Genomic DNA, 57,671 nt, shown 5'->3' with positions numbered 1-57,671 from the left:
TAGCCCGGCCGGTCCGCGTACGGCGACGCGGCCAGCTTCACTGGCCCTTCAAAGATCGCCGCCTCCTTTCCGCCCGGTCCCACGTATCGATGTCTTTCGAGGAGACTGTCCACCAGGCGCGGCGCACGCTGGCCGATGCAGCTGACTGCACGGCGCACCGATTGGCCGTCACCCGTGACTTCGACCTCCTTCCGGAGATCATCGCTGCCCGCGGGCAGCGCCGGGTCCGCAACTCCCGTGACCTCGAGCACCTGGTCCGGGACCTGCCCGCAATCGAGCGCTGGCACGCCCCCCGGCGCCGCACGGCCCAGCGCGTCATACAGGAGGAGATCTACGCCCTTCGCGAGATGGAGAAAGGCCGTGGGTTCGAGTTTTCTGCAGGGGGCTCGTAGCCGAACCTGCGGGTGGTGCGTACAGAACGGTACCGGAGCGGGCTCGGGTTCGTTCCAGACCACAGCCTTCAGCACCCTCTTAGTCATACCGACTGGAGGATCTGTGATGACAGCTCAACCGACCGGGCCCGGCCTCGTACAGCAAGCCCTCACCCTCTCACGCATCGTCGCTGCTGGTCACGCCACCCGCGACGAGGCCGAGCAGCTTGTCCACCACGCCGCGACCATCGCCGCCCGAGCCTCCACGATGCGAGGCGTCGGCCAGAGGTACCACCCGGACGCCGACGACTCTGCGGCGATCAGGCTCATGCACGCGGCGGGCGGTGGCGGCACCGTCGCGACGGCGGGCGAGATCCGCGCCGCGCTCGCGGACCGGCCTGCCCCCGCAGGACTACCTCCGGAGCATGAGTCTGGCCACGCTCCCGGCCTGGCCGCTGCCCGATGACGACGCCACGGTGGTCGTCGTCTACCGCAGGAGCGCCCGCGGCTTCGGCAGCCTCTGGGAGGCAGTCGGCAGCGGCGACGAGCAGCAGATCGACCGCGCCGTCGGCAAGGCCCGCGAGCTGGTCGCCAGCAGCCCGTTCACCATCACGCCCAGGGGGCTGGGCGACTGAGTGCCTGATGTCCCGTCTCCGCGAGCGTCACCGAGGCCTCAGCTCACTGCGAACGACCATGCGTCATGGATAGCGGCAGGCCGTCAGGAATCTCGACGGAACGTCGGACTCTCCATGCGATCGAGTGACCCCCCACTCACCAGTACCGCAGGTCAGAAGATGATGGCCTGTGCAGAAGGAACTCACGGGAGTCCCGACACACTACAACCGCGAAATCCGGCTGCTTCCCGAGGGCACGGCCCAGGTCGCTGACTGGGACCTCGAGGCGTTCCGCGTACAGGCGTTGGGTCTGATCGAGGACCGTCGGCACGAGCTGATGGCTGCCCGCGATCGTGAGCGTCACGAACGCGAGGAGGCCGCCCGCTGGAAGGGCGTCCTGATGACCTCGTTGATGACCTGCAGGTGAAGGTCGTCGACTGCGGTCTGCCTGCTGACGATCAGGTAGGGGTTGGTGCAGTCGGGCCATCAAGCGCCTGTAGCTCCGCAGGGCCTACCGCCATCCGCCGCCCATCGTCTTCTCTTCTGGCGTCTGGTGAAGGCATCGCTTCCCTGCCCGAATGGTGTCGAGGTTCGGGCGCCGCTTCTGGCCGCAGGTCTTGCATACGCTTGGCCACGGCTTCCGCGTGTTTCCCGGGAACGGCGCTTCCGGTTCGTACCCGGCCGCCCGCAACTCCTCCTCGGCGGACTGGCGCATGGTCCGGTGGCACTGGCATCGTCGCCCCCGCTGAATTTGCGCCAGGGTGATCGAGTACTCCTTGCCGCAGTCCGGCGCAGAGCACTTCACCTTCCACCTTCCACCGAGGTTACCTGGATACGACGACAGCGGCTCAAATCCCGCCGCATGGGCTTGCTTCAGCGCCGTCTCTTGCGTGACTTTCGAATGAACACACCGCCGCCCCTTGCGCAGTTGGTTGAGCGTCACCCGCCAGGGGTGCCCGCACGTCGCACAGCGCACGTTCCACACGTCCTGGACGCGGCCGGGGTACACCTCCGAGGGCTCATATCCGGCATTCCGTGCTTCAGTCTTCGCTTCTTCGGGCGAGGTCTGTGGCTTCATTACGCTGGAGGTTTGTCTTTCTGTGCAAGGTGAAGCTAGGGTGGGGCAGCCTAGCATGTGCTCGGCGCCACGACAGCCGGAGCGACATCGCGCGCCTGCTCGGCACCGCCGACCGACGACAGCAGCCGCGACAACAAGTAGCCGCGACATAGCGTGGGCCCGGCGCGGCGACTCCACCGCCGGACGGGCGCGACTACCAGACAGGTCACCGACGCGCCCGCGCCCGGACCGGTCGGTACTGTCGGCGATCGCCACTACCGTGCGCGTCGTCGCTCTCGACGTCAGGAGATCGATTCGTTCCTGCGGGATCGTCATCGCTGCACCTCCAGAGCAGCAGCGGGCTTTTCGGTGGTCCCTTGCAGCCTCGTGCCCAGGAGCTACTGTGATCCACGGGTGGCCCGGACCAGGCGGAGCGGAGATGACGGCCTTGCCGGTGGATTCACGGTGCTGGAGGGCTTCAACGACCCCGGATAGGAGCTGGGTGATTTCCATGCTCAGTTCTCTACCTTCTCCTTCGCATGGTCCTCGACCTGGGCGCCCCTGTCGGCGCGCTCGGCCTCTTCGGCCTGGTTGTCCTTGACGGGGTAGACGCGCCCATCAGCGGAGCGGTAGAGCGTCCCGGCTTCGATCAGCGGCAGCACCCGCGCAGGGCTGACCATGTGTCCGGCGTGCGCGAACTTGTCGCCGTCGCGCTGCCACAGCAGACCAACGGCGGCAATCTCGATGATCTCGGCGTCGGTGCCCGGGGTGGCGGTGGGTAAGAACTCGCGGGAGACATGGAGGGGTTCGCCCCCGTCGGCCTGGTCGTCGTCCTCGTCGGGGGTGACGTCGTCGCCCACGAACATCACAGCGTCCAGTACCCACGCGCGGGCCTCGGACATCTCCTTGAGTTCGGTTCGGTCCCCCTTGCCGTCGAGCGTGCCGCCCGTGGAGAACTCCCAGCCGTCCGGCGTCCACTCCCACACCATCCGCACGACCCGGCCGCGCTCCTCGTCCACGTCGTGGACTTGCACCACGGCCGCACTCGCAGGGTGGACCAGGGTGCGCGAGGTCCACCGGCCGGACTTCTCGGCCTGGGAGATCAGCGTGACCGCTTCCGCCGGGAGCCGCTTGGACTCCCCATCGAGGCGGGCCGCCTTCTCCTCGGCCGCCGCCTTCTCGGCCTTCTCGGCCTCCTCGTCCACCGGGGTTTCCCCCGGCCAGTACTGACGAGCAGACAGCAGCCGGTACTGCTGCCCCTTCACGTCGTCGTAGGTGGTGTCGGTCTCCGGCTCAGTGACGGCCTCGGCCTTCATCACCCGGGACCACAGGCGGTAAGCCCGTTCCCCATCCTCCGTGAGGCCGAAGGCGCGCACGCCCGGCGCCACGGCGAACATCTTCACGTACCCGGCCGACCACAACGCCGGGACACGGTCCCGCTTGATACGGGCCGACACGTCGGCACGGTCCGGGCTGACGTCGTACGCCTTGAATCCCCCGCGCGTCTCCCTGACCTTGCCCTCACGGATCCAGCCCAGCACCCGCCACTGGTCGCGGGAGAAGCTTAGGGCAGCGGCCTGCTCGATCTCGGCCGGTGTGACCACACCCTCATCACGGCGCGCGTGGTCGTCGGCGTGTAGTTGGGCGGCAAGCTCGGCGTCGGCCCGGTTGTCGAACTGCATCGCCGCGCTCTCGTACTCGGTTCCGTCGCCGAACTTGTCCACCCACACAGACACGGGGGCGTGCCGGGTGCATACGACACCCCAACGGGTCTCCGCCAGGTCGAACGCGGCGGCTCGAGCGAACGCCTCACCGGTGTACGCCTCACCAACGGCCATCGGCTCGGCGCCGTTACCGTCGTCGGTCGCGGCCGGTTCGGAGGTGGAGGCAGCGACCGGGGCGGCCACCGGCTCACCATCGGCGTGCCTGCGGACGATGTCCCGGACGTCTTCAACGAACAACTCGCCGTCGATCACGGACGGGCTACCGATCCGGTCGCCGTTCGGGGCGACGATCACCCACGGCCACACCTCGCGATCCTCATGAACCACCGTATACACCTCGCCACGCGTGATCGCGTGCCACAGGTCGTCAGTGATCCGCTTCACCGTGATCCGCCGCATACCCGCCATGCCCCCCAGTCCTCCCGTGTCGCTGCTGTCCTGCTGTGTGCTGCCTGCCGGGAGAGCGGGGAAGTCCTCGATCCCCTGCGCTGCCAGTTCCCGGCACTCCCCGCACCGCCACTCCATCGGCCACACCCCCCGGCAGCACCGGCGCGGCGCCCTGGCCTCAGCCTCCCGTGCTGCCTCACGCCGGGCCTCCCGGCGGTCCCGGATCCGAGCCCGCCGCATCAGGGCATCGATGCGCTTGCGCGTCCTCTCCGCCTCGACAGCAGCCCGCTCCGCGCCCTTGCGGGCGACGGCCAGGCGGCGGCGTTCCTCACCGCCCCCGGGGAGCACCGGCAAGGCGTGCGCGTCCTGCCCGGCGTGGCTGTCCCACTGCCGGGCGCGGCGGGCCTTGCGAACCGACGCCATGACGTCGGCCTCATCGCGCAGCACGCCCGGCCCGGCAGCCTCGGCAAGCCTGAGAGCCTCGTGTCCGTCCTCCGTCGCCACGACCAGACCCGAGGCATGACGCGCGAGGTATCCGCAGCGGGCGAGTAGCCGCACCCGCTCACCCTTGACCCGCCGCCTTGTACGGCCGTCTGCGTCGACCGCGCGAAACCCGGAACCGTCGGCCCTCAGGCCACCGGTCACAGCCAGGCGGACCGTGTCCACGAACGTGGCGCACCAGCCGAGAGCGGCCATGCTCCGCGCGGCATCGCTGTCCGGGCCCTGCGAGCCGACCGTGACCCGGGAGCCAGCGGACAGCGCCAGCCGGGGGCAGCAGGCCGCCCCGAAGGGGGTGGCCGTCGTCTTGCGGTGTGCCAGGGCGGCGGCCTCGGCCTGCTCTCCGCGCTGGGCGTAGTCGTCACTGCTGACGGTCTGGTGCCGAATGAACTTCCGGCCGTCGGCCGTGCCGTGGGCGTGCCCGATGATCGGCGCGGAGACCGCCGGTTCGCGCCAGGCCACCGCGTCGTCGCTCTCGACGTCAGAGAGATCGGTTCGTTCCTGCGGGATCGTCATCGCTGCACCTCCAGAGCAGCAGCGGGCTTTTCGGTGGTCTCCTGAGGCGGGGCGATGATCAACCGCCGTGATCCATTGACCGCCCGGGCCAGCTTGAGCTTCCGACCCCAACCGCCCAGGACATGAGCGGGAGTGGGCCACGCGTCGAACGTCTCCAGCGTGAGGATGTCGCGACGGCCCACCGCCGCGGGGATGTGCAGCAGCGTCAGATGGACGTAGATCATGTGCATGGCCTGCGGTGCTATGTCCTCTGCCGTCACATGCAACTGCGTCTGTGGGTTCAGGCCGTGCTCGAGCATCGCCTGCGACAGAGCAACCATGAACGCGCCCGCGCCGCAGCTGGGTTCATACACATTGGCGAAGCCGTCCCTCTGCACCTGCTCGACTACCGAGTCGATCTGTATCTCGGCCATCAGCCGAGCGACGTCGTAGGGCGTGTAGAACTGGCCGAGCCGCTCGTTGCCGAGCTCCAACTCCATGTAGAGGCGGCCGAGTACGTCGCAGGGCTCGCGCTCCATCTCCGCGGTCACCAGCGCCAGGGCGTGCGCGAAGCGGTCCAGCTCTGTTCTGCTGTAGCGGCCGGCGATCTGGAGATACTGCGCCTCGCGCGCTTCCCAGGCCTCGCTCCCGCGGACGTCCACGGCGTTGCGCAGAGCCAGCGCCGCCATCTCGGCAAAGTTGTCGAAGACTTCGCTCGTCCGCTTCGCACCGGTGTTGGTCGCCAGCAGCTTCACGATCTCGCGGTAGCCGTTCATGCGCCCGGTACCACCATGATTGGAGTCTCGGAGGCCTGGATCGCCTGCTCGGCGAGGTTCTGCTTCACCAGCCCATGCCGCGGAGCTGGAAAAGCGGGCCCAGCGAGCCGGAGCCGCGTGCGATGCGGGCCGATAGTTCGCGCGTACTTGTGGCAGCCACCGTGGTCCAGCGCCGCTGCCCCGACCTCCTCGAGCGCCCGAGCGAGCCAGCGCGTGCCATCTTCCTCGGCTCGGCGAGCGGTGGCTCCGAGTGCGATGAGGCGTCGCTCGACTGCCGCGTGACCGGTCTCGTCTCGGCGGACCTTGGCCGCTGCGCGGTCGTGGAGGACTGAACCGTCGGGCAGTACGACCAGACGCCGGGCGCGGGTTCGGCCGAGATAGGCGAAGCCCTGGCCGTGGCCGTAGACGTGGCCGATGTGTCCCGGCATCACGTGCGACGGACCGTCCGCCGTGGTCCTGACTCGAGGGACGGGATCAGCGTGCGCGACGATCCCTCGGATTCCCCTGGTGGAGGCGTCCCGGAATGCCCTTGCGCAGGCCCAGGATTCGCCGTTCGAAGCCACCGAGTCCAAAAGGCACATACGCGAGAGCTCAAGCGATTCCTGCAGCGGAACCAGGTCCGGGAACACATTGAGAACGGCGGTGTTCATCGGGACCCCGAGGGCCAGCACCCCGACCAGACGGCCGCCTTCGGGCTCACCGGGCCCAGGGGGCTGGTCGACGCGCTGGATACCGTAGGCGAGCCGCACGACCGGCCAGCTCGCGCTGTAGTGATGGGCGACAGTGAAGCGCTTCGCCGGCGCCTCCGGGATCCGGACGACTCGGTGGGCCTCCGGGTCGAAGCCGCCGTCTCGGAGCCGTCTCCACGTCGGCAGCCGGTGGTTCCAACGCTGGCACCAGACATCAGCCCCTGGCTGCTGCAGTTCGAGTTGCTCGGCGAGGATGAAGTCGCCCCACTCCCCGTACGGGCCTCCAGGCCGCGTCCTCCTAGGAGTCTCCAGCGCCTCACACATCAGGCCACCTCGTTACTGCGTTTGCCCGCGGGCTTCGCAGCGAGGGCCTGCTGCTCGACATGGCGTGCCGCGATGTACAGGCCCTCGCGGTTCAAGTGCCGCGAGTAGCTCGAGTCGAGGTAGAGCACGGGCACGTCGCCTGCGGCCTTCAGCAGCGCCGGGTGCAGCAGGTGTTTGATCGGCCCCGAGCCGCCGCCGTAGACGTAGACGACCTCGGTCGTCGCGCCGGCCTGGGAGAGGACGTCACCGAAGGAGGAGACGATCTCGTCGACCAGGTAGCTCGCCTCGTCCTCGACGAAGCCGGCGGAACGCTGGTGGCGGTTCTTCACCAGCACCGACGGCTCCGCGTGGAGGAAATCCGCCAGCTGCTTGCGCGAGGAGAACTGCAGCGTGGCGTCCGACTCGCTCATGCGTTCCATGGCGTTCATCAGCGCGGTGCCGTAGCCCTCGTCGAGCGTGGCCGCCGCCTCCGAGTTGAACCGGCCGTCGGTGAAGACCGGAAAGTTCACGGTGCCTTCGCCGACGTCGACGCCGATGGTGTTCTGCACCGCCACCAGATCGGAGGCCGAGACGCCCTCCACGAGGGAGGCGTCGCGCGTGCGCAGATCATCGAGAAGAGCCTGGGCCAGCGGCTCGCCCTTGTCGGTGATGGCGAACTGCGCAGAGGCACCCTCGGCCATCACCTGGACGTCGACGAACTGCAGGCGCACCGAGACCGGGGTGCTGAAGTTCTTGATCGTCACCAGGTGCACCGCGGGGTCGGAGTTGCCCCGCAGGCCGATGAACTCGGCGGCGTAGGCGTGGCGGCGCGCGACGAACTCGGAGATCGGCAGCGCCAGGCCGGCGCGCACCTGCACGCGCAGCTCGTGATCGGGCAGCGCGCCGTTCTCGCGGACGTAGTCGCGCAGGGTCTTCGCGGCGAAGACACCAAGGACCAGGACCTTGCTCAGCTCCTGATCGGCCTTGGAGTGCTTGCCCAGCACCTCGAACTCGGTGAACTTTGAGCCGCGCACAGACAGCGCTGCGCGGCCGAAGATCCGGCGGTCCGACGCCGCCACCAGGGAAGTGGTGAGCGAGCAGTCGATCTGATTGTAGAAATCGCCGGCCAGCACGGAGGCCGCATCCGCGTCGGGGAGCGGCACTTTCGGCGATGTACGGGAAGTCGAGACGACCGCGCTGGGCAGATCGATCTCGTCGAAAGTCCCCTGCTTCGTGTTCTGGATGACGCCTTTGACGTAGCCGTTGCCGACGTCGATGCCGCCGGTGAGAGTGATGACGTCGTTGCTGCTGGCGCTCATGAATTCGATCCCTCGGTGTCTGTGTTGTCTGCCTGGAAAATGAAATTCACCGCGTTACTCAGCGCCGAGTGCTCGCCATGATTTCGTCGATGGATGCCTGCTTCGGCGGTTCCGGCGCTGGGCTGGGGGCGTTTGCCACGGGCTCCTCGGCCGTCTCAACCGGTGCGGAAACCGGCTCGGGCTGGGCTACCGGCGCTGGTGCTGTCTTCTCGACGACGGCGTCCGTGTCGACCTCGGCCTCGTCGGCGACTCCGGACTGCGGCTGAGCCGGCCTGTCGACCGGACGGCGTTCGGTGACCGCCTCGTCGTCCTCACGCTGCTCGCTACTCTCCAGTGGCGGCCGGCCACGACGCGGCAGCTGCTCGACGGGCTTGTAGAAGACATCGATGTATCCGTCACGCTGAATGGACTCCCGAATGAGCAGTCGCACCGACTGCGAGATGTCCGCCTGCTCATTGAGCCACTCGATCACCGAGGTGTCGGCAGGGGGCACGGTCCAGCGGACCTTGCGAGGCTCACCCGACTGATTCGCCATCGCGCTCACCTCGCCCTGCCACTCGCTCCTGCGCTTTATCCGATCGTTCGCCGGATGTCTCTCGCTCTGCCATATGGACTCACCGCTCTTGACGTTTCCTCTCGGATGTGAATCGACGTGGGTCCACTCTAGTGTCCCTATCGAGTCCCGTGCAAGTCGCATTCGATACGCAAGGGGGGCGCCATTAAAGTACCTATCGAATACTGGCAAGGACACCTGTGAGACACTCCCGTGCCTCTACCTGGAGTGGCCGCGCGCAGGCCGCAGGCACCGTGCGCCTCTGCGCCTCACCTGCTACGCGGCAAGTGCTCACACGCGACACCTACGAGACGCCCGCGGGAACAGCACTGATCCCGAGGAATCGCATTGGGGTACGGATGAGATCCCAGTGGCGTCCCTGTGGTGTCTCCTGGGAGACGCCACCCGGCATTCCTGCACAGGCGAGCCCTCCGGGGGTTCTGTGTGCGACGCCGGGGCGCCACTGTCGTGGCGCGCGAGAGACGCCGTGAGGACATGCGCAGAAATCCAAGAAGGTATACCGACATCAGTCGGCGTCCTGTGTGTGTCCCAGCCGCGTCTCGTGCGTGCCTCGATGGGTCACCTCTGAGACACGAGAGGGGCGGTGTTTCACCGCTGCTTCACGGGGCTGAGAAGCCTGTCTGTGCCCCGTGCCGAAGCCCGTCGGCAGGCACGGCAGCGCAGCCACGGAACACCGGCGGAGCGAGATCAGCACAGCCGCCCGCCAGTGAGCTGTCGGCGCGGTGTGCCGGCACAGCGCTGGTGCGGCGGCCGGAGCCGACTGCTCCGACCGCCGCCACGTCAGCCCTCCTCGTCGTCAGCGGTCACGGCCTGCCGGTGGTCGTCGCGCCAACACCGTCCGCTCCACCGGCCCTCGTGCAGTGGGTCGCCACGCCGAATGTGCCCCGGCGTCTTGCCGCATTGCACCCAGCCGCCGTGGCCATCCTCGAGGTCGGCGTCGAAGAACATCGCCGCACACTGATCGTCCACCCGTTCAGGGGTAGGGCCGTAGAGCCCCAGCCGGAACAGCAGACTGTCCGCCAGCCCTCCCGCCGCCTGATCGTCGAGCCCTGAAACAGCAGTGATCAGCTCCACGAGCTGCCCGTACGTCCCCTCCGGCGTAATCGTCGGCAGAAGCGTCTTCGACGGGATCATCAAGCCCTCCAGAAGTAGGTTGAGCGGCGCCTTCACTCTTCAGGCTCGGCACGGACCCACACCGGCAATGAATCTTGAAATGGCGACGCACGTCACACTGTCCGCCGGGCTGCGGAACCGCGCCCGCGAGGGCATTTCTCAGGCTCCGCCAACGGGTTGCGCCGGGGCGGTGAGGGGGATGCGTCGATAGCCCCAAAGGCCCGTGGGGTAGAGGAAGAGCAGAGGTGCAGAGGCATTTGCTGCGGAAGCAGCCCCTGAAGGAAGACGACAACGGCCCGATGACGCTGGAGCTGCTCGCTGTGCGCGATGGGCAGCTGGTCGCAGCAGTCGGGCCTCTCTTCTTCTGATGCGTCCACGAAGGAACACCCCGGGCTCGCCCGCGCGAGCGCGAAGAGGGGCATAGCCCGGGGCCGGAACGTGCGTCGTCGACACAGTGCAGAGCGCCCGCCTCGGACGCGGTGCATGAAGTGCTGGCACGCTGCCACGGCAGCACCGGAGCGAGGTGAATCCACGTCGGTGCAGCCAGCACAACGCGACGGGGCGAGGCCGGCTGCGCCGCCGCGGCGAGCGGTGGAGCAGAGTGTTATCCACGGCCGAAGCGACGGTGTCGCGAGGGGATGGATCCGTGCGCCGCGAAGGTTGTGCCACCGACAGCAGCAGAGGGATGAACCGGGGCTGCGCCCCGTCAGGAGCAGACCCGTACCCCCGCCTCGCTCGTGCCTCACGAGGACGGATCAACGTGGGGGTACGGCCGTATCACGGACGTCGAAACAGCAGTACGCCCAAGAGGCGCGATGACCAGGCGAAACGGCCAGACCCGTACCCCCGCTACGCGGCAAGAAGGGGAGGGGTACGGGTCAAGAGGGTATGGACCGTTTCCCCTGATGTTCCAGGCTTCCGCTAACGCTCCAGCCGTGGAACAGCGAGGACGACGACAAGGAAGCAAAAGGGCATAAGAGAACCTGATAACACGTGTCCTGCGGACCCTCGCTTCGCTCGGCCTCTCCGCTGCGCTCCGAGGACGTGTTAGTCGGCATAGCCGACGGGTTCCACCGCTCGCTTCGCTCGCCGGTCCGTCGGTCGCTTGCGCTCCCTCCGGCTATGCCCAGCGCTGCGCTTGAGAGAGGAAGCCCCACCACTGCCCCGCTGCAGTTGTCCACGAACGTGGACAGCGGCAAAGGTGCAGCAGTGGTGGATCGCCTGGCGCTGTGCGCCTAGCTCCGGCGGGAAGTGACGCCCCGTGCGACGGCTCGCTGCGCGATCCGTCCGGGAGCAGATCACGCCAGCAAGATCTTCCGAGTCGTCAGCCAGCAGAGCTGGCACGGGAGCTAGGTCGAACGGCGAGATCACTCGGCCCCCACCGGGGTCTGCACTCGATGGTCGGCACCCGCACCCGAGTCCACGAAGAGGCGCTACCACGACGCAGTCCCAGCCCGAAATCTCGCCCTACGGCACCGGAGCCCGCTGCTTGCCGAAATTGGGGCAACCAGACAGCACGGCTGTCGCCGCGATGATGAAGTCCGGCGATCCCAAGGACATCGGCAACGTCGACTTCACCAACGACGAGGACAGCGCACGGTCGTCACCGTGCACGTCTCCCTCAGCGATGACGGGTTGTACACCGTCCACCTCATGCCGATGTGTGATGACGATCGGATCCGCTTTGAGCTTTACCGGGAGAAGGACCGGGCCGTCATCGAGCCCCAGTACTAGCCGGACTGTATGAGCCGGCAACATGCAGGCCGCCGCGCCTGTCCAGACATCGCGGCCACAGCTCTCGACTCCAGATGTGGAGACCGCCGAGTCACAAGGAGAGGAGGCTCAAATGATTGCTGAAATGACTCCTGAATCGTTCTCGCATGTCGTCCTCGTCACCGGTTCCCGCAGATGGAACGACGAGAAGGGCATGCGTGAAGCGTTCAACGACGCCTGGCGCAGATGGGGAGCCAAGAGCGTCACCCGGCCGGTACTCTTCTCCGGGCACTGCCCCGAGGGCGCCGATCCCATGGCCGAGCTGCTGTGGCGGGACGCAGGTTTCGCGGTCCGCACCTTCCCCGCCGCCTGGTCGGCTCACGGGAATCAGGCTGGCTTCCAGCGCAACCAGGAGATGGTCGACACCACCCAGGCCTTCCGCGAGGCCGGGGCTCAGGTGCTGTGCACGGCCTTCCTCGACCTCTGCCGGAAGCCCGGATGCCGGCAGCGAGGCCAGGAGCAGCTCATGCCGCATACGCCGGGGCACTTCTCGCACGGCACGATCCACTGCAGGTCCCGCGCGCGTGCCGCGGGGATCACGACGACCGACGTGATCTATCCGTCGCTGCCGCCGTTCTGAGACGCACGAAGGGCCCTGCAGCACCACGGCAGGGCCCTTCAAGGACGGATGGGAGGAGCCGGCCGGGAGGTGAGCACCAGGCTCAGCGCTTCTTGCTCCGATCGATGTTGTGTGCCTCGTCATAGGCCTTCATGACCTTCTTCGGGATGCGTCCCCGTTCCGCGAACTCATAGCCCTCCTTCCTGGCCCACTCGCGGATCCTGTCGCGCTCCTCGGCAGTCGTGTCGGGCACAACTTGCTTCTTGGATGCCGTCTTCTCGGCTTTTCGGCCGACCTTCAGGTACGGCTTCAGCGCGTCCTCAAGCTTCTTCTGCTCCTCAGCGGTGAGGTCGACCTCGTACCAGGTGTCACCCAAGCCGAACGTAGCTGTAGTTGCATCCGGCTTCCCGCTGAGATCTGACTCGATAATGCTTCGAATGGCCATACCGGCGAGAGTAGCCGATATGCAAGGACCTTGGAAAGTCTGTCGCGGTCATTCGAGATAAGCGTGTCATTGAGAGCCCGAATGAGACCTAGTAGTGCTGCTAAATGAGCAGCAATAGTGAATGATGCTGCTGAAATCACAGTAATATGGATGGTGTCGCACACCCCGTTCTCCACCGATCAACAATCCCGATCGAGAGGTCCCGTCATGTCCACGCTCCATACCGTCGACGGCCATTCGCTCACCGACGAGGACACCGACCTCTTCGAGCTGCTGTGCCAGCGCCGGGGATGGTCGGATCAGTACCTGAAGGAGATCGAGTCCACCGAACACGACGAGCTCCTGGACCTGGCCGAGATGGTCGAAGCTCTTCACGACGCCCGGACCACGGGCAAGAAGATCACCATCGCCCCTGACTTCGACATGGACGGCATCTCCTCCGGTGTCCTCGGCTACGCCGGGCTGTCCGAACTCGGCTTCGACGTCGAGCTGCACCTGCCCGACTACCGCCGCGGCCACGAGCTCGCCCCCGAGGACGTAGCCGAGATCCACGCGAAGTGGCCCGCCACCCGGGTCCTGCTCACCTGCGATGGGGGAGTGAACTCCCACCGCGGTATCGCCGCTGCGCGTGCCCTGGGCTGGGTGACGCTGGTGACCGATCACCACGAGGAGCTCGCGCCGGGCTCGACCGCGGACGTCACCGTCGACCCGTGCCGGATCGACGAGACCTACGCCCACACCGGGATCTGCGGTGCCCACGTGCTCTACCAGGTAATCAAGGCCTACACCCGTGTGCACCGGCCCGAGAAGCTCTGGGAGATCCGCCTGCTGCGCCTGTTCGCCGGCATTGGCACCGTCTCCGACGTCATGCCCGTGCTGTACGAGAACCGTCAGCTGGTGCGCGATGCGATCTCGATTGCACGCCTGCTGCGCGTCGCCGCGCCGAAGGCGATCCCCAACCCCTGGGGTGGGTTTGACGCTGACCCCGATGCCATCGACGTCGAGCAGTCGATCCTGATGCAGCTGCTGCGCACCGAGCCGCACCACCCGGTCTTCCTCCGGGCCTTCGAGGGCTTCGCGATCGTGCTCAAGGCCTTCGCACAGATCGGTAAGATCCGCGACGTCGACGACCTTGACGAAGGCTTCTTCGGCTTCTACCTCGCCCCGGCGATGAACAGCCCGCGCCGTACGGGGGCCTCGCTTGAGCCGTGCTTCGCGGTGTTCACGGCCGCCGGTGCTGACGAGAAGCTAAAGGCCGCCCATCAGGTGATCGAGAGCAACGAGCTGCGCAAGCAGCTGGTCATCGATCACATGGAAGAACTCGCCACCGGGGACCAGCCCTTGGCTCCGTGGGTGTACTTCTCGGATGCCTACCCGGGCATGTACGGGCTGCTGGCCAACCGGTTGATGGAGCTCAACGGCCACCCGGTCGTCGTCGTCAACCGGCCCGTCGGCCCCGACGATTCCGTCGGCGGCTCCGGTCGCGCGCCGGGCTGGTTCGGCATCATCACCAGCCTGGAACCGCACGACGGACTCAGCGCCATCGGACACCAGCAGGCATGCGGCGTCCACGTCGCGAAGGCCGAGAAGCTGGGCGACCTCGTCGCCGTGCTGCAGGAAGCCACGCAGGTCGCCCAGCTCGCCGTCAGCGCCGATGGGCCGAGCGGTGATCTCGTGCTCGGCCCGGACGCCGACTGCGACGCCAGCCTCGAGGACCTGCAGCCGCTGTTCGAGCTGGTGCGCCGGGCCGAGGGACTCAAACCCTTCGGATACGGCTTCACCGCTCCGGTCGTCGAGATTGCGATCGAGCCCATGGGCTTGCGCGTGGAACGGATCGGATCCAAATCGCAGCACCTGCGCCTGGTCACCCGGTCCGGCCTGTCCTGCCTGTGGTGGAACGTCGCCGAGGAGAAGTTCGACATGCTCCGGGGCTTCGTGCAGCGCGCCAGCCGCACCGAACTCGGCACGCTGCGCTTCACAGCGATGCTGCAGCTGAACACCTTCCGTGGTGACACCCGGGTCCAGGCCGTCATCAACGAGCAGATCATCACGGCTGCTTAAGACCCGTAGAGGAGGAGACCTTGACGACTTCACCGATCACCTCGCGACTGCTCAGCATCGGGTGGTGCGTCCTCGTGCCGTTCGCCGCCGTCGCGGTCTACCTCGGCCTGGCCGCCTTCGCAGTCTTCCTCATCGGAGAGCCGATCGTCGCGACCACCGTCCTGGGCATGCTCGTCGTCGTCCTGGTCGGTTCGGTGAGAATCCAGCGGCCCCGGTGGCTCGCGCATGCGCCGGCCCTGCGGCCGAGGCCGGAGATCCCACGCTTCGGGTGGACCGTCCTCGGCTGCGCGGTCCTGGCCTTCCTCGCCGGCCAGTCGCTGGCCTTGTGGATCTACGTCACGGTCGGGTCCGCCGGCTTCGACGCCTCGAACCAGACCAGGCACGCGGCTGGAGCCCTGGCGACCCTGCTGTTCACCCTGGTCGCGGCTCCCGTGGGGGAGGAGGCCTTCTTCCGAGGGCTGATCTACCCGTTGCTGCGCAAGCGGGTGAGCATCCTCGCCTCCATGCTGGTCACCGCCATGGTGTTCGGCCTGCTGCATGGCAATGCCGTGCAGTTCGCTTCGACTCTGCCGCTGGCGGTGCTCCTGGCCCTGGTCTACGAGCACACGCGCGTGCTGTGGCCCTGCGTGCTCCTGCACCTGGGCTTCAACCTCGCTGCCGCCCTTGTCCCAGCACAGGCGCTCGGCGCCCTGGCGAACCTCGTCTCCGCAGTGTTCCTGTGCCTGGCCTTCGCTGGTTGCGCCTTGGGGCTCTACCGGCAGGTCGCCGGCGGGACTGCGCCAGGCGCAGTCCCGGGCCCGGGAGGCGAGTCCGCAATGCAGTGAGCGAGGTACTCATCCTAATCCCCCTGTAAGGATGGAACGGGCCAGTGCTGGGATGCCTGGACTGTTCGAACAACAGGGCCGTCATGCCTGTACTCAGCCGGACACTTGATGTCTCAGAAGAGAGCGGCGGATAGCTCTGCGGCTTGTGGTGACGGCCTGGCGGGTGCCGAGCGGATGCCTGAATCACGCCGGGCTTTGACGCCTCGCTGTAGACCGCGCGGTGTTCGGCACCTGCTCGGCTGTCACCACAGTGATGCAAGCGGGTTGGTCACGTGGGCGCCGGGCGGACGTCTGGAAACGCCAGGACTTCGATGCCTACTCGTAGATCGCGCGTCGTCCGGTGCCTACGTGACCAGCCCGTTCGTGCTCGTGGTGGGCTGCGTGGGCGCCGGACAGACGCCTATGGCATACCCGGCCCAGATACCTCGTTGCAGATCGTGCGATGTCCGGCGTCTACGCAGCACACCACGGGCGTCAACACCCGCACCTAGATCGCTCGTTGGTGTTGGCGGTGCGAGCCCGCTGCATGGTGACCTCTTGTGAAGCCCGAGCCGTCTGAGCTCCCGGATAGACCGAGGCCCGTGGGGTGAGCTGGTGCCACGAACGGCTACTGAGGTGGCGGACCGGCCCTTGTGCTGAGTCCTGGAATTAGGTCGCCGCGTGGTTCCGCATGAGCTCGTGACCTGCGCAAACTGCACCATGGGGAGGAACATCTTGATCTACTGCGGAATCGACTGGGCCGAGCGGACACACGACGTCGCCCTGGTAGACGACAGCGGCCAGTTACTGGCCAAGCGGCACATCACCGACGACGCCGCGGGCTACAAGATCCTGCTGGAGCTGCTTGTCGAGTACGGCGACAACGAGGAGAACCCGATCCCGGTCGCGATCGAGACCTCGCGGGGCCTGCTTGTGGCCGTGCTGAGGGCCGGCAAGCGGCAGGTGTTTGCGATCAACCCGATGGCGGCTGCCCGCTATCGCGACCGGCACTCGGTCTCGCGCAAGAAGTCCGACCCTGGCGACGCCCTGGTCCTCGCGAACATCCTGCGCACCGACATGCACGCCCACCGGCCATTGCCCAACGACAGCGACCTCGGCCGAGCCGTCGCCGTTCTCGCCCGTGCTCAGCAGGACTCGTTGTGGAACCGCCAGCAGCTGTCCAACCAGCTCCGTTCGCTGCTGCGGGAGTACTACCCGGCCGCCCTGGCGGCCTTCGAGCCCTGGCGCAACGGCTTGTGCCGGCCGGAGGCCCGGGAGCTCCTCAAGGCGGCCCCGACTCCGACCCGGGCCGCGCGGCTGAGCCGCACGCAGTTGGAGGCCGCGCTCAAGCGGGCCGGACGCAAGCGCGGCATCACGGCCGAGGCCGAGCGGCTCCGCGACGTCTTCCGCGACGACTACGCCCACCAGCCGCCGCTGGTCGAGGACGCGCTGGGCAAGCAAATGCTGTCCCTCCTGGTCCAGTTGGAGGCCGCATGCACCGCTGCTGACGACCTCACTGAGGCGGTCGAAGAGGCTTTCCCTCAGCACCCGGACGCTGAGATCATCCTCAGCTTCCCCGGCCTCGGCGTCCAGCTCGGCGCCCGGGTGCTCGCCGAGATCGGAGACGACCGGTCCCGCTCCGCGGACGCCCGCGGCCTGAAGGCATACGCAGGCGCCTCTCCCATCACCAGGGCCTCCGGCAAGAAGTCGAGCATCACCCGCCGGTGGGTCAAAAACGACCGGCTCAACGCAGATGGCTACCTCTGGGCCTTCTCCTCCATCACCGCCTCGCCCGGCGCCAAGACCCACTACCGGCGCCGTCGCGACGACCACGGAGACTGGCACGCCGCAGCCCAACGCAACCTCTTCAACCGCATGCTCGGCCAGCTCTACCACTGCCTCCAGCACCACACGCTGTTCGACGAACACACGGCCTTTCCGACCGTGCTCGCCGCGGCTGCTTGACACGTTGAGCGCCTGAGGTGTCTCTTCTGCAAAACGATGGTGTCCTCCGTGCGTGACCTGGCGGCCTTTCAACCACCGGCCCCTCGCCGGAGGGGATGCTCGTGGTGACCGGGGTGTTCCGGTCACCGGGGGTGTGACTGAATGTATTTGTTCAGTCATACTCATCAGGAGAGGAGAGGATCTCATCATGGCTATCGTCGGCACCTGCACCTACGACTCACGAGGACAGCTCGTGCGTCCCGACGCGCTCGACATCAGCCGTGCGAAGATCCGTCTGGACCTCGACACTGGTGAGAAGCCCACCTTCGATCGCGGTCACACGCACGTCTTCGTCGTCTCCGACATGGGCGTCACGGCCGAACAGGCCCGTGAGCGCGTGAACGCGAGGCTGTGCCGGTTCTTCGATCGCGCTGAGGCCGTTCGCGGCTTCCGCAAGATCACGATGGAGAAGAGCCAGAGCAAGAACCGGCTCAACCTCAACACCACGATTTCCTACGAGATCCTCTACGTCGTCGAAGCAGACGAGCGATCCCGTAGCCGCAGTCCCGAGTCCCCCGATGCGGGATACCAGCGAGTCTGGAGCACGGTCACGCCTGGGTGATGTGCGCGCCATCCATGCCTCGCACTCATCAGTACATGCAGAGAGGCCGGAGAGCTCCCTTCCCACGGGGATGCTCTCCGGCCTCTCTGTTCTCACGTTCCAGTGCAACATCGATCACCTGGCGTGAACGATAGCATCTGTCGTGGATCAATCGCAATGGGCAGCGAATGCCAGTCAAAATCCCTCACACATCGAGTTAAGCCTCATGGACGAACGACTCGGACAGAGTTCTGACTCGCGCCCTTCGGGTGCGTCAGCGGCCTTCTGCGAGCCTCAGGACGGCGAGGATGTTCCATGCGGCTTCCCATCCCGCTGAGGCGCGGCCGCGCCTCCTGAGGCCGCACGGCGACTCGGCGCAGAAGTCCGCCTCGGCTTGGTCGCCAGGGGGCGCGTCGAGCTGCCAGATGTACCACGAGACGTGGTACAGCCCTGAGAACCGCGTCTGACCCAGGCAAACACCTGTACCACGGGGCTCTTTCCCGCATCGGGTGTACCACATGAGAGCGCCGACGTGGTACGACGTTTTAGCTGGTCAGCCGGTTTTTCCCACCCGTGTACCACGAGTACCGCGTCTTCTTGACCGTTTACATAGGGGACGCGTTCGGGAGCGATCCGGGCAGCTCCAGCCCCAGCTCGCCAGTCTGCTCTTCTATCCCCCTGCGCGTGTATCTAGGCTCTATTTTCTGGTACAAGTGGTACAGGGGGTATATAAACTGTTCCTGACCTGGGCAAACACCTGTACCACGTAGAAAATGCTACGTGGTACACCTTCCTCTTGAACTCGTGAAATTCCGGATCCGACCTGCTGAAAAAGGTGTACCACGTCAAGTGGTACAGGCTTCGATACCCCTAGAGGGTATGTGACTCTCGGTGGCCCTACCATAGGGCGTCCAGCCGATGCTCTGGTGACGGCGGGCTCGGCCGGTCAGAAGAACTCCTCCGAACCCCGACCGCGGGCCGGGCGGCTCACGCCGCCCGCGGGTGTGTGGTCGAGCACGAGAAGCCAGTGACTCCGTGGGGTGTGTGTCCGGCCGAGTCACTGGCTCTCGCATCCCGCCCAGGCTCGCGACGTGTGTGGCATGGCCGTGGTGGTCGCATGCCCTCCCCGGCCCCCTGTCGGCGACCCTTTTGTGATCATCCGTGACCTCAGTCGTCTCTCTTATTGATTGATGAGTTAATCGTTGCAAAAGACTACTCTGATGACATAGAGTCAAGATTGCGTTCCATTCGATTACGAGTCAAATCGGCTTCCCACTCATCGCCGGCAGGAACTCGATCACGATCGAGAAAGCAGCAACATGACGCCTCTTGATGCTCCCGCATCCGTACCTGTCGCCGGTTCCAGCGCCGGACCACGCACCAACCCCGTCGCCGACGTCCTGGCCAGCGTCATGGGGTACTTCTCGAACCGTGACGACATGGCTCCGCAGAACGAGATCGTCACCTACATCACTGCCGCCTACCTCGACCAGATCGACCCGACCGGCCCTCCGACCCCTCGCGTGCTGGAGAAGGAGCTGCTGGCGATCATGGGCAGCGTCATCAAGGCCGAGAACTCCAAAGCGGCCATGGCCGCCGAGAGATACCCCCTGCCGAGATATCTGACGTACTGGCAGGTCGCGCAGATCCTCCTGCGTCTGCACCATGTCATCCGCATCGCACCCAACGCCGGGGGCACCGACCGCGAATACGACCTGCTGACGATGTACCAGCCCACGGGGCGCGCGCGTGGGACGTACACCCCCAGCGAGGACGACATCCGCACCACGGCGCGCATGTACAACACCCAGATGACCCTCAAGGGGTTCGACGAGGTTCTGGCCGTCCTGCGCGAAGACAGCCTGCGCCTGCACCAGAGCACGCACCGTGACTTCATCGCCGCGCGCAACGGCATCGTCTTCTACGGCACCGAGCCGGTGGACGTCACGATCGGCGGCAAGGACTTCCACTTCGAGCCCAAGCACGTCCACCCCTTCGACCCCGCCATCGTGCTGCTGACAAAGAACGACGTCGACTACGTGGACGACGCCCCACAGCAGGTGATCACGCATCCCGAGGACGGAGATTGGGAAGTCGTCGCCTGGATCGAGGACCTCTTCGACCAGCCCGGTGACGAGGGCCTTGCCGACCTGATCTGGGAGATCATCGGCGCAATCATCCGGCCGTATGTGGGCTGGCGCAAGACCGCCTGGTTCTACTCGGAGCAAGGCAACAACGGCAAGGGCACGCTCTGCGCGCTCATGCGTAACCTCATCGGAGGCGGCGCACATACCTCGATCCCGCTCTCGGACTTCGGCAAGGAGTTCGCGCTCGAACCGCTGGTGCGTGCCAACGCGATCATCGTCGACGAAAACGACGTCGGCACCTTCATCGACAAGGCAGCCAACCTTAAGTCGATCGTGACCAACGACGTCTTCATGATCAACCGCAAGCACCGGATGCCGGTCGCCTACCAGTTCTTCGGCTTCATGGTCCAGTGCCTGAACGAGTTCCCGCGCGTGAAGGACAAGTCCGACTCGTTCTACCGCCGGCAGCTTTTCGTGCCCTTCACCAAGAGCTTCACCGGAGCCGAGAAGATGTACATCAGGGACGACTACCTCCAGCGCCGTGAGGTTCTGGAGTACGTCTTCTGGTACGCGATCAACCGCGCCGGCGCGTCGTCTCCGGGTGACTACTACCAGCTCTCAGAGCCGGTGGCCACCAAGGAAGTCCTGGCCGAGTACAAGGAGGTCAACGACCCCGTGCGCGCCTTCTGGGAAGAGTTCCGCGGGCGGCTGGTCTGGGACCTGGCACCGTTCACGTTCCTCTACGACCTGTACAAGGCCTGGTTCGCCGACGTCTCGCCATCGGGCTCCCCGGTGAGCAACAAGCAGTTCATCACCGACCTCGTGGCGATCGTCCGGCCGGATGCCCTGTGGCACTGCCCGGACAAGAACCGCAAGATCCGGCCCGGCCAGATGATGCACACCCCCGAGGTGCTCATCGCTGAGTACGAACTGAAGAAGTGGATGCACCCGAGCTACACCGGCAGCGACCCGAAGAAGAAATCCCAGCCGACGCTGCAGGCCAACTACCGCGGACTGCTCCGGCAGACGGGTGCATCCGCCCCGAGCGACGACACCACTGACGAACAGGACTGATGCACCCGCCGAATACACCGCCCGCCGCAGTCCACAGAAAGCGTGAGAGCAGTGCACAAAATCGAAATCGAGCTTGGCGGGCGCACCCTGGATACCTTCGAGCGCCTAAGTCGGGCCGGATACGGCAGCGTCGAAGAACTGGCGCAGCGAGCCGTCGAAAGCTTCGCAGTGGAATTCGGTGCAGTCGCACTACAAATGACTTCCGAGGAACGTGATCAGTGATGCGAGCCATCCCCGGAAGCGTCGTCAACGTCACTGACGCACCCCATAACCGCCGTAACTGCACCTCGAATTGGATCAAGGCCGCCTGACCACGGCGATGTCCGACATCGCATGCGAGCAGCGGATCACCAACCTCATCGTCCGCTCGCAGATCACGACGGACCCCGTGGAGAGGGGTCGGCTCATGAGTGAGGCGTCGGGGCGCATGGATGCCCCGCGCCGGCGCTCTCCTCACGACTTGCTCTGAGGCCACGCGCGCTTCCTCCCCAGACACCGGCCGTGATGGTCGGACCGACGAAAGGAGATCCCCATCATGACCACACAACGAACACCCGTCACGGCCTCGAAGGCGCGCTTCGCCTTCTACGACATCGAGTCGTTGTCGGACGTCTTCACCCTGTGCGCCTACACCCCGCGGCCCGACAGAGCCGTCGACGACCTGGAGATCTTCTTCCTCGCCGACGACCAGCAGCTCTCCGACGCCGTGGAACCTGGGGCACTCTATAAAGCCCTGGGGCGCTCCAACCCGGGCCTGCCCGCGGTGAGCGTCCATCTGTGGAACCTGCGCGGCGAGCGGGGCAACCTCCGCCTCGCCGAGCTGATGGGCCTCTCGAACGCTGACCAGGTCAACGACCGCAGCGAGGTCTCGTCCTATCCGGCGAGCCTGCGCCCGGTCTGCGACACGGATCCCGAGTACGACCCGCTGAAGCACCCGTTCCTGGCCGGGTACAACTCACTGAACTACGACACGACCATGCTCGCGCTGTACCTGATGGAGACCTTCCCGGCTCCGCACTCCGGTCGTCTTGTCCAGCCGACCACGGCGCGCGAGATGCGCGAGCACAACGACAAGCTGTTCAACGAGCACATCAAGTACATGCCCGGCTACCTCGGCTGGGACGGCCCGGCCGCCAAGATCCGCCGCGCCATGATGCACTCGGGCCGGCACCTGGACGTCGCCCGTCTCAACGAGCTGCAGACCAAGGTGAGCCTTAAGCGCCTGCTCGGGATGCTCGGCCGCCAGATCAAGGAGTCCGAAAAGCTCAGCCACGACACCTCGATCGCCGCGATCGAGGATCTCTACGAGCTGCTGGCCTACAACGTCTCCGACTGCCTGGGACTGGCCCAGCTCTTCCAGCACCCGGCCTACGCCAGCAACTTCGACCTCAAGGCCGGCCTGCTGACGCAGTACTCCGAGACCGTCTACGCCAAGAACGGCTCGGTCCGCCGGGACCGCCTGACCATCGACTCGTCCTCGGCGAAGTTCGTCGGCCGCATCCTCGCGCCGTACACCTCGCTGAACGACATCGAGGCCGTGTCGTTCCTCTATCCGGCCAAGGAGATGGCCGAGAAGCAGGGCATCCCCCAGGTCAACGTGCTCGACGAGTGCGTGCGCTTCTTCGAGGACAACGTGGCCCCCGACCCCACCAAGGACCCAGCCGCGACGACGGCACAGGCGAAGGCGCACCGCCAGTTCATGCAGGTCGTCAACTACTACCGCTCGATCGAGGGGCAGAACTTCAACGACTCCGAGGAGTACCGCGACCTGTTCGACCTCCCGGCCAGGTCCTTGCGCGAGCTGCAGAAGACGCCGAACAACGTGCCCTACTTCCACCATGACGCCTCCCCGTCGTCGTGCTTCGTCACGTTCAGCACAGGCGGCATCCACGGCGCGGAAGCGGACATGAAAGTCTTCGACGCCGACTCCTTCGAGCACCGAGAACAGGCAGCCATGATCGGCCTCGCCAAGCTCTTCTACCCGGACGCGAAGGACTTCGTCGCCGAGGCCAAGCGCCAGCACAACCTACTCGCGCTGCCCGACGGCACGGCCGTCGACAAGCGGCTCGTGCTGCTGGGCTCGGACCCGAAAAAGGTGAAGTACCGCAAGGCAAAGAAGGACGACCCGGACCAGGCCGAGCAGCTCGCCCGCGCGCAGGCCCAAGTGCCCGATCCGGCCCAGCTGCTGGACGCTCAGCGCCCGGACACCGAGGCGATGCACGTGCGCCTGGCTGACGGGACCGTGCTCGACGGCAAGGTAGTCCTGGCCGTCACCTCGGCGATCAAGGCCGTCTATCGCGATGAGCCGGCGAAGAAGGCACCCGTGCTGTTCACTGCGAAGGCCGACAAGTCCACCAAGCTGCACCCGAAGTTCGCACGGACCTCGGCAGGCCTCGTCGTCCACGAGGACTTCACGAGCTACTACCCGAACCTGCTGCGCAACATGAGGGCGTTCTACAATCCCGAGCTGGGCGAGGACCGCTACACGACGATCTTCTTCGAGAAGGAGCGCCTAGGCTTCGAGATGAAGAAGCCGGGGATCTCCGCCGAGGAGAAGGCCCGGCTCACGACCTTGCGCAACGGCACGAAGCTGATCCTCAACTCGGCCTCTGGAGCTGCTGACGCCGCGCACCGGACCCCGATCAGGATGAACAACCGCACCATCTCGATGCGGATCATCGGCCAGCTGTTCAGCTGGCGGATCGGGCAGGCCCAGACGCTGGCCGGCGCGCGGATCATCTCGACGAACACCGACGGCCTCTACTCGGTCGTCGGCGGCGAGAACGGCTTCGATGAGACCACCAATAACCGGGTGCTCGCCGAGCAGCAGGCCGCCATCGGCATCGACATCAAACCGGAGCTGATGTTCCTCATCAGCAAGGACTCGAACAACCGGCTCGAGCTGGAGTCGCCCGGTGAGGACCGGAGCGTCGCCGACAGCCCGATCATCACCGCCTCCGGCGGGACGCTGGCCTGCCACGCGGGCCCTACCCCGACGAAGTCGCTGGCCCACCCGGCCGTGATCGACTTCGCCCTGGCCCGCTACCTGCAGACCGTCGCCAACAGAGGAGAGGAGGCTCTCGCCGAGCCGTTCGATCCCGTGCTTGGCCGGAAGATGACCGAGGAGGCGATCGACCCGGCCGATCCCGTGCGGACGCTGCTGCTGTTCCAGAACGTCCTCGCCGCCTCGCGTGGATCAATCACCTACCCGTTCGCCGCCGACCCGGTCAGCGCCGGGCCCGACCGCGACGACAACGAGGACTCCGATGCACATCTGGTGAACCCGCGGGCGCTGCAGATGGTCAACCGGGTCTTCATCGTCCACGACGACACCGACGGTGCCGTGAGTCTGCACAGCGCCGGCGCATGGAAGGTGAACCCGGCCAGCCAGAGCAAGCGGCGCGAGTCCGGCAGCGCCGGGGTGCGACGTGATCCGATCGCGGCTGAGATCCTGCGCCATCACGGGTGGGCGAAGAACCGCAGCGAGGCCAGCACCTCCGACGGCCTCACGCTGCTGCCCGATGACCAGGACGTCGTGATCCGCCGGATCAACGGCATCGACCCGCACTGGTCGGTGATCGTCCTCAACGAGGACCTCCGCGCGCTACCGGCCGCCCGAACCGAGCAGCTCATCGGGGCGCTCGACCTCGACATCTACACCCGGATGCTCGACGAGACGTTCACCAAGAACTGGAAGAACACCGCTTGATCAGCTCCCCGTTCCACCATCGGACCGCAGGTGCCGGGCCGTGCCGACACGACGCTGCTCGGTGCCCGATTCGAATTTAAGATGAAGGCGAGTCTGGCTCGCCATGGCAAGAGAATCGAGAGACGTCATGTTCCAGACCACACTTCCCGTCCGCACCGTTGAGGGGGGCGACAAGCTGTGACTGCCGCGACTGCACCAGTCCAGCCCGGTCAGCGCTGGCGGCGCAAAAGCGACGGGGTCCTGACCAAGGTCATTCACGTAGATCCACCCTTCCAATTCCGGCGCAGGGTCCATCATCAAGCGCAGCGTCGAACGATCACCGAATACGGCTCGTTCCTGAAGAAGTACGAGATCGTGGCCGATGCCGCGTCGACCGACACGTGCGCCCAGGAACACGACGCCCAGGCCAAGCAGACTGAGAGCCGATGACGTCCCCGCGTGAGCGTGTCATCGAGGACTACCTCCTTGCCCAGTGCCGGGCACACGGCTTCCTGTGTCTGAAGTTCGTCTCACCGGCCCGCGGGGGAGTGCCCGACCGGATCGTCGTTGCCCTGGGCCGCATTGTGTTCGTCGAGGTCAAGCGCCCTGGCGGCCGGCTGCGGAAGCTGCAGCAGCTCATGCACACCAAGCTGCATTGCCACGGAGCTGAAGTTCACGTCGTTGACGACAAACCGGGCGTCGACGCGTTCGTCGCGCACCTGCTCAAAGACCTCCCTGACCGATAGAGAGCAGCGCCATGACCCACGACGAAATGGACCCGCACAAGACTGACCAACGCGACCGCAGGACCGTCGAGAACGAAGGCGCCGCAGGCGGCGACACCGGCGAGGACCAGGCAGCAATACAACGGCCCGCCGCCCGGTAAGCGGTGGGCCGTTGCACCCGAAACCTCAGGCGTCCAAGCTTTGACGGATCCCTCCACTGAAACACCCCCACGTCGGCGGGGAAAGCGAGCGGACAAGCAGCCGCATTCACAACGTGCGGGGAATCTGCCAGGTGCCCCACCGTACCCGAGCACTACCCCTACGACGACCTCCAACTGTGGATCGGCAACGCCGCCGACACCCAGACACTGTGCTGCCTCGCTGCGGCATGGATGTCACCTGACAGCACTGCCCGGCCCTCCGGGGTTGGGTACACCCCGCCGAACCGCGCAGGTACCAGAGGGACGGGCAACCCACGCCCAGGCATCAGTGCGACAGCGCGTGTGTGAAGCCCCCGGACCCGACACCCGCGCGTCACGCAGTTCGAAGCGAGGATCGCCGACCTGGAGACCGAGGTCGCGCAGAAAAGGCAGAGAGCCGACGAGGCCCATGCCCGACTCGGCCTCATTTCAAGAGGCATTCCATGCCTGACCGCTCATCCGAAGAGAAGGGATGACCAGCGACATGACCGCGGCTACTGCTCTGTCCCCGTTCTCGCTGATGCCGCATCAGCAGCAGATCCACGACTTCCTCGTTGACCACCCCTTCGCCGGCGCGTGGCTCGGCGTCGGGGCCGGCAAGACGCTCACGACCCTCAGCGTCCTGCAGACGATTCGTCCGATGGGTCACATCCTCGTCATAGCACCCGTGTCGATCGCCCGCTCCACCTGGATCGACGAGATTGAGAAGTGGGGCTTCCCCATCCGAACGAAGTCGCTCATCGTCGACGAGAACGACAGGAAGCTCTCCAAGGGCAAGCGCCTCCAACGTTTCCAGGAAGTCTTCACCGATCCGCCGACGATGTACTTCATCAACCAGGAACTGCTGACACAGCCGCCCCAAAGGGAGAAGCTGATCACGCCAGCAGCGGCTGGCCCAGCCGGTTCACCTGAGGCGGCTGAGCTCTTGGACTTGGTGCGAGCGCGGGGGGCACTGGGGCGAGACGAATTGATCGATTCGTACCGTGCTCTGGTCGTCGGCAACGCCAACAACCGGGTCCCCGCCAAGGCCAAGATCCGCGCCTGCATTCAGGAGTTGCTCAAGTCGCCCCTGGTGACGTGGGAAGCCTATGACTGCCGAACCTGTTCCGGCGCAGGCTGCACTCAGTGCCGCTTCGGTCTGGTCGACCAGATGCCGGTCCAGAACATCAACGGTCAGAACACCATCATCTGGCCCTTCCCGACGGTCATCATCGATGAGTCCCAGGGTTTCAAGTCGCACGACTCACAGCGCTTCCTGGCCCTGTCGACGGTGCGGCCGGCTATGAGCAGGCTCATCGAGCTGACAGGTACGCCTGCGCCGAACGCATTGACCCAGGACACCCCGATCCTCACTCCCACCGGATGGAGGCCAATGGGTGACATGCGGCTCGGAGACCGCGTCATCGGATCCGACGGCAAAGCCACCGAAGTGGTGGGCGTCTGGCCGCAAGGTGATAAGCCCATCTTCCGCGTCACCTTCAGCGACGACACCATCGTCGACTGCACCGAGGAGCACCTCTGGGAAGTGAACAGCCGCAGTCGTCGGGGCAAGGGTCTTGGCCCGTTGGTCATCGCCACTGGCGATCTTAAGAAGGGAAGGAGCCGCAGCCGGGCAAACAATGTCGAGGTCGGACTGACCGACAAAGGCGGCGCTCCCCGATGGACAACACCTACAGTCGCGCCGGTGGAGATGCCTTCGCGAGACGTCCCTCTGGATCCGTACCTGCTGGGCGTCCTCCTCGGTGACGGGCACATCGGTCACACCATCGACTTCACCACCCTGGACGATGAGATCAGGCAGTACGTCGAAGTAGCACTTCCCCAGGGTATGCAGATGACCCACAGGGGCTATCGATCTGACTCGAAGGCCAGCGCCTACTACATCACGTCCGGCAAACGTGGCGGGAGCCTACCCGGACTGATCCGCGGTGCTGTACCCAACCCGGTGAAGACAGCCCTGCGTGACCTCAACCTATGTGGTCTGAGGTCCTGGGAGAAGTTCATCCCCGAGCCGTACCTGTGGAACGACGAGACCACCCGAATCGAACTGCTGCGAGGCCTCTGTGACACGGACGGTAGCAGCAAGACGAATGGTGGGTCGACCTCGCAGTTCAGTACCTCTTCGCCCCGATTGGCCGAAGAGGTGACATTCCTCATCCGTTCACTGGGTGGGTATGTGACGCAGCATGTCGAGCAGCGAGAAGGGCCGCAGGTGATGCCTCAGGGGCACACGTCTCTGATGCGCCCGCACTACGTCCTTTCGTTCGGCATGCCCGCAAACCCCTTCCGCCTGCCGAGGAAGGCAGACAACTGGCAGCCGCGCTGGCGCATCAAGGAACGGGCCATCCGCTCCATCGAGCCGATCGGCATCGCGCCGGCGCAGTGCATTACGGTCGCCGCCGATGACGGGTTGTTCGTCACGAAGGACTTCGTCGTGACGCACAACTCGCTGCACGACCTCTGGAGCCAGATCTACCTGCTCGACGAGGGCCAGACTCTGGGGCAGAACATCACCGCGTACCGCAACCGCTGGTTCACGCCGAAGATGGTGCCCGGCACCACGACGCCGGCGAAGTGGATCCCCACGGCAAACGCCGAGGCCGAGATCCATCAGGCCATCTCGCACCTGGTGATGAGCGCGCAGAACACGAGCCTGCAGCTCCCGGCGCTCAGCATCCAGGACGTCAATGTCACGCTCCCGCCGGACCTGCTCCAGGCATACAAGGACTTCAAGCGCGACCTGGTCCTGGACATCGTGCAGACCTACACCGATGACGACGGGAAGCTGACGCAGAGCGTCGAATCGATCGTTGCCGCGAACCAGGCGGTGCTGACGAGCAAGCTGATGCAGTTCGCCTCGGGCACGCTCTACACCTCGGATCCTGACGACCCGACCACCAAGGGCCGGTACGAGGTCATCCACGACAAGAAGATCGAGATGACCGAGTACCTGGTGCGGAACAACGGCGGCGAGCCCGTGCTCATCGCCTATCACTTCAAGTCCGACAAGGAGCAGTTGCTCACGCGGCTCCGCAAGGCCGGCGTCGGCGCGCAGGCCTTCGACGGCTCGCGCGACATGGTCCGCCGATGGAATGCCAAGCAGATCCCGGTGATGCTGCTCCACCCAGCCGCCGCGGGGCATGGCCTGAACCTGCAGCACGGTGGCTCGACGATGATCTGGTACACGCTGCCGTTCTCGCTCGAGCACTACCTGCAGACCAACGGCCGGCTCTTCCGCACGGGCCAGACGAAGCCGGTGACTATCCATCGGCTCATCGCCAAGGGCACACAGGACGAGCGGATGCCCTCGGTGCTCACCGTCAAGCAGCAGGTCCAGGACGACCTCATCAAGGCCGTCTCCGGGGACTTCAACGCCGAGCAGGCGCTTCTCGCCGCCCTGGAGGAAGAGATCCGCGAGGACCTCAACGACCTCTGGGCTTGCGAGCGAGTCTGACCCACACCCATCGACGGCCCGGCTGTGATCATGCAGCCGGGCAGCCCAAACAGCCGAGGAGCCCGTCAGAGGTGTCTGGCAGGCTCCTCTGTTATTGAGAGGAGAGGTATGCGCGACCGGAAGCCGGGCCTCCGGCTGACCGAGGACGAGATGTTAACAGTCCGGGTCATGGTGGAGCACTCCTGGCGCTTCACCCCCGACCCCCGATTCATCCGCAAGGTGCTGGACGACGACTCGCCGATGAGGACGACCATCCGGGGCGCCCGCCACTACGGCTGGCTCAGCAGCGGCGTGCCGGAGATCGTTCTGGGGGACTTCTCGAACACGCTGATCGGCGAGGGCATCCCGAAGACGCTGCCCACATACGAGGCGTGGAAGGAGTGGAAAGCGCGGGTCGCCGAGGCCCACGCAGACTGGGTGCGCCAGAAGGACGAGGTTGGCGAGTGAGTAGCCGACGCAAGAAGCCGCTTCGGCTGGTCTCGGCGGTCTCGATCAACGGTGTGCCGGCCACGGCCGCGGTTCCGACTGGAGCACCACAGAAGGACGGCACGCTGGAGGCGGCGCTGGCCCTCATCGGCACAGATGAGGATTCTCGGGAGGAGATCGACGCCTTCCTCGAACGCCACCACTTCGCCCCGAGCGGAGAGACGGCACGGGCGGCGGAGTCGCAGGCCCGTTGGACGATCGAGCGGGATGGAAGGGTGACCGTCACATTTCTTGCCGACGGTGGTGTTGCCCATATCGCTCTGCCGCTCGCGGAAGGTGTCCGTCAGTGGGCGGCCCTGACTCTTGCGACGGGCGGGACGCTGGCGGTGTGGTTCCTTCCGGAGATGACCTCAGTTCTGCCGGAGGACATCAGTCGGCGGATCACTCCGGGCGGTGGCGAGTGGTGGCGGTTGAGCGTCGGATTCGTGCCAGCCTGAGCGCGCCACGACAGTCACACCAATGTGGCAGGCTTCGATTCAAAAAGAGGAAAAGAGCATGGAAGGCTGAAGCCTGGATCCCGGTCGTGACGCTGTCGTACGACGACCCGGATGGTGAGCCGGTGGAGGTCAAGAAGCCCCTCACCGAGGCTGGCCTGGCTGATGTTCTCATCGCCATGAAAGATGGGCAGGCGGACGAGTGAGCGGGACGAAGCGCGTGGCGGTCTACAGCCGGGTCGCCAGGGAGAATCCCGCAGCGTTGGAAGCTCAGGAGAAGGACTGCGCGGAGTGGGCACAGCGGCACGGCATGGAGGTCACAGAGACTTACAAGTCGGTCGGGCGGGACGATTTGTTCCTTGACCTGATGAACGAGTCGCCGCTGGCAAGGTCGAGGCGGTAGTGGCCACGAAGAGTGATCGGCACAGCCGGTAGGCGGCCAAGTTGAAGGCACTGACGGAGATTGCCAGGAAGCATGGTGTTCAGGTGTTCACGGTCGAGCTGGATGACCTCGACCTGACCTCCGCGACCGGCGACTTCAGGTTGACGACGCTGGGTCTCTTCGATGACTACGAGAAGGAGCGGACCCGCCCGGAGGAAACGGTCCGCAAGTCGCAAGAGTAACCCCCTCGGCTTCGCTCCTTACGGGCGCCGACTGTGCAGTGGGGCGAACTCCTGGCCGCCTACGGGGAACGACATGGCCGTTGACAGGGCACTGGCCTCGGGGGTCTGGGTCGGCATAGCCGACCCGGGTGCGGGATCGATGCCGGAACAGGCCCGGTGTTCGTGCACCCGGTCTGTTCCCCGTTGATTCGCCGGCGTCGCGTCGTGGGCATCCCCGGGTTCAGGTGGTGTCCCTGAGAAGACGTTTTGCCGCCACCGGCCGGACGCGACAACGACGCTGATCGCCGAAGCCCCGAGCAAGACACCGGTGAGACCCGTCAATGCACCAGCCGGGACACGCATCGGCCTCCAACCAGACCCCTGACGGCCTCTCACGAGCGCGCCCTGACGACGGGTCTGGCCATGGATACGAAGGAACAGAGCGCCTCCATCCTGTTCGTCAAGGGCAGCGCCTCCCTACGTCATGACGGGGAGGCCAATCGGGGTGGGACGGTCCTGTCCCGGTTCCCCGAGCAGGACCCGATCATCAAGGACCAGAAGCGATGAAGAACAAGACCACAGAGATCGTCGGCGCCATGAACCAGCTGTTCACCGAACTCGACGAGATGGTGGGCCTGATTTCACGCGTGCTCGCGAAATTCCCTGCCGAGACCATGCCCCCGCGGCTCAAGCCGTTCCTTGGCTCACCAAGCGTCGAGTTCGCGCGGTCGTCCATGAAAGGCGACGGCCAGATCGTGCTCCAGCTCGAGAAGCACAGCATGATGCCCAAGATCCAGGCCCGGATTCCCGGTGAGTGGCTGATGATGCACCAATCAGAACTGGCAGCCGCCGTGCGCGAGATCTACTGGGATGAAAGAGAGCACACCCTCCGCCGCGAGCTCACCCGACTTGGAAAGTCGATCGGGGACCACAACAGACAGGCTGAGTATCACCGTGTCAGGGCGAACGAGGCACGTCAAGAGTACGACCGCCTCGCTGCCAGCATCCGCCGGCGCTCGGTCCGCAAGAGTCGCGCTGTCGAGGAAGACTCCGATGGCTGACTCGACGGAGCCCCGCAAGATGTCCCAGCGGGAGCTGGAGGGGTACCTCGAGGCCATGGTCCATGCAGAGTATGAGGACTCTCCAGGGTTCCGGCGTCCCCTCGGGGACTGAGGAAGATTCAGTAACCGACGGCCACTTGAAGAAGGAACTCCACTGTCATCGACGACGTGCTCGCGCTGGACCGGGTCGGTTCGCATGACATTCAGCTCACGCTACGCCCTTTCAAGGAGGGACTGATACATGGCCCGCATGCAGAAGATCAAGCAGTACCAGGTCAACGAGTGGAAGTTCTCACTGGAGCAGCTCCTCGAAGAGGGTGACTTCAGACAGGACGGTCGGCGGCTGAGCCCTGCGGGCATCGCGGAGCGCAAGGAACTGATCGCGATGCTGCGCGGACTGAACACCCTTCGTGTCGGCCAACTCGTCGATCTGGACATGGTTCAGCCCGTTTATGAAGATCCCAAGGAGGGCTGACTCCAACCCGGTGCTCAGATGAGGCAGGTGCACCGTCGGCTCGCCATCCGCCACCTCGAGAAGAAGCATGTGGTCACCATTCAGACGAGCTGCGTCTGCTCGCAGAGTAACTGGCTCGACATATTCGCCACAGTCCTCGACGGCCACGGGACGTCCGAGTTCCGCACCGGTCAGGTGCGCATGTGGGCCTTCGGCGACGTCTTGACCGTCAGTAATGGTGGTGTCTGCCTTACGGAACAGAATGCTGGCGATGGCATAGAGCTCTACGTCTACTGAGACTGACCCTGGAGAGTCTAAATGCACTGGGCCTACATTCAGTGGATCCCGGAAGTGGAAGGCGCCCACGAGCTCACGGTATCCGCAGATCACGCACACAAGCGGTGCGCGAAAAATCCGAGAACACAGACGTTGTCGTTGACTGTGACGTGAAGCTTCCTGAGGAGCTGCGGCACGCCGTTTGGGGAGAAAGTAAGGGTTCCGTTATGGTTGCGGCTCGCCGTATTGCTCTGGATGTCGTTCCTTGCGGAGGTGCTGCTCCACCCACTACATAGGTGAGGCCATCTAGTCCCCTACTCGACTGGAAAGGAGAATCGAGAATGCCGATTATTGCTGTAGAGATCCAGGTCCTCGAGCGCATGCAGCAGAACCTTCGCGACCACCTGAAGCGTGCAGGTATCCCGGAATATTCCTGGAAGGAGCAGCGCGCTGGTTTCGAGGTTTGGCATGCGGAGCATCGCGAAGGCGAGACGTGGATCATCTGGCACACGTTAGACGATGTTGGTTATCAGGACGCAGAGCGTAAGGGACTGGAGTTCTGTGCTGTCGTCCTTCAGGAACATTACTGGGTGAAACTCGATATGCCCGGCATGTACACCAACGTGAACCGGCCGACGCTGCGTGTTCTGTACCGCTTGTCGTGGCTCAAGTAGAGCAGTCCTAGACGGATCTCGGCCCGGTTCGACTCCGAGCTAGGGCGCTACTGAACTACTCAGGGTCACGCAGTAGGGGGGAACCACATCCGCCGACCGTGGACGCGGTAACCAGAAATGAGCCGCCGAACACTGCTCGCAAGACGGCTGCGACGCCACCGTTCCCGGGCGCGTATACGGCTACATCAAATCCTGCAGGATTTTCCAGAACTCAGATCTCGTTGCACAGTCGCATCTCGCGAACCCATACGGCGCCGGCTGCGTCGAGTCCGAGAAACAAGGGGGGTGAGGGCGGGAGTGTCCTTACACTCCTCGCTCTCACCCCCCTTGTTCATGCCCGGTTCGAGTATCGCGGCGCTTCGAAATGCGCGGCAATGCGCCCCTTGTGCCGTGCCTCGCACATCATCGGCCCCCTCAACTTCCCCATCATCATCACCGACGGAGTCGACGTGAACGACCGAAGCGCACCAGTGCATGGCCGCAAGACTGCTTCGCGAATGATCCCGCGCCCGCATCAGGAAGAGGCGCTGCGGGCCATTCGTGAGATCTCCGAAGGCCGGGCACTGGTCGTTATGGCCTGTGGGACAGGGAAGTCCCTTGTAGCGCGTGAAACGGCCAACGCGCGCGCAGCGAGCACGGTCCTGGTGACCGTGCCGACCCTCGCTCTTGCCGAGCAGATCTACCGGGGCTGGGCCTCGCGCTTTCCCTGCGGCCTGGATGCCCTGATCATCTGCTCGGATTCCGCTGTAGGGGGCGCCGCTGCCCCAGTCACAGTCGAGCCTGGTCGGATCGCCGACTTCCTTGCCCCGCGCCAGTCCACGCGGATGCGCCTTCTGATCTCCACTTACCATTCAGTGGGGCGAATAGCTGAGGCGTATGCACTGCGCGCGTTGCCGCCGCTCGACCTCGTCGTGCTGGACGAGGCCCACCACACTGCCGGGCGCACAGGAAAGGCTTATTCCACCGTTCTCGACAATGCGAAGATCCCTGCGGTTTTCCGCCTTTCGCTGACTGCGACCAGCCGTATCCACGAGGGCTCCGACGGTACGACAGACATCGTGTCGATGGATGACGAAGAGCTGTACGGGAAGCGCGTTTACGAGCTTTCCTTCGGCAGTGCCATCCAGCGGAAACTGCTTGCCGACTACGAAGTTGCCATCGTGCTGGTTTCGGATCAGGACGTCCACGCGACCTTGCTCGCGCAGGACGGCCGCTCCCCTGCAAGCTCCAGGTCCAGCGACGCGGCGACCGTGGCCGTCCAGATCGCGCTGTCGCAGGCCATGCGCGAGCACGACCTCCGGCAGGTCATCGCCTTCCACAGCCGCGTAGCCCGCTCGAAGGCCTTCTCGGCGACCCTGGGGACGATCGGCGCGGCGTCGGCCAACGTGCGGATCACTTCCCTGCACATGGACGGCAGGACCCCGGCGGCCACCCGGAACTCCCAGCTGGAGATGCTCGCCAGCCCCGCGCACGGCCACCGGGTCGTCCTGAACAACGTCCGCACCCTGACCGAGGGTTTGGACGTCGACAGCGTCGACGGGATCTGCCTGGTAGACCCGAAGTCGTCGCAGACCGACATCGTGCAGGCAGTCGGGCGAGCGCTGCGCCTCCACCCCGATCACGATCGCCCCGCGCTGATTCTCCTCCCCGTCTACGTCGCACCCGGCGAGAGTCCGCAGGCCGTCCTGGAAGCCGGCTCCTTCCGGCACGTGTGGCGGGTCCTGGCGACCCTCCGCGACCAGGACGAGCGCATGGACGCCGCGTTGACCACCGCGCGGCGGCGCCTCAGCAGTGACGCGGCCGAGAACACGTGCGCCGCCCGCACCGTGTTGCCGGAGAAGGTGAGGATCTACGGCAGCACGAACATCAATGCCAGTTTCGTGGCGGCTCTCGGAGTGCATGTCCTGGAGAACACAACCGAGGACTGGTATCACTTCTACGGGCTGTTGGAGCGGTACGCGGCCACGCACGGCCACTCCGCTGTGCCCACGTCCACCGAGCCCGGAACCTTGGAGAGCTGGGCTGCTCGTCAGCGCGGTCTGTACGCCGTCGGCAAGCTGCTGCCGATGCGCGCGGCGCTGTTGGAGGCGCAGCCCGGATGGACGTGGCGGCTTGCCGAGTTCAAGCGCGAGCTCGGCCGGTCCGAGCTTGAGCGATTCGTTGCTGAGCATGGCCATGCCCGGGTGCCGCGCGGCTACACCGTGCCGGATACCGGATACCGGCTGGACAACTTCGTCACCCTGGCACGCAACCGGTACAAGGCGAGCCAGATGGAGACTGAGGAGATTGCCTACTACGAGGCGCTTCCGAGCTGGATGTGGCATGGCCACGACGCGAAGTTCGAGGCGTTCCTCCAGCATCTCGACGCGTTCATCGCCGAGCACAAGCACGCCCGGGTTCCACAGGCGTACAAGGTGGAGAAGGACGGCATCGTCTTCGCTCTCGGTCAAACCGTCACCAGGAAGCGCACCGACTACCGCAAGGGCACCTTGCCTCCCGCGCAGGCCGAGGCCCTGGAAGAACGCCCTGAGTGGGTCTGGGACGGCATCGCCGCTCAGTGGGAAGCGAGTTTTGACGTTCTCGCGGCCTGGGCGGCCGAGCACGGCGATATCAAGGTGCCCTTTGACCAGTCGATCAACGGCATTGGTATCTACCGGTGGATGCTCCAGCAGAAGAAGCTGATCCGGGAGGGGAAGCAGCCCGAGGGCCGCCGCCATCGTTTGGAGGCTCTACCAGGCTGGTCCATGAGTTGACCGGAGAGGCGCCGGACAGTGCTGGCTGGATGTACCCGATACCCGCCCGGCAAATGATCTCCGCACCGGGATGCGCGATGAGCCAGGCCGCGAAGGCCCGGAAGCGTGCCACGTCGGTTCGGCAAACTAATTCAACGGGAGGGCAAACGTCTCGACGGGTGTCGCCAGCATCGGCTCGGCGGGAAGCTTGATCACATCAGAGTGGGTTACCACAAACCCCTCGCCGACCCAAGGAGGACACGAGGAAAGTGGCTCGTCGAGAAGGGGTGAACTCACTCTGCCAAGATCACAATGGTCCACCGGTGAACTGACGCATTGGCGACCAACTGGCCGGTCGGGGCGTGGTGTTGTGAACATGGTGCGAAATTTGCCGAGTGCCGGATGAGCCATGCCGGGAACCGGGATGTGTGCACCCCCGGCACGACCGTCATGAGGAAGGTGCGCTTCTGCGCTGGCGCACGGTCAACTGGTGCAATGCCAACAGGTGTCAATGGTCAGTTTGTGCACCGGTGAAATGGCTTCGCCCGCACCATATGCCTAGCGTTGTCGATGCAAGCCCGGCCCACCGCCGGACGAGTGAGGCACAAGCCGAACTCGCCCGCAAGAAAGCCGGACAGGCCAGCGGCGAGCTGGCCCGGTGAGCGGCAACGAACGCGCCGCATGCACCAAGAGGCGGGCGCCAGAGGGTGGCTCCAACCACCGTCCCTGCACCCGCTCTCGCCAGCGCTAAAAAACCAGGCCTCTGCCAGGGCCCGTGCATAACGACTCTCAGCAGGGTCACCACCAGCAGATCTGAGGATGAAGAACCACTGGGGCCTTCCACCGGCTTGTTCGAGCACATCGGCGGCGCTCAGAATAGATCGGCGCGCGGCGTGAGAACAGCGCGGCCGCTGGACTTGCATGAGAGAGGGCCCCCCGAGCCAGACGGGGCGAACTGCATGACCTCCAAGCACGCGACGGACCGGCCGGCACCGCGCACCACTCACTGCCGATACTTCTGGGCCCAGCCGGACCGTACGAAGGACCTCGGCGCAGCCGGGCAGAGCGACTAGCGCCCGGCCACGCCCGACGGCGCGTCCGAGCCGGTCGCGGATTTACCAGATCCATGGCCGGCGCTTCCGCCCGGGGAAGATCTGCTTCCCCCGGGCGGAAGCGCGCGGCAGGAGCGAGGTGAGCTTCCAGCAGACTGCTCCTGCCGCGCCGCAGTGGAGAACGATTGCGTCTCACTGTTTCGAGGCATGTGTCGCAGCCAATACGCCCCCTGGCAGCGCAAACCTCCCGGATCTCGCATATGAAGGAGCGCACCGATGGTCCACCCCCACCCAGAAGCGTCCAACTCTGGCGAGTTCAAGGGCTTCGACGAAGCCCGGCGCATTATGTGGGGCCATGAGGCTCGTACCCGCGTGTATGAGCAGTTTGAGCAGACGAGCTTCATAGGTGACACGAATGTCGCAGCGGTCCACGTCGACAACACCACCAGGGCAGACCGTGTGTTCCTCACAGCATTCGACAAGGTCGGCCAGAAGGTCGGCGTCGACACGCTCTACATCGACGAGCCGAATCAACGCCTCGACATCGTCGCCGAGTTCGACCACGATTTCACCGGCATGGACGTCGTGCCGGACTCTCAGCTTGACCGGGCCATCTCTCGCGAGAACGGCTGGGTCGTCAACCTGAGGTCACTGCGCGAGTACAACTCCTTGGCTGATCGCCGAGCCACGCAGCGCGCGGTGTTCCTGGCGCATCTGCAGGACATGTTAAGGAGCGGTGACGTCCGCGGATTCCTGTTTGGCCGGGGAGAGTCCGATGACACTGATGCGGCGTGAGAGACCACGATCTCGTACCTCAGACAACCCCGCCGGCAGCCTGGCCGACGGGATTGTCTGATCTCTGACGCTGTTACAGTGCTGCATTTTCGCAACAGGGGCGGGGCGACGGCGGCCAAGACAGGTCCGTTGACAGAGGGGCTCAGCACATTTGACTCGGGCGTCGAACGCGGGCCGAGTGCTTTGCGGGGAGACAAGCCGTGGACCGGCTCACACCGGTCCCGGGTGACGCCTCGCGGTGAGCCCTACGAGGCCACGCAGTTCATCTTCGGCACCTTCGACTTCCAGGCGCAGCAACCATGAGCGAACCGCTGAGCATGGAGGACCTCACGGTCAAGTTCCACAGTGGCCGCACCGGCGTCTGCCGCGGCGAGACCACGATCTGGGCAGGCTCTCAGTGCGTACTGGCCGCAGGTGAGTACCTGATCGGATGGCCGGTGCGGCGGGGCCGAGGGACCGTGGCGGCACCGATAGCAAGGGGGTTGGATAGTGGCGGATGAATCCAAGACCGGTGGCGCGGCAGACCGGCGGTATCCGCGGGGGCCGGTGGGCTGGCTGCTGCGGCGCGGGCATCGCATTCCTGGGTTTCGTGACCTGCATCGCGCTCCTGGTCACGGCGTTGTGGACGGTGGGGTTGTGGTTTCGCGTACTGGCCGACGAGAACGGGCACGCCTATGAAGGTGTTTTGGGTGTGGCGGTGAGGACGCTGTGGAACGGCGGAGGAGCCCTGGCCCTGGTTGCCGCCAGGCTCGGCACCTGGGCTCTGGCCCTCACCGCACCGTTGTGGATCTCGGCGGCCGTCCTCGAACACCGACGGCGCTGGGACACCTCAGCACTGCACGACTGATTACGACGCCCGTGATCATCGGCCAGTCCGGCGGATCGGTGCGTTGCGATTCCGTCAGCCTCACGGGCAACAGCCCCAGTCAAGAACACCTACTGAGGGAAGTCTCTACCGCGTCGTCCAGCCTTTGGACCCGGCTGGGTTGCAGATCGCGACCCTCGTCCCCACCGGGTGGATCACGCTTCTGGCCCTGCACGAAGAAGCAGATGGCGTCGCCGACCAGGATGAAGCGATGAACCGCTGGCTGGACATCCAGAACCTTCCCTCGACCTCGAGCAGCGACTGGGTGGCAGAGCCCAAGACAGGACCGAAGCATGAACGCCTCCGCCAATTCCAGACTCACACTGGACGACGTCCTCGATCTGAGCACAGCGCTCGATCTCGTCGATGCGAAGATCGAGCTGCTCAGCGAGTACAAGCTCGAATACCCGCAGGACTACGCGCCGGATGGCATCCGGTTCATTAACGACGAGGTCGAGCAGCTGCACCAGCTGCGCACGCGACTGATGGACCTGCAGGCCGCCGGGAAGCAGAGCCCTCCGCCTGAGAAGACGACGATGCCCTCACCGCCTCGTGGCGATCAGGGCATCGAATCAGGCTCGGTATGCGACAGTGCCGCCCTACCGGGTCGTCACACCGGGGGGATGGGCAGCGAAACCCACGCGTAGTTCAGATCCGGATGCTGGATCTTGTTCGTGTCGATCAGATACCGATCGGCGCCCCGGTCGTCCCCGAGATCGCGGTGAGCGTATCGCCTGGCTTGATGGTATATGGCTTCGCCTTCGGCGCGGGCTTCGCCTCGGCCGGTGCGCCCGATCCGTTGGGCTTGTCCTCGTCGCCGCGACCCGGCGTCGGACCCTGAATTGCCCCGTTCTCGTCCCGCTTCCCCGTGCCGCCCTCGCTCGGCTGCTGTGCAGCGCTGCCGCCTCCGGCGTTCTTCTCGCCGGGATTCACCGGTGCCTCGACCGGAGCGTGATTGCTCTGCAGTGCCTGGATGAAGCCACCGTCGGACGTCGCGAGCTGCGTCAGGCCCCATCCGGCGAAGAGCGCTCCGCTCGCCATGACGCTGGCGGCGATGACGAATCCGTTGCCGAAGCCCATCGGGCCGGCGTGACTCCCGGAAGCTGCTCTCGTCTGAGACGACTGCTGACTGGCCTATGAATTGTAGCCGTCATCCCTGTTCTGACTCCTCTTCGAATCGCCCGTACAGCCATTTTTGCCCGCCATCGGCATTCTACTCATAACTGAACAGGAGTTGGTACGATAAGGGATTGAATGGCAATCCGAATCCTGTCTTATGGCTCCCAATGGACTCCTGAGTCAACGACCGCCAGACCGAACGAAGGAACCGCATCACCATGGCCAACTACTCCATCTCCGCCAGCCAGATCACCGAGGGCAAGAACGTCTTCATCCGCGGGAAGCTCGGCTTCGCCGTACTTGCCCGCCTCATCGAGGGCGCGGAGCTCGTTGCCAGTGATCAGCGCAAGACGACGAACGGCATGAACCCCGTCGGCAAGCCGCACACCACCGCGACGATCACTGACGCCGAGGTCCAGTTCGCCGATCCGGACAACCCCACCCCTGAAGAGCAGTTCGTCTCCGAGCGCCGCTACAACTCCCCGAAGCGGCCCGAAACCGGACCCAACTACTCCATCGACTCCAAGGGCAGCACCCTGCCGGTCATTGCGATCCCCTCTCCGAAGGGCGACGGCACCTACGACCAGGACGAGTCCGGCCAGGAGCTCGCGCCGGGCCTCGATGTCACGCTCGTGCTGCGCACCTACAAGCCGAAGGACTTCAACAACCGCGGCCTGGCCCTCGAACAGGTGATCGTCCACGAGGCGCCGCGCTACTTCAAAGCCGGCGGCGTCGACCAGGCTGAGCTGGCTGCGCGTGGCATCGTGCTCAACGGCACGCCGCGCCCGGTTCAGGCCACTCCTGCCGGCGCAGCCCCCGCCGCCGCCGCCGTCCCGGTGGCGACCGAGGCCGAGGACGGCCTGGCCTTCCCGGCCCCGCAGCCGGCGTCCGCATCTGTGGCCGCGCAGGCTCCGGTTCAGGCTCCGGCGACCGCCGTGGCTGCGCCCGTCGCTGCTGCTCCTGCTCCTGATGCTGTTCCGGCCGCAGCTCCCGCTCCGGCTCCTGCCCAGCAGGAGACCCTGGAGGAGAAGCTCGCCCGTCTTGAGGCCGAGAACGCCTCCCTCAAGGACGCCGGTTCGCCCGTGGGCTCGCCCGTGGCCACCGGCCCCTGGAACGGCTCCGGCCCGGCCCAGCAGGCCGGGATCACCTATCAGGGCTGATCCACGCTGAACAGCGATGAGACCCCCGTACTCGCATCCGTGCAGTACGGGGGTCCTGTTTTTCTTGTCCTCTCCTGACGCCTCCGATCGAAAGCGTGCGTTCCTCGATGACTCCGGCCGACCCCCGCGCCTGGTTCCCGCAGTTCTACGGCAACCCCGCGATCCGCATTCTCGCCAGTGTCTGTCGGTGGACCATCTCCGGACAGATCGGGGAAGAGACCCCCGGAGATCCCACCAAGCCGCCGAAGCGCAAGGCCCCGATCGACGTACGGCACCTGCTCGACGGCTGCACGTCCAGCTGCAAGCACGTCGGCCCACTACGCGGAGCCTTCGCCCTGGACGAGACCTGCCTGCTCACCCTCGACGAACTCACCGCGGCGATACCGAACGCCGCGAACACCGCCTTCTACCTCCAAGCCCAGACTGACGGGCTGTTCGTCCTCGACATCGAGGCCGACTGCCCGCCAGGTGTGGCCGCAGACCTGTTGCGGCTGCCGGGCATTTTCTACGCGGAGCTGTCGATGTCCGGCCAGGGCTTCCATCTCCTTATGCCGCTGCCGAAGAACTTCCACGACTTCCCCGTGGCCGCCGGCAAGCGAGTCCTGCGTGAGGAACACGGCTGGTACGAGCTGCTCCTGGACCACTGGTCGACCTTCACCCGCCAGCCGGTGCCCGATCGCATCGTCGCTCAGGGCAACGCAGCAACTAGCGCGCCGGCCTTCGTCTCCATCGAGGACCTCTACGCGCAGCTGGCCGTGAACGTCAGCGACAGCTCCGGTGCTTCAGCGTCTGCGGTCGACACCGCCGAGGACATGCCCGACATCCCGTACTCACAGGCGATCGTCGAGCAGACCCTGGCCAGTGCACACCATCAGCTTCGGGATCCCGGCGATTTCAACCACGACATGTCCCGCTGGGAGTTCTCGGTTCTCGCGTCGCTCTACGGCTGGATGCGGACGCAACTGCGCGCCTACAGCGCCCTCGGCGTCAAGTACTCGACGGGCGATACCGCGTGGTTGCTCTACAAGGCGGCGCTGGACGTCATCCCTGCGCGCCCCAAGCACAGCGAGCGGCGCAACGGCCGGCCCTTCCTCCTCGACCGAGCGGCTGCGCTCGTGGCCGACCGCGAGGCCCGTTCCTCGTCGACCCACTGACGCTCTGTACCTGTTCTGCTGCTTCTGCTCCTGGTTCATCTGCTGCCTCCGGCAGCGGGTGGGGTGGGTGACGGGTGCTGCGGCGGGGCCGAGCACAGGTCGGGGACCGTGCTGGATCGCGCGGAGCGCGATCGGGTGGCGATGTGCAGCGGGGATCCATCGCCACCAATGGTGGGAGTGCAGGTCTCCGCCGAGTTCCGACGGCGCGGCCCGCGCCGCAGGACCGTTCACGGCCTATGCAGCCTCGGCGACGCCGAGAGCAGCAGCGCCGTGCTCCGACATCTCTTGTCTTTCTCTCTCTTCCTCGCCCGCGCACAGAAAAGACATCGACATGAAGTTCAACGACACCCTGACGACCCTCATCAAGCAGTCACTTGAGGTCGGCGCGACGCCCGCTCTCATGGGCGAACCCGGTATCGGCAAGTCCAGCTTCGTCGAGGACCTGGCCTACTCCATGGGCACGCGGGCTTTCACGCTGCCGTGCAACCAGCTCGCCGACAAGGCCGACCTCACCGGTGCGCGTCTGGTGCTGTACACCAAGGACGACGGCACTCAGAGCTACAAGCAGGTCTTCTACCCGCACCAGGTGATCCAGGAGTGCATCGACTACGCCGAGAAGAACACGCGCGAGTGGCCGATCCTCTTCCTCGACGAGATCAACCGCACCACCTCCGACGTCACCTCCGGCGCGCTGACCCTGGTCACGCTGCGCCGCATGGGGTACGTCGAGCTGCCCAAGAACGTCCGCATCGTCGTGGCCGGCAACGACAGGGGCAACGTCACCTCGCTCGACGAGGCAAGCCTGTCCCGCTTCGCGATCTTCCACGTCGAGCCCGACGCCGCCACCCTCATGTCCGTTCTCGGCGACAACATGAACCCCTGGGTGAAGACGGTGCTCACGCAGTACCCCGGGCTCATCTTCCAGAAGTCGACACCCGAGGCCATCGTCGCCGACGGCCAGGACGACGACGACAACGGCAACGTCACGATGGCCGATCTGTTCGACGGCGGCGAGGAGATGAACCAGCTCACCACGCCGCGCACCATCGACAACCTGTCGAAGTGGCTCAACGCGGCCGACCCGCAGCAGCTGGCGCAGTACCTGGCCACCCCGATCCAGATCGGCGACCGCGAGACCTCGCTGCTGAACGAGGCCATCGAGGCCTACGTCGGAGACACCATGTTCACCACGCACCTCGTGGCCACCATCTCCCAGGACCTGGCGAACAACGCCGGCGGCGTGCAGCAGAACCGGGTGAACGTCCCGAAGCCGAACTGCTACCAGAGCCTGAAGGCCTCAGCGACCATGACCGACATGGCCGCGGTCATCGCGACGCTGACCGACAACGAGAAGTCCGGGTCGCTGCTGTACGCGCTCAAGGAGAGCAAGGACAACGCGCGCCTCATCGAGCAGCTGGCCCAGGCCATCACCCAGATCGAGCCGGAGCACACCCGCACGCTCATCGAGATGGTGACCAGCCAGCAGATCGACCGCCAGAACCTGGAGGCCTTCATGGAGATCAACGCTCCGATCGTCAACCAGGCCAAGCCGGTCCTCTCGGCCTTCCTCTGATCGCTCGCTCACTGGTGGTGGGGACCGCCGCGGTGCAGTCCTTGCTGCAACTCCCACCACCGGCGGCGCTCTGCCGCTGCCTTGTCCTCAGAAGGAGACCACGACCCATGACGATCACCGTCACGAACCAGAAACCGGCCGTACTCGACGCACTGCACACCATCTCGTGCACCGGTGATTACGACCCGATGCCGGCGATCCAGCAGACCCTCATCGACCCGCTGCTGGAGCCGTTGAACCCCAACGCCCCGGCGAGCATCACCGACGCCCAGGGCGCTGATCTGACGGACGGCATCCCGGATCTGGTCCTGAGCTGCCTCGGCGACACGCTGAACGTGGCCAGCGAGCAGACCGTCAAGGAGCTGCTCGGGCAGACCCTGATCAACTTCGACCAGGGCACACCGCTGCCGGTCGCCGAGCTCTTCGCCGTCCAGGCCGGACAGCAGAACAAGATGCCCGCGCCCTCCCCGCGGGTGCTCTACACCGCGCAGGCTGATGTCCTCCCGGCCGCGAAGGCTCTGCTGGCGGGGACCGGTGACGAGAGCGCCTTCTTCGCCTCGATCGCCTACGCCTTCCACCCTGACACCCTCGGGTTCTGGTTCCAGTCCTCCGCGGCCTTCGACGACTTCAAGATCTGGCTGTCCCAGCAGATACAGACGATGGCCAGTGCGTTGCCGCCGGCCACCACCAAGCTGCTCAACGACTTCACGGCCCTGTCCCTGAAGGGGCTCACCGAGTCGCTGCTGGTGCGCAAGGACGACTCTGACGCCAACGATGAGCACTCCTTCGCCCGCGTGCTCGTGCACATGCTCATGAACTACGTCGAGCATCAGCGGGCCCAGGCCAGCCAGCAGAACACTGCCCTGGACACCGGCGTCCTGCCGTTCACGGCCGGGGAGCTGTTCTGCCCGCGCTCCCTCGTCCTGGTCAACGTCGAGGCCCATGCCCGAGCCACCGCGGCGAAGATCACGGAGGAGTGGAACCTCATCAACCAGTCGCTGGCTTCGCCGGTGAAGGTCGTCTCGAACACGTCGCTGTCCAAGCTCACATCGCTGCCACGGGCAGCCGCCCGGGCCGCTGCCCTGGGAGCCAAGCAGCAACCGGGCCAGCCTGGCAGCCGTAGCGCCCAGGTGGCGTTCCGCAAGCAGCCGCCGAGCAAGCTCGACCTGCTTAAGGATATCACCCGGGTGCTGCGCCGGATGGGCAAGGTCAACAAGTCACAGAACATCTTCCGCACAACGAAGGCGACCTTCCTCAAGGCCAACCGCCGGAACCCGGATGACTTCAACAAGCCCGGCCGGATCACCTCGGTGCAGTACATGCCGGACCTGCACATCTACATCGACACCTCCGGTTCGATCTCGGAGGAGAACTACCAGGAGGCGGTCATGATGCTCATTCGGATCGCCAAGAAGCTCAACATCAACCTGTACTTCAACTCGTTCAGCCACTTCCTGTCCCAGGAGGTGATGCTGCGCACGGAGAACAAGTCGACGACTCGGATCTGGAAGGAGTTCCGCAGGATCCCGAAGGTGTCGGGCGGAACGGAGTACACGCAGATCTGGCAGTACATCAACGCCAGCCGCGTGCGCCAGCGCAGGCTCTCGCTCATGGTCACCGACTTCGACTGGCTGCCGCCGTCCACGCGTCAGGACCACCCGAAGAACCTGTACTACGCACCGTGCTCCGCCATGGACTGGTCGTTCATGGTTGACCTGGCAAAACGCTACGCCGACTCGATGCAGCACATCGATCCGAGCATCCGGCAGAGGCTCCTCGGCATGGTCGTCTGACCCTGCTGCCACCCCAAGAACCGCCAAGAGGGGTGCCGTGCAACCAACTCCCCTGAGCGGCACTGCTCTTGGCGACTCCTGCCTCTCTCTTGTCCATCCAACCCCTGCTCGGCCGGTACAAAGGAACCATCGATGCGAATCCCCACGGATGTGCTCGCAGCCCTGTCGGGCCGTACCAAGACTGATGGCGTCGCCTGATGCTCGTCGGCCCCGCTTGGCTCCCACCCTGTACAAGCACGTCAACGAGGTCCTCGAAGCGGTCGGCGGTCGATGGACGAAGACCGAGGGTGCGCACCTCGTTCCCCACTGACGCTGCCGAGGCGCTCGCTCGCACCGGTGAGGTCGTGATCCTGCATTGCTACGCCCCGCACCATATGCCGAGGTGCGCGATGGCGTACTTGGTCGCCGAGCCGCCGTCGTCGACGGCTTCTGTCAATGGCCAGGAGTTCACCCCCGGTGGTGGACAGCAGGACCCATGCACTGGCGGACAGGGAGCTTTGCAGTTCCGCCGTCAGGCTTCGAGTGGTTCGTCACTCAGGAAACAGTCGTCAAGCTGACCGCAAACCCGGAAGAGAACTGAAGACTATGAAGCTGTGGCAGGTGACCCGCACGGACGGCTGGGGGCGCGAGGAGTATGACGCCGTCGTCGTCCGTGCCGAGAACGAGGACGAGGCACTGCGTACCGTCTGCGGTGGCCCCAGCAGAGACCCCGCACTGGCATCTATTCAGTACTTCGATGACGAGCCGTTGCCGGGGTTCCGCCTCGATCGGTCCAACGCCAAGGTCGAGGTGCTTACTTCCGAGGGGCCACCTGGCGTGGTCATTGGCAGCTTCAACGCCGCGTAACCCGTGCTGAACACGAAAGCCAGCCTGGCCTGCGCGCGACCTCCCTACGCAGGGCGCGGGAGAACTCGGAAACCCGGCCGGTATCGCCGCGGAGATCTTCGCTGATCTTCGCAAGGCGATCGCCGCTTTCGAAGAGGTTGCCGCCGCGCTCACCAAGCCTGCGCCCACCACCGTGCCTGGCGATATCGAGGTCAGCTGACCATGCCGCTCCTCGAAGACCGTCAAGAGAAGTGCCGCTCTTGACGACTCCTGACTTTCTCTATCGCTCATCCATATCCCTGCTCGGGACACCGTGGCGCATCCGCCCAGCGCGCCACCACGCCGAGCGACCCGCACCGAAGGAGGACCCGGTGGGTCTCAGCAACTTCACACCCGGCGGCTCCGACGAGGACAAGGGCAACGGCGGTGGCGGCAGCTTCCCTCCGCAGTTCCCGTCCGTGGGACGGCCGTCCAGCGGTGGCAGCGCCGATGACGTCAAGGAGCTCCTCGTCGACTACAACGAGAAGTTCAAGAACGCCGATCCGACCATGTTCCGTGACACGCTCATCGGGCAGGTTCTCTCGGTCATCATCAGCAAGACCAAGCCCAACGCTCTGCTGGTCGGTTCCGCCGGCGTCGGCAAGACGAAAATCGTCGAGGACATTGCACGGCGCATCGCGCTCGGCGACGCCCTCATTCCCGACCAGCTCAAGGACTACACGATCTACGAGCTGCCCATCACCAACATCATCGCCGGGACCGGCATAGTCGGCTCGCTGGAGGAGAAGGTCAAGGCGATCGTCGAGTTCGCCTCGGACCCCAAGAACAAGGCCATCCTGTTCATGGACGAGATCCACCAGATCACCGGAGGGTCCGGCAGCCATGGCGACGCCGTCGGCCGCAAGATCTCGCAGATCCTCAAGCCGGCCCTGGCCCGCGGCGACATGTCCGTCATCGGTGCGACCACCAGCACGGAGTCTCGTGCCTTCGATGAGGACCCGGCCTTCGCCCGTCGCTTCACCCGGCTCATCGTCGACGAGCTGAGCGTGGAGCAGACACTGGCCGTGATGACCACGGTCCGGCCCGGCCTGATGGCGCACTACCGTCACCAGATCGGGGTCTCCGACGACGTCCTGGCCTCGGTGGTGCAGATCGCCGAAGCGAACTCTCGGGCTGGCCAGCACCGTCCGGACAACGCCATTACGCTGCTCGACCGGGCGATGGCTGACCGGGTCCTGGAGCAGAAGAAGCTCATCGTCCAGGCCGAGGTCGCCGGCGACACGGCGCTCGCGCAGACCTTGCGGTCCATCCCGCAGGTGCCGCTGACGAGCACCCGTGTGCTCAATGTGGCCAAGCGCCTGATGACCGGAAACGCCCAGCGCAAGGACCTCGACGTTGCCGCGCTGAGCGCCACGCTCACCAGCCGCCTGCAGGGCCAGGACGACGTGCTCGCCAAGCTCACGGACCGTCTGGCCCGCGAAGAGCTCGACCTGTTCCCGACGAAGACGCCCACGACGTGGCTGTTCGCCGGGGCCTCGGGTGTGGGTAAGACCGAGGCGGTCAAGATCATCGCTGAGGAGACGACCGGCACCGAGCCGATCATCCTCAACCTGACCGAATTCCACAGCGAGTGGTCGACGTCGAAGATCATCGGCGCACCTCCCGGCTATGTCGGATCGGACTCCAACCAGGAGCTCCCGTTCGACACGCTGGAGTCCAACCCCCACCGGGTGATTTTGCTCGACGAGTTCGAGAAGGCCGACAAGGCCGTTCAGCGCTTGTTCCTCTCGGCATTCGACGAAGGCTACATCCGCAATGCCCATGGCAAGATGCTGGACTTCTCCAAGGCCCTGGTCATCTGCACGACCAACGCCGCCCGTGATTCGCTCGACGGCAAGATGATCGGCTTCGGCAACAACCCGAAGACCATCTCGAACCAGAGCCTCAACAAGGCACTGGAGCAGTTCTTCGACGCCGAGCTGCTGGGCCGGTTCTCACTGGTCGTGGGGTTCAACCCCATCGACCGGCAGACCTACCGGCAGATCATGGCCGCCGACTACGAGCGGCAGCGTGAACGGATCGTCGAGGCCAAGCCGCGGCTGGCCCAGGCGCTTCCCGCGTCGATGCCCGACGACGAGCTGTGCGCCATCGAAGAGACCACCTACGTGGACTCCCAGGGTGCGCGGCCGGCGCGCAAGGCAGTTCGCACCTGGATCGAGGACTACCTGCTCGCTACCCAGACCGGCGGCACAGCCTCGGCATCCCCCTCGGATGACTGAGCAGCCGTCCATATCGCACCGAGCGCTCCCGTTCCGGATGTTCCGGACAGGCGCGCTCGGCGTCAAGTCCGTCGACGACATCACAGCGGCGCTGGCCCGGCCCTGACCAGCATCGCGGGGGCGAACACGCTCCCGCGTCGGGCGGCCGGGCCTGGATCAGACAGCGGCCGCCGCCGGCCCGGCCCCGAAGGGCCGGGCCGGTGCCACCCACCGAACAGGAAGAGACATGGCCGAGGAGATCCGGAGCACCGCAGGGCGCCCGATCGGGGCACGCGGTCTGAAGACTCGCAGCCAACTGCTGCTCTGTCTCAAGGAGTTGCTGGCCGAGCACGGCTATCACGCGACGAGAGTGATCGATGTCGCCCGTCGCGCGCGTACCTCGCCCGCGACCTTCTATCAGTACTTCGCAGACGTCGACGCGGCCGCCCTGGAGCTGGCCCGGCCCGTGGCGCAGGAAGGAAGCGACGGACTGATCTACGCGGAGATCGGCAGTTGGTGGGGCGGCGGGCGTCACGCGGCCGGGAGTACGGTGGACGCCTTCTTCGCGTTCTGGCGGGAGCACGAGGTGGTCCTGCGGGTGGTCGACCTGCGGGCGGCCGAGGACGACAGCCGGTTCGCCGAGATCCGCCGCCGCATACTCTCCGGTCTCCTGGGGCACTTGGAGTACGCGATCACCGCTCGTCCGTCATCATCCGGCGCGACGGACGACTCCTTCGCCGCGGCCGAGGCGCTGACGGTGCTGCTTGCCGCGGCCGCCGGGCACCAAAACCCCGAGACAGCGGACTCACAGGTGGTTCGCCAGATGCTGGTCGAACTCATCGCCCGGGCCGTGTCCGGCGGAACCGTCGCCGTCCAGCTGCCGACTGCGTGACCCGTCAGGGACGCGAGTCGAGCACGCGATGTCCGACCGGCGACACGCTCGCGGTAGTGACGTGGTGCGCTAACCCCGGCCCAGACGGGCCGGGTACCTGCCACAACCTTCTCGGGAGTACCGCGTTGGCCGTTACCGCCAATGTGATCGACACGCTGATCGGGCGGCCACGGGCCAGCGACGGCTCGGGCCAGCCCGCACCTGGCCGGACCGCCCTTCCCCACCAGACGACTTCGGCGCCCCGCCTCCCGGCCGGGCACCACTGATTCCACTGCCCATGGGCCGTGCAAAGGACGTCCGTCATGCCACTGTCGCTCTCTCAGCTCGAGAGGCACCTGCTGGGCGCCGCCGAGGTGCTGCGCGGCCCGCTGAGCCCGCACCAATAGCAGGACTATCTGCTGCCGTTCGTTTCCTGAAGCACGCCAGCGACGTACCTCGCCCCCACGCCCTCATTGCTCAGAAAGGGAGGACAGCCATGTCCACCATGCTCCCCAAACCTCTGCTCCAAGAGCACCGAAAGCGAGCCATGGAGCTCTCCGCCGCGGCCCGAACGAACCTCACCGCCCATGTCCGGAGCACCGATGAACTCCGCGAACTGGGCCTCATGCTTGGCCTGATCGAGGTTGATTCCGCAGGATTCCTCGTCACGGCCTGTCCCTGGGATCTCGATGCCGACGATGCTGCCGTCGATGGAACCGACCGGCGCCGCTCGTAGTCGACCTCGACGTGAGGTGAGCTGCCGCTGATGAACGACCGCGCGCCTGGGTAGCGCGCGGTGTCCGGGGCGTGGCTTCGCCACATACCCCGGACTCAGGGGCCTAACGGCCCCTGACGGGTGGGTTGAGAGGAACACGGGCGGGGCTCGTCGGCTGACGAGAGCCCCGCCCGTGTTCGTACCTGCGCCCCCATGGCCCAGCCCTGTCGCTGTGCTCTTCGCTCACCTCCGAGCATTCGACTTGCTGTTAATCTCTTGTCGGAATTGCTATGCGGCGTCATTTATGCCTTCTGTAAATCCGCCTCTCAATCCACTCAAGAAAGGCAGCGACATGCCTGTCCTGCTTGATGACCTCGACCTTTCGGCCAATGCCGTTGCTCAGAAGGCCGTCGACCCGAAGTTCTTCTCCTCGAAGCTCACCGGCAACGGCAAGAAGATCGGCCTGCTCAACGAGTCCCTGCTGCCGATCAACACTGCCACCAACACCGCCTACGCCATGGCCGCCGACATCGAGGTCAAGCAGAGCTCGACGCAGCACGACATCACCACGACGTCAATCCCGCTCGCGCCGATCACGCGCCGCGCCCTGAACGCCGGCGGGTCCTTCACCCTGCCGAGCCCGCACGCCGACGACCGCTTCGCTGTCGACACTTCGTCCAGCCGGTTCGACGTCTGGGACATCGTCTTCGACATGATCCCGCAGGCTCTCGTGTTCTACGAGGACAAGTCCGGCGGCAAGTCCACGCGCGACCTCGTCATCCAGTACCGGATGGAGCTGTACTTCTTCAAGAAGGGGCTGCCCGAGCCGGAGCACGCGACCGCCATCCCGCACTCGGTCGGCTACGGCAACCACGATGCCGCCGTCTTCCTGCAGTGGGACACCAGCCCGCTGGAGAACGCCCGTGACTACGTCCAGGACGTGCTCACATCCGCCGGCCTGGCGGCCTCCAACCTCGGCGATGAGTTCGACGCGTGGATGCGCCAGTACTCGATCTACGAGCGCATCACGGGCCTAGCCCAGATCTGGGACTCCGAGGCGATCGCCGACGAAGTCTGCCGCTACATCCAGGACATGCCCGCGGGCCCGACGGAGCAGCATCTGAACATGCTCGCCGTCCAGCTGCGCTACCTGGAAAACTACAACGTCCCGCTGGAGGCCTACCACCAGATCCACAAGTATCTGGATGCGACCTTCTCCGGCCAGATCGCCACGAAGCTGTCGAAGCAGAACCTCAGCCTGCTGATGAACCACACGCTCGACCACCTGGAGCAGATGAAGGCTCAGCTGATCGTGCCTGCGCAGCCGACCACGCCTCCGAATCTGCCGCCCCACCTGTCCAAGCAGCAGCTCGACGCACTCACCACGCACGAGCCGCTGGTGATGACGCAGGCGGGAGCCGGCACCGGCAAGTCGACTGTCATCCTCGAACGGATCAAGTACCTCGAAGCCTGCGGCGTCGCCGCCTCGGACATCACGGTGCTCTCGTTCACCAACGCCGCAGCCGACAACATCACGGAGAAGAACCCGGACGTCGGCTCGATGACGATCGCCAAGATGATCATCGATATCTACTCGATGAACCATCCGAGACACAAGGTCTCGGCGATCGACACCATCATCAACTCGATCGACATCTTCTACCCCAACAGCCAGTTCGCCGCGATGTTCCGCCAGCGCCTGCTCGAGGTCGACCAGCACAGGACCGGCGCGTTCACGGCCCTGAACACCTTCGTCGAGGGCCACTTCGACGAGGTGATCGCCCTGCTCGACCGCATCGAGCAGACGTCGCTGGAGCTACAGATCATCATCTGCTACCAGAAGATCGACGACATGGCCGAGCCGGCCCACGTGCAGTCGAAGTACCTCATCATCGACGAGGTGCAGGACAACAGCGTGTTTGAGTTCATCTACGTGCTGAAGTACATCACCAAGCACGCTCAGTCCCTGTTCATCGTCGGCGATGCCTCGCAGACGCTGTACGAGTTCCGCTCGGCGAACCCGCGTGCGCTCAACACGCTGGAGGACTCGGGCGTCTTCGCGACCTTCAAGCTCACGACGAACTACCGGAGCAACCAGGAGATCCTGGATTTCGCAAACGTCGTGCTCGGCGGACTGGAGACCAACCAGTTCGCCAACATCCAGCTGCAGGCGAACTCGCTCGCAATTCCCACGGCCGACTCGTTCCAGGAGAAGGTCACCCTGGAGTACCGCGAGGTGGCCAGACTCACCTCGTTCGTCACCCAGGACCTGCAGGCGATCGTGCGCAACACAGTCATCCCCGACTACGTGGACAAGTGCCTGGACCGGGGCGAGCAGGTGGCCTTCCTTGCCTACTCGCGCCGCGAGGTGTCCTTGATCCAGGATGTGCTCGAAAAGCGCTACCCGGACCGCCGCGTCGCCTCTCTGGTCAGCGATCGTGTCTACGCCACGGACATCTTCTCGAAGTACATCAAGTTCTTCTGGAACGACGTCCTGCAGGCACCGCCGGCCAACGCCGCGTTCGTGGTCTCCCAGGGGATCAAGGACAACATGGACAAGCTGACAAAGAACGCCGCCAACGCCAACGTCAAGAAGGCGATCTGGCGCACGATCTCCGAGTGGTGGATCGAGAACAGCGCGACCATCAACGGCTGGACCACGCTCTGCCACCAGGGCACGCTCACGCACAAGACGTTCTTCGATCGGCTGCGCGACAACCTGCTCTCCTTCGAGATTCAGCGGAACCAGCAGAAGCTGAACATCAACAAGCAGAAGAACCAGGAGCGCAAGCGGAAGAACCTCGAGTCCAAGGCCGACCTGGTCGTTTCGACGATCCACGGTGCCAAGGGTCTCGAATTCGACAACGCTGTCGTCCTCTACAGGGAGGACACGAAGATGACCCAAGACGCCAAGCGGATGTTCTACGTCGCCTTCACCCGTGCCATGAAGAGCCAGTACGTACTCGGCTACGGCACCGTGAAGAACCCGCCGATCCAGAGCAGTTACGAGCAGATCGTGACGGCTCTGGCCGAGCGTGACAAGAGGAAGGCCGCTCGCGCCCTCGGCATCGATCCGGACCTCCTGGACGACAACGACAGCGCTGCTCCCGGCAACACCGACGACCGCTCCGCGGTCACTGCGGCCGTCTGACCAACCGCCGCCACCCCATGCCGCAGGGGCGGGTGTTCTCGACGAGCGAGACACCCGCCCCTGCGGTTTTCCACATTGCACAAACCTACCTCGGCCAATGGACCATCCAGGGCGAGGTCCTCTTCGCCATAAACGCCCTGGCAGAACGCCAGGCGCAGCAAGCTGCACCCGCCCTGTCCCCCTCCCGCACAGCGACCTAGCTAGGCGGAACGGCGGTGTTTGAGCAGCGTCGGGCCTCGCCTCCCGCCTCCACCACGCTTTCCCTCCGAGAACAGGAATCCACCCATGGACTTTCCCGGCCTGGAACTGAAGATCCGCATGACGCTCGTGGCCGGCCCGGACGCGCGTGTCTTCGTCCCCGTGCGGCTGTACTACACGGACTCCGACCCGTACGCGGTGCAGTTCTCCTTTGACGTCACGCCCGACGAGGTGGTCCGGTGGACGTTCGCCCGGGAACTGCTCGACCAGGGCCTCATCACACCCGCTGGCATCGGGGACGTGAAGATCACTCCGATCGGTCCTCACCGAAACTGCGGCTTCAGCATCGAACTGGAATCCCCCGGCGGATACGCGCGCCTTGAAGGGCCGGCAGCTTCCGTGAAGGCATGGCTCGCCAAGACCTTCGAGGTCGTCCCCGCAGGTCGGGAGTCTGAATCCGTCGACATCGACAGCTTCCTCGACGAGCTTCTGACCCACTGAGCCAAGCACCGCCCCGCACGCCCGCAACGGGCGCAGCGCAAGAAGATCCGCGCCGCCATGTCACACGAGCGGCGCGCAGCAGCCTGAACGACCGCCTCGGCGACCGCGCCGCCGTCTACCTCGTGATCGACCGTCTCCCTCTCGATGGAGCACTACTTCGCCAACGGCTCGGTCCAGCGGCTGAGCGACCAGATCCTCAGCCTGTCCGCGCACTTGGACGACGACGGCAAGGTCCCGGTCAGCTTCTCCTCCACCAAAAAACACTCCATCGCGTGAGGCGGCCTCTTCCGGCGTCGGCAGGTCTTCGTCGACGTCGAACTCGGCGCCCACCAAGGCCGCATCGCCCAACTGCACAAGCATGGAGGAACGCACTACCGCCCGGCCATGGAGGCCGTGCTCGACCAATACCACGCCTCCAGCGCATACAAGGCCTCGTCGCCGGCCTTCGTCGTCTTCCAGACTGACGGCGCCCCGTAGGACGTGGTGGAGACCACCGATTTCCTCCAGTCCACCCAGGACGAGAACGTGCACTGGGAGTTCGTCCCGTTCGGCGAAGCGGGATAGTTCAGCATCCTCTCCGGTCTTCCGGGCAACACCGGCGTCAGTGCCGTCGGGTCCAACCCGCTGGCCCTGTCGAACGCAGAGCACTACAACCGTCTGGCCTCGGGCCTTCCCGAGCCTGACACGCGACGGGCGGCCGCTCGACCAGCGCGCGACCGGCCGCTCGCCCCCCGTACCCCAACGCCACCACTCCTAAGGACACATCGTGCGCTCCATCGCCGTGCGGCCGGTCATCGCGACCGCGACCACCGTCATCACCACAGCTCTCACCCTCGCCGGATGCGCGGACCCCGACACCGACCTCGACCACGGCAAGGTCATCGACAAGCGCAGCCGGGCCGCCGAAGGCCCCGTCTACGATCAGATCGCGCGGCCGGCCCCCTGCCGATTCACGCGTACTCAGATGCTCCGGACCACGCTCGCCAAGCCGGGGCCCAAGCCCCGGCCCAAGCCGCCCACTGACACGAGCGATGACCAGCCGGACGCACCGCAGCCGCCGCGCACCGACACCTCGAAGAAGAACCCTCCCCGCTCGACACCGAGTGCCCGCACGCCCGACAAAGGCGGCTCTTCTGCACCGTGCGGGACCACCACCGTGCGCGTCTTCAAGGGATACAAGACACCCGCGAAGTGGGAGCTGCGATTGAAGGACGGCAATGCGACCGACTGGGAGACTGTCTCGCGCGAGGAGTACGACAGCGTCGACATCGGCGACCGCTTCTGAACTGAACGACCCAATGGTATCGCCGGTCCTGCGTCGACTCGCGGCATGACGCAGGACCCTACGACCACGCGGCCGCGGAGACCAGTGACGTTCAACCCCGCTGCGAACCTGGCGCCGCGCCGCCAACACGCCTGATGCCGGCCACCGTCACCCTCACCGAGTCCGCGCTCGATGAGGGCAAAGGCGTCTACCGCCCGGACAGCAGCGTGCTGCCCATCCGTTGAGCACCTCTGTGCTGCCACCACCACCCACATACTCCCGCGAAAGCGAGAAGTCTTCATGCCCGCATCCACGATCGTCGCCTCCGGCGGGGAGTTCCGTCTCTACGGGGACTCCGTGCAGACCTTCGCTGACCTGCCCGTAGCCACCTACACGATCTCCTTCTCCAAGGTGGCCGGCTACAGCCTGCGCCAGACGGAGGCGCTGGCATCCGCCGAGGAGACCGTCTACGGCAACCACGCCTCCCGTGTACAGCGGATCGTTACCGGCTACTCTGCCATGGACCGCTCGCTCGGCGTCATCCTCTCCGGCGACAAGGGCATGGGTAAGAGCCTCATGCTCCGACTGCTCGCCGAGCGGATGCGCGAGGAACACCACCTGCCCACCGTGCTCGTACAGCACGACATGCCGGGGCTCGCCACCTTCCTCGACGAGCTGGGCGAAGTTGTCGTCGTCTTCGACGAGTTCGAGAAGATCTTCTCCAACGAGGACGACGAGTCGCAGAACCAGTTCCTGAGTCTGTTCGACGGGCTGAGCACGACGAAGCGCCTCTACGTTCTGTCGGTCAACGAGCTGCACCGCGTCAACGATTACATGCTCAACCGTCCCGGCCGCTTCCACTACCACATGCGCTTCGCCTACCCCGAGCCCGAGACGGTGGCCACCTACCTGCGCGACCAGGTGCCCGGAGTGGCCGAGAAGCAGGTGGCCGAGATCGTCGACTTCTCCCGGAAGTACGACATCAACTTCGACCACCTGCGGGCGATCGCCTTCGAGCTGCGCCTGGGCGAGTCGTTCGCTGAGGTGATCGGTGACCTGAACATCAAGCGCAGCGAGCACGACGGCTCGCGGATCGAGGCCCACATCGTCTGGAAGAACGGCGACACCGATGTCTTCGACGGCCGTGTCGATCTGTTCAACAGCGACAGCCTGCAGACCATCAACGACTGGGGCACCGGCACCGGACTGCAGTTCCGCATGCGCGACGCCGCCCCGTCCGAGGACGGCTACCTGCTCCCGGATGGCGCCTTCACGCTCACCGACCTCCGTGACGAGGACGACAGGTCGCCCGACGACGAGAAGGACCTGCGTGCCGCCGCGGTGACCCTGCGCCGTCCCGTGAAGTACTCGATCGACTTCTGAGGACGCCCCCATCCGAACCGCCGAGGAGCCACTCCGATCTCCTCGGCGGTTCGCTGTCCGGCTCACGCGTTCCTGTGCAGAAAGCAGCCTTCGGCCATGTCCAAGTACCGCATCGTCTCCGAGCCCAATCCCGGCGCAGAGCATCGTGAGCCCCGAAGGGCCAACCTTTGCCACGCAAAGGCACGTCTCGTCACGCTCATCGACTCCGAGGGCCTGTTCTGGGCGACCAGGCGTGAGCTGATCTCCTTCGGCAACGACCTGCACTGAGCGCCATGCAGCCAGATCCGACCGTGCTGGTCGCCTGCCTGGCAGTCGCTGTGCTCGGCATCCTGTGCCTCGCCATCGGCGTTGGCCGTAAGCGGCGCTGGCGGGACCCCACCCGGCTTTTCAGCTGGTCCCAGAAGCTGCAGCTCATCCACCAGGCCAACGGCCGGTGCGAGCACAAGCCGCCCCTCTGGTTCCGGTGCCCGGCACCAGGGACCGAGGCTGATCACATACACCCCTGGAGCCGTGGCGGGCCGACTGAACTGTGGAACGGCCAGTTGCTCTGCCGCCGGCACAACCGGCGGAAGTCCAACCACGTGCCGAGCCCCCTCTACCGCTGGCGTCTCGGGCGCCGGCGCAAGAAGTACTGACCCCCGTCAGTAAGCGAAGTCTGAGGCACGGGTCTACCGGCACCCACGAGGCAGGGCACGTAACGGGCAGCCTAGGGCCTGTCCGGCGGATCATGTGACTGCTTCAGGTTCGGGTCGTTGGCATGTCCATGGGGCGGGGAGATCTCACGAACGAGGAATGGGTGCGGCTGAAGCCGCATCTGCCGAAGTCCGGGCAGCGGGGCGGCCGCTGGGAGGGTCATCGCAGGGTGATCAACGGGATTCTCTTCCGACAGCGCACCGGGGTGCCGTGGCGGGATCTGCCTGCGCGGTTCGGCAAGTGGAAG

At 65.4% G+C, this 57,671-nt stretch carries 55 protein-coding genes (1 of these 55 running past the window's edge); 44 read left to right on the top strand and 11 right to left on the bottom strand.

Features of this window, described 5'->3' with window-relative positions:
* Positions 1-83: the 5' portion of a DUF6221 family protein gene (locus tag IG78_RS52765; protein WP_404827777.1), read on the bottom strand. Its footprint begins 22 nt before the window's first position; 83 of the gene's 105 nt are visible here — the first part of the coding sequence; its start codon is at positions 81-83; its stop codon lies off the left edge, out of view.
* 6 nt (positions 84-89) lie between these two features.
* Here IG78_RS52765 and IG78_RS0129385 point away from each other — a divergent pair, with 6 nt between their 5' ends.
* The 4 genes from IG78_RS0129385 (at position 90) to IG78_RS0129370 (ending at position 1,412) form a co-directional block, all read left to right on the top strand.
* The gene (locus tag IG78_RS0129385) at positions 90-392 is read left to right on the top strand and encodes a hypothetical protein (protein ID WP_030568526.1); all 303 of its coding nucleotides are present in this window, start codon (positions 90-92) and stop codon (positions 390-392) included.
* Between the two features lie 106 nt (positions 393-498).
* Positions 499-837, top strand: a complete 339-nt coding sequence (locus tag IG78_RS0129380) for a hypothetical protein (protein WP_031129431.1) — start codon at positions 499-501, stop codon at positions 835-837.
* Entirely contained in the window at positions 797-1,006 is a 210-nt protein-coding gene (locus IG78_RS0129375) for a hypothetical protein (protein WP_030568522.1), read from the top strand. The genes IG78_RS0129380 and IG78_RS0129375 overlap by 41 nt, the downstream gene beginning before the upstream one ends.
* 169 nt (positions 1,007-1,175) lie before the next feature.
* Entirely contained in the window at positions 1,176-1,412 is a 237-nt protein-coding gene (locus IG78_RS0129370; protein ID WP_030568520.1) for a hypothetical protein, read from the top strand.
* Positions 1,413-1,496: 84 nt separating this feature from the next.
* Here the strand turns inward: IG78_RS0129370 and IG78_RS49515 are convergent, their stop codons facing one another.
* The 8 genes from IG78_RS49515 to IG78_RS49510 form a co-directional block, all read right to left on the bottom strand.
* Positions 1,497-1,928 carry a hypothetical protein gene (locus IG78_RS49515; protein WP_159398273.1) on the bottom strand — a complete coding sequence of 144 codons (432 nt, stop codon included), beginning with the start codon at positions 1,926-1,928 and terminating at the stop codon, positions 1,497-1,499.
* Positions 1,929-2,557: 629 nt separating this feature from the next.
* Positions 2,558-5,167: a hypothetical protein gene (locus IG78_RS0129365; RefSeq protein WP_030568518.1), complete on the bottom strand. Its 2,610-nt coding sequence runs from the start codon at positions 5,165-5,167 to the stop codon at positions 2,558-2,560.
* The gene (locus tag IG78_RS0129360) at positions 5,164-5,922 is read right to left on the bottom strand and encodes an N-6 DNA methylase (protein ID WP_030568516.1); all 759 of its coding nucleotides are present in this window, start codon (positions 5,920-5,922) and stop codon (positions 5,164-5,166) included. The genes IG78_RS0129365 and IG78_RS0129360 overlap by 4 nt, the downstream gene beginning before the upstream one ends.
* Positions 5,919-6,935, bottom strand: coding sequence for a Mom family adenine methylcarbamoylation protein (locus IG78_RS42855; RefSeq protein ID WP_051853036.1), 1,017 nt, complete (start codon positions 6,933-6,935; stop codon positions 5,919-5,921). The genes IG78_RS0129360 and IG78_RS42855 overlap by 4 nt, the downstream gene beginning before the upstream one ends.
* Positions 6,935-8,233, bottom strand: coding sequence for a ParM/StbA family protein (locus tag IG78_RS0129350; protein WP_030568512.1), 1,299 nt, complete (start codon positions 8,231-8,233; stop codon positions 6,935-6,937). Before IG78_RS0129350 ends, IG78_RS42855 begins: the two co-directional genes overlap by 1 nt.
* A gap of 58 nt (positions 8,234-8,291) precedes the next feature.
* On the bottom strand, positions 8,292-8,768 hold the full coding sequence (locus tag IG78_RS0129345; protein WP_030568511.1) for a hypothetical protein: 477 nt from the start codon (positions 8,766-8,768) through the stop codon (positions 8,292-8,294).
* Positions 8,769-9,587: 819 nt separating this feature from the next.
* Entirely contained in the window at positions 9,588-9,941 is a 354-nt protein-coding gene (locus IG78_RS0129340; RefSeq protein ID WP_157855902.1) for a hypothetical protein, read from the bottom strand.
* A gap of 1,446 nt (positions 9,942-11,387) precedes the next feature.
* Positions 11,388-11,534 (bottom strand): hypothetical protein, encoded by a 147-nt coding sequence (locus IG78_RS49510; protein ID WP_157855901.1) that lies wholly within the window; start codon positions 11,532-11,534, stop codon positions 11,388-11,390.
* Between the two features lie 244 nt (positions 11,535-11,778).
* On the opposite strand from IG78_RS49510, the gene IG78_RS0129325 reads away from it, so the two are divergent.
* Positions 11,779-12,273, top strand: coding sequence for an SLOG family protein (locus IG78_RS0129325; protein WP_037686662.1), 495 nt, complete (start codon positions 11,779-11,781; stop codon positions 12,271-12,273).
* Positions 12,274-12,355: 82 nt separating this feature from the next.
* On the opposite strand, the gene IG78_RS0129320 is transcribed toward IG78_RS0129325, so the two are convergent.
* A complete protein-coding gene (locus IG78_RS0129320) occupies positions 12,356-12,697 on the bottom strand; it encodes a histone-like nucleoid-structuring protein Lsr2 (protein ID WP_030568505.1) in 342 nt (113 codons plus the stop codon).
* A gap of 207 nt (positions 12,698-12,904) precedes the next feature.
* Between IG78_RS0129320 and IG78_RS0129315 the strand changes: the two genes are divergently transcribed.
* The 23 genes from IG78_RS0129315 (at position 12,905) to IG78_RS0129180 (ending at position 39,413) form a co-directional block, all read left to right on the top strand.
* Positions 12,905-14,758: a DHH family phosphoesterase gene (locus IG78_RS0129315; protein ID WP_030568503.1), complete on the top strand. Its 1,854-nt coding sequence runs from the start codon at positions 12,905-12,907 to the stop codon at positions 14,756-14,758.
* A 20-nt stretch (positions 14,759-14,778) separates the two neighbouring features.
* Complete coding sequence (locus tag IG78_RS0129310; RefSeq protein ID WP_030568501.1) at positions 14,779-15,582, top strand: CPBP family intramembrane glutamic endopeptidase; 804 nt, start codon at positions 14,779-14,781, stop codon at positions 15,580-15,582.
* A 699-nt stretch (positions 15,583-16,281) separates the two neighbouring features.
* Positions 16,282-17,526 carry an IS110 family RNA-guided transposase gene (locus IG78_RS0129305; protein WP_030568499.1) on the top strand — a complete coding sequence of 415 codons (1,245 nt, stop codon included), beginning with the start codon at positions 16,282-16,284 and terminating at the stop codon, positions 17,524-17,526.
* A 187-nt stretch (positions 17,527-17,713) separates the two neighbouring features.
* Complete coding sequence (locus IG78_RS0129300) at positions 17,714-18,127, top strand: hypothetical protein (RefSeq protein ID WP_030568497.1); 414 nt, start codon at positions 17,714-17,716, stop codon at positions 18,125-18,127.
* Between the two features lie 1,298 nt (positions 18,128-19,425).
* Positions 19,426-21,267, top strand: a complete 1,842-nt coding sequence (locus IG78_RS0129290) for a DNA primase family protein (protein ID WP_030568495.1) — start codon at positions 19,426-19,428, stop codon at positions 21,265-21,267.
* Positions 21,268-21,318: 51 nt separating this feature from the next.
* Positions 21,319-21,489 (top strand): hypothetical protein, encoded by a 171-nt coding sequence (locus tag IG78_RS49505; protein WP_157855900.1) that lies wholly within the window; start codon positions 21,319-21,321, stop codon positions 21,487-21,489.
* A 313-nt stretch (positions 21,490-21,802) separates the two neighbouring features.
* Positions 21,803-24,976, top strand: a complete 3,174-nt coding sequence (locus IG78_RS0129280) for a hypothetical protein (RefSeq protein ID WP_030568493.1) — start codon at positions 21,803-21,805, stop codon at positions 24,974-24,976.
* A gap of 177 nt (positions 24,977-25,153) precedes the next feature.
* Positions 25,154-25,405: a hypothetical protein gene (locus tag IG78_RS49500; RefSeq protein ID WP_157855899.1), complete on the top strand. Its 252-nt coding sequence runs from the start codon at positions 25,154-25,156 to the stop codon at positions 25,403-25,405.
* Positions 25,402-25,701: a VRR-NUC domain-containing protein gene (locus tag IG78_RS0129275; protein ID WP_030568491.1), complete on the top strand. Its 300-nt coding sequence runs from the start codon at positions 25,402-25,404 to the stop codon at positions 25,699-25,701. Before IG78_RS49500 ends, IG78_RS0129275 begins: the two co-directional genes overlap by 4 nt.
* 11 nt (positions 25,702-25,712) lie before the next feature.
* Positions 25,713-25,841, top strand: coding sequence for a hypothetical protein (locus tag IG78_RS52245; RefSeq protein ID WP_263972737.1), 129 nt, complete (start codon positions 25,713-25,715; stop codon positions 25,839-25,841).
* 511 nt (positions 25,842-26,352) lie between these two features.
* Positions 26,353-29,334: a helicase-related protein gene (locus IG78_RS50685; RefSeq protein WP_199813324.1), complete on the top strand. Its 2,982-nt coding sequence runs from the start codon at positions 26,353-26,355 to the stop codon at positions 29,332-29,334.
* 108 nt (positions 29,335-29,442) lie between these two features.
* Positions 29,443-29,781, top strand: a complete 339-nt coding sequence (locus IG78_RS0129255) for a hypothetical protein (protein ID WP_030568489.1) — start codon at positions 29,443-29,445, stop codon at positions 29,779-29,781.
* The gene (locus IG78_RS0129250; RefSeq protein WP_030568487.1) at positions 29,778-30,257 is read left to right on the top strand and encodes a hypothetical protein; all 480 of its coding nucleotides are present in this window, start codon (positions 29,778-29,780) and stop codon (positions 30,255-30,257) included. Before IG78_RS0129255 ends, IG78_RS0129250 begins: the two co-directional genes overlap by 4 nt.
* A gap of 483 nt (positions 30,258-30,740) precedes the next feature.
* Complete coding sequence (locus tag IG78_RS49495) at positions 30,741-30,878, top strand: hypothetical protein (protein ID WP_157855898.1); 138 nt, start codon at positions 30,741-30,743, stop codon at positions 30,876-30,878.
* Positions 30,879-31,280: 402 nt separating this feature from the next.
* On the top strand, positions 31,281-31,424 hold the full coding sequence (locus tag IG78_RS49490) for a hypothetical protein (RefSeq protein ID WP_157855897.1): 144 nt from the start codon (positions 31,281-31,283) through the stop codon (positions 31,422-31,424).
* Positions 31,421-31,918, top strand: coding sequence for a hypothetical protein (locus IG78_RS0129225; RefSeq protein WP_030568483.1), 498 nt, complete (start codon positions 31,421-31,423; stop codon positions 31,916-31,918). The genes IG78_RS49490 and IG78_RS0129225 overlap by 4 nt, the downstream gene beginning before the upstream one ends.
* Before the next feature lie 241 nt (positions 31,919-32,159).
* Entirely contained in the window at positions 32,160-32,393 is a 234-nt protein-coding gene (locus IG78_RS0129215; RefSeq protein WP_030568482.1) for a hypothetical protein, read from the top strand.
* 18 nt (positions 32,394-32,411) lie between these two features.
* Positions 32,412-32,669: a hypothetical protein gene (locus IG78_RS0129210; RefSeq protein ID WP_030568481.1), complete on the top strand. Its 258-nt coding sequence runs from the start codon at positions 32,412-32,414 to the stop codon at positions 32,667-32,669.
* A gap of 320 nt (positions 32,670-32,989) precedes the next feature.
* On the top strand, positions 32,990-33,322 hold the full coding sequence (locus tag IG78_RS0129205) for a hypothetical protein (protein ID WP_030568480.1): 333 nt from the start codon (positions 32,990-32,992) through the stop codon (positions 33,320-33,322).
* Between the two features lie 449 nt (positions 33,323-33,771).
* Positions 33,772-36,075 (top strand): DEAD/DEAH box helicase, encoded by a 2,304-nt coding sequence (locus IG78_RS0129200; RefSeq protein ID WP_159398272.1) that lies wholly within the window; start codon positions 33,772-33,774, stop codon positions 36,073-36,075.
* A gap of 1,307 nt (positions 36,076-37,382) precedes the next feature.
* On the top strand, positions 37,383-37,901 hold the full coding sequence (locus tag IG78_RS0129190; protein ID WP_030568478.1) for a hypothetical protein: 519 nt from the start codon (positions 37,383-37,385) through the stop codon (positions 37,899-37,901).
* Positions 37,902-38,412: 511 nt separating this feature from the next.
* A complete protein-coding gene (locus tag IG78_RS0129185) occupies positions 38,413-38,748 on the top strand; it encodes a hypothetical protein (protein WP_030568477.1) in 336 nt (111 codons plus the stop codon).
* A gap of 311 nt (positions 38,749-39,059) precedes the next feature.
* Positions 39,060-39,413 (top strand): hypothetical protein, encoded by a 354-nt coding sequence (locus IG78_RS0129180; protein WP_030568476.1) that lies wholly within the window; start codon positions 39,060-39,062, stop codon positions 39,411-39,413.
* A 34-nt stretch (positions 39,414-39,447) separates the two neighbouring features.
* Here the strand turns inward: IG78_RS0129180 and IG78_RS0129175 are convergent, their stop codons facing one another.
* Positions 39,448-39,846, bottom strand: a complete 399-nt coding sequence (locus tag IG78_RS0129175) for a hypothetical protein (RefSeq protein WP_030568475.1) — start codon at positions 39,844-39,846, stop codon at positions 39,448-39,450.
* 257 nt (positions 39,847-40,103) lie between these two features.
* Between IG78_RS0129175 and IG78_RS49485 the strand changes: the two genes are divergently transcribed.
* The 16 genes from IG78_RS49485 to IG78_RS0129080 form a co-directional block, all read left to right on the top strand.
* Positions 40,104-41,045, top strand: coding sequence for a hypothetical protein (locus IG78_RS49485; protein ID WP_030568474.1), 942 nt, complete (start codon positions 40,104-40,106; stop codon positions 41,043-41,045).
* Between the two features lie 95 nt (positions 41,046-41,140).
* A complete protein-coding gene (locus IG78_RS0129165) occupies positions 41,141-42,199 on the top strand; it encodes a hypothetical protein (RefSeq protein WP_225882266.1) in 1,059 nt (352 codons plus the stop codon).
* Between the two features lie 331 nt (positions 42,200-42,530).
* Positions 42,531-43,772 (top strand): AAA family ATPase, encoded by a 1,242-nt coding sequence (locus tag IG78_RS0129160; protein WP_030568471.1) that lies wholly within the window; start codon positions 42,531-42,533, stop codon positions 43,770-43,772.
* Between the two features lie 107 nt (positions 43,773-43,879).
* On the top strand, positions 43,880-45,565 hold the full coding sequence (locus IG78_RS0129155; protein ID WP_030568469.1) for a vWA domain-containing protein: 1,686 nt from the start codon (positions 43,880-43,882) through the stop codon (positions 45,563-45,565).
* A 585-nt stretch (positions 45,566-46,150) separates the two neighbouring features.
* A complete protein-coding gene (locus tag IG78_RS0129150; RefSeq protein ID WP_030568466.1) occupies positions 46,151-46,411 on the top strand; it encodes a hypothetical protein in 261 nt (86 codons plus the stop codon).
* Between the two features lie 350 nt (positions 46,412-46,761).
* Positions 46,762-48,669: an AAA family ATPase gene (locus IG78_RS0129145; RefSeq protein ID WP_030568464.1), complete on the top strand. Its 1,908-nt coding sequence runs from the start codon at positions 46,762-46,764 to the stop codon at positions 48,667-48,669.
* A 226-nt stretch (positions 48,670-48,895) separates the two neighbouring features.
* Entirely contained in the window at positions 48,896-49,540 is a 645-nt protein-coding gene (locus tag IG78_RS0129140) for a TetR/AcrR family transcriptional regulator (protein WP_030568462.1), read from the top strand.
* Positions 49,541-50,015: 475 nt separating this feature from the next.
* Positions 50,016-50,255, top strand: a complete 240-nt coding sequence (locus IG78_RS0129130; RefSeq protein ID WP_030568460.1) for a hypothetical protein — start codon at positions 50,016-50,018, stop codon at positions 50,253-50,255.
* 331 nt (positions 50,256-50,586) lie between these two features.
* On the top strand, positions 50,587-53,385 hold the full coding sequence (locus IG78_RS44360) for an AAA family ATPase (protein ID WP_030568458.1): 2,799 nt from the start codon (positions 50,587-50,589) through the stop codon (positions 53,383-53,385).
* Between the two features lie 285 nt (positions 53,386-53,670).
* Entirely contained in the window at positions 53,671-54,084 is a 414-nt protein-coding gene (locus IG78_RS0129120) for an SsgA family sporulation/cell division regulator (protein ID WP_030568456.1), read from the top strand.
* Positions 54,085-54,228: 144 nt separating this feature from the next.
* The gene (locus IG78_RS46435) at positions 54,229-54,360 is read left to right on the top strand and encodes a VWA domain-containing protein (RefSeq protein ID WP_078965688.1); all 132 of its coding nucleotides are present in this window, start codon (positions 54,229-54,231) and stop codon (positions 54,358-54,360) included.
* A gap of 490 nt (positions 54,361-54,850) precedes the next feature.
* Positions 54,851-55,369, top strand: a complete 519-nt coding sequence (locus tag IG78_RS0129105) for a hypothetical protein (protein ID WP_030568454.1) — start codon at positions 54,851-54,853, stop codon at positions 55,367-55,369.
* A 279-nt stretch (positions 55,370-55,648) separates the two neighbouring features.
* On the top strand, positions 55,649-56,731 hold the full coding sequence (locus IG78_RS42835; RefSeq protein WP_051853034.1) for an AAA family ATPase: 1,083 nt from the start codon (positions 55,649-55,651) through the stop codon (positions 56,729-56,731).
* Between the two features lie 96 nt (positions 56,732-56,827).
* Positions 56,828-56,998 carry a hypothetical protein gene (locus IG78_RS49480; protein WP_157855896.1) on the top strand — a complete coding sequence of 57 codons (171 nt, stop codon included), beginning with the start codon at positions 56,828-56,830 and terminating at the stop codon, positions 56,996-56,998.
* A 5-nt stretch (positions 56,999-57,003) separates the two neighbouring features.
* Positions 57,004-57,366 (top strand): HNH endonuclease, encoded by a 363-nt coding sequence (locus IG78_RS0129085; RefSeq protein WP_037686657.1) that lies wholly within the window; start codon positions 57,004-57,006, stop codon positions 57,364-57,366.
* A gap of 128 nt (positions 57,367-57,494) precedes the next feature.
* On the top strand, positions 57,495-57,671 hold a 177-nt coding region (locus IG78_RS0129080; protein WP_030568555.1), incomplete at its 3' end, for a transposase.

The sequence above is a fragment of the Streptomyces aureocirculatus genome (genome assembly GCF_000720475.1).
In the GTDB taxonomy this organism is placed as follows: domain Bacteria; phylum Actinomycetota; class Actinomycetes; order Streptomycetales; family Streptomycetaceae; genus Streptomyces; species Streptomyces aureocirculatus.
The sequence above is the reverse complement of the archived record's forward strand: the minus strand, read 5'-3'. Positions and strand labels throughout refer to the sequence as shown.

Excerpts from the sequence above, each read along its gene's own strand:
- IG78_RS0129130 (WP_030568460.1), top strand. The coding sequence starts at position 50,016 with ATGTCCACCATGCTCCCCAAACCTCTGCTCCAAGAGCACCGAAAGCGA.
- IG78_RS0129120 (WP_030568456.1), top strand. The coding sequence starts at position 53,671 with ATGGACTTTCCCGGCCTGGAACTGAAGATCCGCATGACGCTCGTGGCC.
- IG78_RS0129140 (WP_030568462.1), top strand. The coding sequence starts at position 48,896 with ATGGCCGAGGAGATCCGGAGCACCGCAGGGCGCCCGATCGGGGCACGC.
- IG78_RS0129345 (WP_030568511.1), bottom strand. The coding sequence starts at position 8,768 with ATGGCGAATCAGTCGGGTGAGCCTCGCAAGGTCCGCTGGACCGTGCCC.
- IG78_RS0129300 (WP_030568497.1), top strand. The coding sequence starts at position 17,714 with ATGGCTATCGTCGGCACCTGCACCTACGACTCACGAGGACAGCTCGTG.
- IG78_RS0129175 (WP_030568475.1), bottom strand. The coding sequence starts at position 39,846 with ATGGGCTTCGGCAACGGATTCGTCATCGCCGCCAGCGTCATGGCGAGC.
- IG78_RS44360 (WP_030568458.1), top strand. The coding sequence starts at position 50,587 with ATGCCTGTCCTGCTTGATGACCTCGACCTTTCGGCCAATGCCGTTGCT.
- IG78_RS0129160 (WP_030568471.1), top strand. The coding sequence starts at position 42,531 with ATGAAGTTCAACGACACCCTGACGACCCTCATCAAGCAGTCACTTGAG.
- IG78_RS52245 (WP_263972737.1), top strand. The coding sequence starts at position 25,713 with ATGACCCACGACGAAATGGACCCGCACAAGACTGACCAACGCGACCGC.
- IG78_RS0129360 (WP_030568516.1), bottom strand. The coding sequence starts at position 5,922 with ATGAACGGCTACCGCGAGATCGTGAAGCTGCTGGCGACCAACACCGGT.
- IG78_RS0129180 (WP_030568476.1), top strand. The coding sequence starts at position 39,060 with ATGAACGCCTCCGCCAATTCCAGACTCACACTGGACGACGTCCTCGAT.
- IG78_RS42855 (WP_051853036.1), bottom strand. The coding sequence starts at position 6,935 with ATGTGTGAGGCGCTGGAGACTCCTAGGAGGACGCGGCCTGGAGGCCCG.
- IG78_RS0129365 (WP_030568518.1), bottom strand. The coding sequence starts at position 5,167 with ATGACGATCCCGCAGGAACGAACCGATCTCTCTGACGTCGAGAGCGAC.
- IG78_RS0129350 (WP_030568512.1), bottom strand. The coding sequence starts at position 8,233 with ATGAGCGCCAGCAGCAACGACGTCATCACTCTCACCGGCGGCATCGAC.
- IG78_RS0129150 (WP_030568466.1), top strand. The coding sequence starts at position 46,151 with ATGAAGCTGTGGCAGGTGACCCGCACGGACGGCTGGGGGCGCGAGGAG.
- IG78_RS46435 (WP_078965688.1), top strand. The coding sequence starts at position 54,229 with ATGGAGCACTACTTCGCCAACGGCTCGGTCCAGCGGCTGAGCGACCAG.
- IG78_RS0129315 (WP_030568503.1), top strand. The coding sequence starts at position 12,905 with ATGTCCACGCTCCATACCGTCGACGGCCATTCGCTCACCGACGAGGAC.
- IG78_RS0129205 (WP_030568480.1), top strand. The coding sequence starts at position 32,990 with ATGCCGATTATTGCTGTAGAGATCCAGGTCCTCGAGCGCATGCAGCAG.
- IG78_RS0129280 (WP_030568493.1), top strand. The coding sequence starts at position 21,803 with ATGACCACACAACGAACACCCGTCACGGCCTCGAAGGCGCGCTTCGCC.
- IG78_RS0129290 (WP_030568495.1), top strand. The coding sequence starts at position 19,426 with ATGACGCCTCTTGATGCTCCCGCATCCGTACCTGTCGCCGGTTCCAGC.
- IG78_RS0129375 (WP_030568522.1), top strand. The coding sequence starts at position 797 with ATGAGTCTGGCCACGCTCCCGGCCTGGCCGCTGCCCGATGACGACGCC.
- IG78_RS42835 (WP_051853034.1), top strand. The coding sequence starts at position 55,649 with ATGCCCGCATCCACGATCGTCGCCTCCGGCGGGGAGTTCCGTCTCTAC.
- IG78_RS0129325 (WP_037686662.1), top strand. The coding sequence starts at position 11,779 with ATGACTCCTGAATCGTTCTCGCATGTCGTCCTCGTCACCGGTTCCCGC.
- IG78_RS0129305 (WP_030568499.1), top strand. The coding sequence starts at position 16,282 with ATGGGGAGGAACATCTTGATCTACTGCGGAATCGACTGGGCCGAGCGG.
- IG78_RS0129155 (WP_030568469.1), top strand. The coding sequence starts at position 43,880 with ATGACGATCACCGTCACGAACCAGAAACCGGCCGTACTCGACGCACTG.
- IG78_RS0129255 (WP_030568489.1), top strand. The coding sequence starts at position 29,443 with ATGCGCGACCGGAAGCCGGGCCTCCGGCTGACCGAGGACGAGATGTTA.
- IG78_RS50685 (WP_199813324.1), top strand. The coding sequence starts at position 26,353 with ATGACCAGCGACATGACCGCGGCTACTGCTCTGTCCCCGTTCTCGCTG.
- IG78_RS49485 (WP_030568474.1), top strand. The coding sequence starts at position 40,104 with ATGGCCAACTACTCCATCTCCGCCAGCCAGATCACCGAGGGCAAGAAC.
- IG78_RS0129210 (WP_030568481.1), top strand. The coding sequence starts at position 32,412 with ATGAGGCAGGTGCACCGTCGGCTCGCCATCCGCCACCTCGAGAAGAAG.
- IG78_RS49490 (WP_157855897.1), top strand. The coding sequence starts at position 31,281 with ATGGATACGAAGGAACAGAGCGCCTCCATCCTGTTCGTCAAGGGCAGC.
- IG78_RS0129225 (WP_030568483.1), top strand. The coding sequence starts at position 31,421 with ATGAAGAACAAGACCACAGAGATCGTCGGCGCCATGAACCAGCTGTTC.
- IG78_RS0129320 (WP_030568505.1), bottom strand. The coding sequence starts at position 12,697 with ATGGCCATTCGAAGCATTATCGAGTCAGATCTCAGCGGGAAGCCGGAT.
- IG78_RS49480 (WP_157855896.1), top strand. The coding sequence starts at position 56,828 with ATGTCCAAGTACCGCATCGTCTCCGAGCCCAATCCCGGCGCAGAGCAT.
- IG78_RS0129275 (WP_030568491.1), top strand. The coding sequence starts at position 25,402 with ATGACGTCCCCGCGTGAGCGTGTCATCGAGGACTACCTCCTTGCCCAG.
- IG78_RS0129190 (WP_030568478.1), top strand. The coding sequence starts at position 37,383 with ATGGTCCACCCCCACCCAGAAGCGTCCAACTCTGGCGAGTTCAAGGGC.
- IG78_RS0129340 (WP_157855902.1), bottom strand. The coding sequence starts at position 9,941 with ATGATCCCGTCGAAGACGCTTCTGCCGACGATTACGCCGGAGGGGACG.
- IG78_RS0129215 (WP_030568482.1), top strand. The coding sequence starts at position 32,160 with ATGGCCCGCATGCAGAAGATCAAGCAGTACCAGGTCAACGAGTGGAAG.
- IG78_RS0129085 (WP_037686657.1), top strand. The coding sequence starts at position 57,004 with ATGCAGCCAGATCCGACCGTGCTGGTCGCCTGCCTGGCAGTCGCTGTG.
- IG78_RS0129380 (WP_031129431.1), top strand. The coding sequence starts at position 499 with ATGACAGCTCAACCGACCGGGCCCGGCCTCGTACAGCAAGCCCTCACC.
- IG78_RS0129385 (WP_030568526.1), top strand. The coding sequence starts at position 90 with ATGTCTTTCGAGGAGACTGTCCACCAGGCGCGGCGCACGCTGGCCGAT.